This is a genomic window from Pedobacter sp. WC2501 (genome assembly GCF_052682415.1).
The window spans coordinates 3,515,394-3,573,064 of the sequence record NZ_JBQZFI010000001.1; the positions used below are offsets into that span (position 1 = coordinate 3,515,394).

A 57,671-nucleotide genomic window follows, 5' to 3' on the forward strand; every position below is an offset into this window, starting at 1 on the left:
CTGCCGATACAAAAGTCAGTATATCTATCACATTCGTTCAGAAGGTATTTTTTCCGGCCTATACTTTTGGTTAGCATCAACGGCGAAGAAAGGGCTTTGATAGGTGACGAGAAATGGCAGGAAAGTATATTGGTGATGGCAACAAACGGTTTTCAGTGGCAGCAAGCTCCGGAAGAATGGAAAAGAAATGAGGCTTTCAAAAAGTATCTTGACCGCAAATCTGAAGAGCATGACAAGATCCTTGAAGACAAGGTTAAAGGAATACTTACCGGCAGGGGGATCCCTTTCATCCACCATGTCGTACAATTATCTCCGTTAAAGGGACCTGCCACCAGGGTCGACAAAGAGCCGGGAGAGATCGACTTAATTATCATCGATCCGAATTGTAAGAAAATACTGGTTACTGATTGTAAGTATCATCGCGCACGTTACGAAATGGTTGGATTTTCTACGGACTTTAAGAACTTTCGTGATGAATACGAACCGAAAATAATTAAAAAGGTAAAGTTTATAAAGAATCACCTGCCGCTATTACAGGAACATTTTCAAAGGGATGCAAAGATCGATTTTGACCTGACGGTATTCGATGTCGACGCCCTTTTTATCGTTAATACCCCGACTTTTTATATACTGAACGGCACAATAAAGACGGTAACCATTACGCATTTAGTTCAGCTGATCGAGAACTGCTATACAGTTCCCGATGTAATCGCCAATTTTGAGGACGGGTCAAAAAAATCTATAAAACATCCCTATTACACCATCCAATAAGCCAAACAGGTGTCTGGCAAAGCCTTGTTAAGATTTCGTCCACTGCCTTAACAATACAACATCTTCGGGATCAGCATTTTCACGCAATACCCTTGAGGACATAGAAAAATCAAGGTTATGCTGCCTGGCAAACTCTTCCAGTTCTGCCTTGTCTTCAGTTTCCCCGACCTCCCTGATCTGAACGACCAGGGCAAATTTCCCGTTGTACCATTCCGATTGCGATAAAATTATCGGTGTATAGGTCAAATCACGAAGTTCTGCGCAAACGGCTTCCAATGATTCGAACGGGTTTGTTTCAGTTGATTTCATAATAAAATTTTCCTCAAAAATACTGTATTCCGTTAAGTTCCTGGATAAAGTGTTTTAAACACTTATTCAGAAAGTACTTCAATATATTTGTTAACCATCGGAGCTACCCGCTTGTGAAAAATAGTTCACCGGTCAAAGATAACCTGAACGGAATTCGAAAATTCCGGGATGTGTTTTGCTTTAGCATTTAATTCGGTCCCCTGTTTGATATTATAGACGATCATTCGTAATTCATTGATCTCCGCAAATCCTACAATACGGCGCGCATTTATTCCATTAGTTTTCAGAAAAGCTATCTGTTCATCAGCAAAAGAAAGAGTTCATGCAGATGCATTGTTCGAACTTTTCAATAACTTCTTCAGTTCTATCTTAAAAGATTTGTAGAGGTAAATAAGTCTCATTTCGGCAATTACTGCCATTTGCTGCTCCAGCAAGATCTGATTGTCCACACAATCGGCCGAAAATTCGTCCAGATGTTCTATCAGTTTCTGTGGCATACCATCGGCAACAGCCTGCTGGCATTTTATTGTAATCTTCTGCTGTTCCAGATGTTGGTTTTGTATTTCCGTTTTAAGTTTACCGGTTGACGAAAGGATCGCCAGATCGTAGGGCTACCCCAGGTCAGGATCCCTTTTAACGATAACCTTTTTTCTTAGGTCTTTTAGGAAAGCTTCAAAATCTGCATAGTTTTTTTTAATTCCGGGTCTCGCAAATATAGATTTAAAGCTTAAAGTAAACCCAAGAAAAACAAAATACGCAAAGGTGTGTGCAACCTATTTGCGCAGTACAAAAAACTAGAATTAAAGCTTTTTACAGGTTAATACAATAGATCGGCAGGGAATTAGAAATAAATCTTAAAATTTGGTCATAATATACTTTTATTAGTTAAGTTTGTGTATGCAAAAAGGGATAAATAGCATCCCTTTTATCAAACATAAACTTAAATGATTGGGCAATACGGTTACTTAGGGGACTTTATTAATGAACTGCGTTCAGATGGAAGGTATGCATTTTCATTGCCGGAAGTACGGAATAAGTTTGAACAATCCGATGAGGCGATTAAAAAGGCACTACAGCGGCTTAAAAAGAAGGGCGAGATTGCCCTAATAAGAAATGAGTTCTATGTAATCATTACTCCTGAATATCGGAGTAAAGGAATTCTTCCACCATCCTTATTTGTGTCAGAATTAATGAAATTTTTAGATAAAGATTACTACGTAGGTCTGTTAAATGCAGCCGCTTATTACGGAGCTGCCCATCAGCAACCTCAATCTTTTTCGGTAATCACAATGAAACCAAGCTTACGGAATGTAGATAACGATAACCTGAAAATAAATTTCTATATAAAGAAGGAATGGGCAAAAGGTGATATCGTTCAAAAAAAGGTTGATACAGGATATATAAACGTATCATCTCCAGAGTTAACCGCTTTGGATTTGGTAAATTATTTTGAACAGGCGGGCGGCCTTAATAGAGTTGCAACAGTGTTGCAAGAACTCTGTGAAAGTATAGATGCCGATAAAATGCTTGATCTAGCAAAACGGTATTCTCCTATAACTGCGGTTCAGCGTTTAGGCTTTCTGCTAGAAGAGATTTTGAATATGCATGATTTGAGCGAACCAATAAAAGACTATTTAAAGACAGTGAATTATTTCCCGGTACTGTTAAGACCGCAGAAGGAAAAGCCTGAGATGATAACCGGTAATGACTGGAAGGTTGTTCAAAATTTAGAGATAGAAACAGATTTATGATTCCACAGGCATATATAACAGCGTGGCGTAAGAAAGCTCCCTGGCAGGAGGATTTTCAGGTAGAACAGGATTTGGTTATTGAACGTGCTTTGATGGCAATATATAGCGATGAATATCTAAAAGAGAGGTTGGCATTTAGAGGTGGAACGGCACTACACAAATTATATCTTTCACCTGCCGCTAGATATTCTGAAGACATAGATTTAGTACAAATTACGGCTGAGCCATTCGGTCCAATTATGGACAAACTTCGTGAAGTATTATCTTTTTTGGGTGATAAACCAATACGTAAACAGAAACAACATAATAATACACTGATTTACCGCTTCGTTTCAGAGGGTGGAATTCCATTAAGATTAAAGGTTGAGGTTAATTGCCGGGAACACCATACCATTTTTGGTATTAAGGATGTGAAATATGCTATGCAGTCTGAATGGCATACAAGTGAGGTTTTAATACCATCTTATCAGTTAGAAGAGTTGTTGGGCACTAAAATGCGTGCTCTTTATCAGAGACGAAAAGGTAGAGATCTATTTGATATGTGGTTTGCGATAACCCAAGGTAATGTTGACCCAAATACAATTATTAAAGCATGGAACTTTTATATGAAGGAAGAGGATAATAGTGTAACAAAGAAGGAGTTTTTGGAAAACATGGAAAAGAAAATATTAGATCAAGATTTTTTACGAGATATGGAAGGACTATTAAGGCCTGGTCTATCTTATGAGATTACCGAAGCTTACGAATTTGTGAAAAGAGAATTGTTAGAAAAAATATAAAATGCAGGTGGCTGGGGAAATATAAACCTTAAAAAGCGTAAACATAGAAATGAAAAACATATTCGATTTACATAAAGATATTCTTGGAGATTATAAGCTATACATTGACAGCTTTATCAATATTGCTGATGATAAAATACTTGCTACTGTTAAAAAGGATTTTGATTCTGGTAATTTATATCCTGAGCCATTAGTTCAATTCAACCCCTCCTTTGAATCTGGAGGCAGTGTTGAAGATTTGGTTAATAATGATGTATTAGTAAAAGATTTTAAAGATATTTTCTATGACAGTGAAAATAATTCATGGTCAATATATAAACATCAAACTGAGGCAATTGTTAAAGGCAATGAGGGTAAAGGTTTTATTGTCACATCTGGTACTGGGTCCGGTAAAAGTTTGACTTACATCTCGACAATTTTCAACTATCTTTTTAAAAATCCCAATAAGCCAGGTATTAAAGCAATTATAGTTTATCCATTAAACGCCTTAATTAATTCACAGGAAGCTGCATTAACGAGCTTTGAAGAAAACTACAAAAAACGAACAGGTACTAATCTACCATTCACGTTTGCAAAATATACCGGACAGGAAAAGCAGGACGACAGAGATAAGGTAATTTCAAACCCTCCCGATATTCTGCTAACTAATTATATGATGTTAGAACTCTTGATGGTGCGTAAGGCGGATGAAAGTTTAAGGAAATCATTTTTGGATAATATTGAATATTTGGTTTACGACGAATTGCATGTTTACAAAGGCAGGCAAGGAGCAGATGTATCCTTGCTAAACCGAAGAATTAAATCAGCGGCAAAAAATAAAAACATCATTTGCATAGGCACATCTGCAACAATGGCTACTGGTACAATTGACGTACAGAAAAATGAAGTTGCAAAAGTTGCATCAAGATTTTTTGACAGTGATTTTTCTCCAGAGAACGTAATTGTAGAATCACTCACATATTCAACAAATGAGGTAATTCCATCAAAAGAGTTGTTAATATCCGCTTTTAAAGCAGACGTAAAAGACTTATCAAAAAATGCAATACTTGAACACCCAATTGCAATTTGGCTTGAAAGAACAATCGCTGTTAGAAATGAAGGTGAGCATAAAAGAAGAAATGAACCTAAATCTTTAAAAACAATTGCAACTGAATTCTCACATGAAACTGGAATCAGCGAAGCCGATGCCGAGAAAAAAATCGTTGAAATTTTAATCTGGGCAGAATCATTAAATATTGAAAGTGCAAAAGAAAAGAAAAAGGATACCATTCTACCCTTCAAATTGCATCAGTTTATTTCTCAGACTGGTTATGTATACGTAACCTTGGAGGATAAAGATAAGCGTTACGTAACCTTAGAGCCAAATCCTTTCGTAAAACTCTCTAAAAATGAAGCTGAAGTTCCTGTTTTCCAAACGGTATTTAGCCGGATTAGTGGCGTAGAATTTATTTGTGTAAGAAAAGATTTTGCTGAATCAAAATTATTATTTAGAGACTTCAATGAAAATAAAAATCCTAAAAATGAAGATGATTTAAAAATTAATGATAAGAAACTTTTAAAGCGTTCACAGGATCATTATACAGATGGTTATATATTGCTTGATCAAGGTCACCAATTAGATATTAATGAATTTCTTGATTTACTTCCAACTGCTTGGAAAAATAAGGCAGGTGATAAAATTAACCCTTCCAAAGATTTTCTTCTTCCCAAAGAAATTTATGTGTCAAAGGATGGCTCATTTTCAGATACACTAAGTAGAGGAGAAAAGGCGTGGTTCATCCCTGCACCCTTAATTTATGATCCAACCTGCGGTTTAATTTATTTAGAGCCTAAGCTAAGCGAAAAATCAAAACTTATTTCTTTGGGCAATGAAGGTCGTTCTACATCCACTACCTTAATAACACTTCAAACTCTGTTAGCTCTTTATAAAAAGTATGGCTATGAAAATCTGAAAGAACAAAAGTTAATGAGCTTTACTGATAACAGACAGGATGCATCACTACAGGCAGGTCATTTCAATGACTTTATTCAGGTGGTTCACTTACGTTCGGCTATTGAAAAAGTTTTGAGTAACGCTTCAGAACCATTAACATTATTTCAATTAGTCTATAAAGTTGAAGAAGAATTAAAACTTCCTGAAAGAGATTATGCTGAATATCCTGCTAACAATCCATTAATCCCTAGTGAAACAAATAAAAAAGCACTTCGAAACTATATTTCATATCGAATTATACAAGATCTAAAAAGAGGGTGGCGTTATATATTGCCGAATTTAGAGCAAACTGCATTACTTAAGGTATCGTATCAAAAATTGGACGAGTACGTTGTTAATGAAGCACTCTGGACCAATATTAATTTACTAAATGGGTTTTCTCCAGAATACAGGAAGACTTTTATACTTCAAGTATTAAACTACTTTCGAAATGCTTACGCAGTTGATATTGAAATGCTACGCTATGAAAGCCGATTACGAATTCAGGATGAGTTAAATAATGCATTAAATAAAAATAAGCTTTGGTCTCTTGATAAAGGAGAGAAAATAGATGCCCCCAATTCACTTTCATTAGAAGGTGCAGACAAAGCCACAAGAGAGGTCTTTATTCAAAGTATTGGACCAATGAGTCGCTTAGCGAGATTTGTTAAACATGAATTTAGAAAATCAACAGGCACACAACCTAACACACAGGAGTATTTGGATTTTATGAGTTCTTTATTAAACCTGTTATGTGACATGAGTTATTTAAAATCTCAACTGATTTATGCAGAGAAAGGCAATAAAATGACTTTTCAGTTAAATCTTGGCGAGGTACTCTGGGAAAAGGGCGACAAGATAAATGTTACCACTGATAAAACATCTTTTATCACGTTGGATGAGGAAATCAAAATCAAACCGCATTTATACTTTCAATATCTGTATCAAGAGGACTTTTCCAAACTTCCAAAATCATACATAGCTGCTGAACATACTGGACAAATCAAGAATGAGGAAAAAATTGAAAGAGAAGAGAAGTTCAATGAGGCAATTGAATTAAGTGCTTTGTATTGTTCTCCTACAATGGAATTAGGGATTGATATTTCTTCTTTAAATATTGTTCACATGCGTAACGTACCACCAAGCCCGGCTAACTATGCACAGCGTAGTGGCCGTGCAGGGCGTAGCGGTCAATCGGCTTTGGTATTTACTTATGCTTCCAAAGTATCCCCACACGACAAACACTACTTTGCAAATCCTGTAAAAATGGTTGCAGGTGTTGTTCAGGCTCCAAGAATTGACCTCACCAATGAAGAACTAATCCGTTCACATATAAATGCAACTGTGCTATCATTTTTAAATGCGGAAGAATTTAAACCTTCATTGATTGACTTGATTGATATTGCTGGTGGTACATATAAATTGAAAACCGATATAAAGGCGAAATATCAAGATATTATTGATTCTAGATTTGATGAGATAAAAGAAACCGTTTTGAGAGTTATTTACGGAATTAAAGAGCTTAGAGAAACAAAATGGTACAATCTTATTTGGATTAGTAGAGAAATAAAGGACGTTCCGGCAAAGCTGGAGTATTCATTGCTCCGGTGGAAAAAAATGTACTTAGATGCTTTACGTCAAATGAATGAGGCTCACGAGGTTAAAACCAGTCCGATAATAAAAGATGGCGAAACTAAAAAATTAGCAAATCGCTCTTATTTTTTAGCAGAAGAAAGACTAAATCTTCTAAAAAATGAGAAAAATAAAAACTCAAGCCTGTCTGAATTCTATACATTCCGATATTTAGCTTCTGAAGGTTTCCTTCCTGGCTATAATTTTACTCGATTGCCAATTCGTGTTTTCTTAGGAGGAAAGGATAGAAATGAAGCTATATCAAGGCCCCGGTTCATTGGTTTAAAAGAATTTGGACCGAATAATTTAATATATCATAATGGAGGTAAATATAAAGTAAATCGGATTACTCCAAATGATGTTGCGCTCGAATTATCGTCAATAAAGATTTCCAAAAATACAGGTTATGCCTTTTTGAATGATGAAGGCAAAGGCGTAAATCAGGATCCAATAACAGGTGTTTCTTTTGATGCAAGTAATATGGATAAAATTGAGAACAGGTTACTTGAATTACAAGAAACACAATCTGAAAATACAGAAAGGATCTCTTGTATGGAAGAGATAAGAACATCCGAAGGATTTGATACAGAAATGTTTTTGAATACTAGTGACAACCTCATTGATGCTGCGAAAATTAAACTGACTATTGATGGCGCTGAATTGATGAAATTGTTTTATGTACCGGCCGCAAAGCTGATTTTGTTAAACAAAAAATGGAAGCGAGCGAAAGAAGATGGATTCGATATAGGTACAAAATCCGGCTTTTTCAAAACACAAAAACAAAAAGCAAATGAAAAACTCGATGATCCTATTGAAAATATCATGCTATATACTTATGATACTTCAGACATTTTGTATATACAGCCAATAAAATCATTAGGATTAACAGAAGAAGGTGTTATAACTATGCAATATGCTTTACAAAAGGCCATTGAGTATCTGTATAATGTTGAACCCACGGAAATTACCGCGAAATTGATGGGCAGCGAAGAAAACAAAAACATAATGCTATATGAATCTGCAGAAGGAAGTATTGGTGTGTTAAAGGACATTCCACGTAACCCAGCAAAGCTCCGAAAGATTTTTTTGGAGGCCTACAAAATATGTGGATTTGATATCGAAAGCAAAGAAAATATTTATCCCGATAGAGCAAAAGCAAGTTATGAAGATTTACTATCCTATTATAACCAGCAAGATCACTCAAAAATAGACCGCCATTCAATAAAAGATGCATTAGAATTATTGATAGTTTCAAATCCTGATGATACGGTTGGAAGTACTTATGAAGAGAAATATGAAGAACTAAAAAAAGGATTACACCACCGCAGCCCTGGCGAAAAAATACTATTAGATTTTCTGTTTGAAAATGGTTACAGATTACCTGATTTTACCAATCACAACATGGCGGAGTTTTTTGTTCAACCCGATTTTGTTTATGAAAAAGAAAAGGCATTAGTATTTGTTGATGGTGGAGTACATAAAAAAGCTATTAATAAAGCTGATGATGAAAAAAAACGAAAAACAATTGAGTTGGCTGGGTTTGATGTGTTGGTTTGGGACGATACAGCAGAACAGGTTGCATCATTTGTAACAAAGAGGCAAGATATATTCAGAAAAGCACGCTAAGTAGTATGATAGACAGTAAATTAAAAAAACCGGGTAAGCTCGTCAAGTTTAGGGGAAGAAGATGTGTGGTACAGCCATCATCCGACAACGAAATAGTATTGCTTAAGCCGCTTGGTGGTTCGGATGACGAAATAATTTCAGTATTTGAACCTGTATTGCAAGCATTTGATAAACTGGAAGATGATCAATTTGAATTGCCCGATAAGTCGGACTTAGACAGTTTTCTTACAGCAAGACTTTTGTACGATGCGGCCAGGCTTTCTTTCCGTCAAGTAAGTGGTCCATTTCGTTGCATGGGCAAACTATCGTTTCGTCCAAGATCATACCAATTGGTTCCGCTGATAATGGCATTGAGACAATCTGTTACGCGTTTATTAGTTGCAGACGATGTTGGTGTTGGTAAAACAATTGAAGCTATCTTGATTTTAAGGGAATTGCTGGAACGGGGTATTATAAAATCCTTTGGTGTTTTATGTCCTCCGCATTTATGCGAACAATGGCAAAAGGAATTGTCAGATAAATTAGATATCGATGCAGTAATTATTCGTTCTAGTACAGCCGCCGGCTTGGAGAGAAAGATAGTGGGTGATGATACACTGAATGTATTCAACTACTATCCGTACCAGGTCGTATCTATCGACTATGTGAAAAATGGTTCAGCTAAAATGCCTGCCTTTTTAAAAGATGTGCCTGATTTGGTGATTGTAGACGAAGCCCACACTTGCACTAAAAATCTTGATTTCAAAAAAGCTAGTCAGAGTCAGCAACGATATGAACTTTTGGAGAAGATTGCAAAGAATGAACAACAACATTTGCTTTTACTCACCGCGACACCACATAGCGGAAAAGATGGAGAATTTAAATCGTTATTAGGGTTAGTAAATCATGAATTTGAAACCTACGATTTTTCAGATTTAGAAACTTCAAAAAAAAGGAAAGTAGCAGCTCACTTCATACAGCGTAAAAGAAAAAGCATTGAGAAATGGTTGGATGAAGAAACACCCTTTCCAAAAAGAACTACGGAAGAATTACCTTATTCCATTTCTGCATCTTCAGATTATTACAAACTCTATCAGGATGTATTAAAATTTGCAAGAGGTATAAGTACCGAAGGTATTGCAGAAAACAAGGCGCGAATAAAATACTTTGCTGCTCTGTCCTTATTAAGAGGTGTTATGAGTAGCCCGGCAGCAGGGTTTGAAATGTTACAAAAGCGTAAATCGAAAATTGTCGAACCGGATGATCTTACACAAGATGAGGTAAAAGATAATCCAATTGTGGAAAAGTGGGATGAGCAAAGCGATTCAGAACAGATTGAAATCATCGACCGCGCTGATTTGTCTGAAAGTGAATGGAATATATTACATAAGCTCGGACAAAAGGCTGCAGAGTTAACCACAATAGAAAAAGACCAAAAGGTAAAGTTGGGTGCAGAGCAAATCAAACTTTGGATCAAAAAAGGACAAAGCCCAATTGTTTTCTGTCGCTTTATTGCCACCGCTCAATATGTGGCTAAAATTCTAAAAGAATATTTACCAAAGGATGTGGATGTTCGAGCCATTACTAGCGAACTGAGTGATGAAGAACGCAGGGAGAAGATTGATGAAATGGTTAAAAGTCCAAAACGGGTTTTAGTTGCCACCGATTGTTTAAGTGAGGGCATTAATCTTCAAGATAAATTCAATGCCATCCTACATTATGATTTACCTTGGAACCCAAACCGTTTGGAACAGCGAGAAGGCCGTGTTGACCGTTACGGTCAGCCGGGATGGATTGATAAAAATGGTAATCATCAAAACACAATAGATGTTAAAGTATTGTTTGGTGAAGACAATCCTATGGATGTAGTGGTACTTAAAATCATTATAGAAAAAATACAACGCATCCAAAACACTTCAGGCGTAAGCATCGCTTTAGCCGACGATAATCGCTCAGTAATGGATAAGGTTCTGAAAGAAGTATTACTAAATCCGGATAAAGCACAGAATAGATTTTCAAAACAAATACGCATTGATTTTGGTGCAAGCCCTGAATTAGATGAATTAGATGCTGAAATTACCAATGAGATTGAAGCAGCACGGGAGAAAGCAGAAAAAATCCGCTCCATTTTTGCGCATGAAAGCATCATGCCGGATGAAGTGAAAAATGATTTGCAGGAAGTAGATGAAGCTATAGGCGACGTAGCCACCTTAGAGGCATTTACGCTAGCAGCTGCAAAACTGTTAGGTGCAAGCTTTGATAAAATACAAGATGGCTATATTTTTAAAAAGCTGAATATGGATGATTGGATGGCTTCTGCATTGGGGCAGCGAGATAAAATTCATATTTCATTTCGGTCACCTACTCCACAAGGATTCCGTTATATAGGCCGTAATCATCGTTTTGTAGAACAGTTATGCCACCGCATTATTGCAAACTCTCTAGATAAAGAAAGAAAAGGGAATAAAGCAGCAAGGGCATCCGTATTCCGCACTAATTCAGTAGAAACGCAGACCACCCTTATTCAATTCCGTGTACGTAATGTTATTCGTGAGGTAAACAAAAAACATGAAATGGTGTCGGAAGAAATGTTCCTATGGGGTTACGAGCAAACACCTGATGGCATCAATGCTCTGGATGTTGACCAATGCAAAACATTATTGCATACCTTAAGTGCATTGGACATTAGCATAGAAAGGCAGGGAATCATTTTTGAAAAGGAAATAGAACATTTCAAACAGCTCCATCCTGATTTTATTAAGGTAGTTGAAAAACGGTCTGATGAATTAGTAAATGCTCATACCCGTTTTGCGAAGTACATAGGTGCTAAACGGTTTGAAGCCGTCACCCCTGTTTTGCCTCCTGATATTTTAGGAGTGTATGTATTAATTCCTAATCCTAAAATCTAACCGATCAGTATGAATTTCCCATCCATCGATATACAAGGCTCCATTCTATCAATCGACTTGCTTTCTAAAATCCGAGGCGAACAAGCAAATTTCCAGCAAGGCAAGGATTTCAATCCCGATTTTAACAATACCAAACTAAAAGATGAAATAAGTCTTGCTTGGCAAGAAGCTAAAGGACAATGGACAATTTATAAAAGCAAGCTTGCTCGTTTAAAGGAGGGTGAAACGGCGACAACAGAAACACGTAACTTCTGGATTTCCCCCTTGCTTACCAATCTTGGTTATAATCTTATTTACAATAGAACATCCGAGGAGCTCAATGGGAAGTCATTTCCTATTGGCTACCGTGATAATAGTTTGGATAACTTTCCGGTATACGTAGGTGGCTATAACGAATCGTTGGATAAACGACCAGAAAACAAACAACTCAGAGTGTCGCCTCATGCAATGGTACAGGAATACCTCAATTATAGTGAGCATTTGTATGGATTGGTAACCAATGGACGACAGTTGCGTTTATTACGGGATGCCAGCCGCATTACCCGGTTGAGTTACGCAGAATTCAACCTCGAAAAAATGATGGAAGAGGATTTATATTCCGACTTTGTTATTTTTTACCGAGTACTTCATGCAAGCCGTATGCCTAAAAAGATGGATACTGGTGCAGAAAGTATTATTGAAAAATATCATCAGGAAGGTTTAGAAGCGGGTAGCACCATCCGTAATAAATTAGGAAATGCAGTTAAAGAGGCTATTAAGAATTTAGCCAATGGGTTTGTCAATCATCCGGATAACATAAAACTGCGTGAAACAATTGCGTCAGAATCATTTAATATCGATGAATATTACCGCCATCAATTACGTGTTATTTACCGTTTACTTTTCTTGTTTGTAATTGAAGAACGGAATCTAGTATATGCTGATAGCAAAACACCAGAAACAAAACGCTTTAATTACATCTATTATAATTATTATAGCTTGCTGCGACTAAGAAAAGTAGCACGAAAGCTCTTGTCGCCCGAAGCCAACCGCCATTACGATTTATGGCAAGGTTTAGTGAGTACGTTCTCTTTATTTGAAAAAAAAGACATTGGGGAAAAACTTGGTATAATGGCCTTACAGGGTGATTTATTTGGGTATAATGCGATTAGTAGCAACCAATATGATTTACATCAATGTAGACTCAATAATGCTGTATTGTTAAATATTATAAAATCACTCAGCTATTTTGAAAACGACAACGGTGTTTTAATATCCGTTAATTATGGTGGACTTGATGTTGAAGAGTTTGGTTCGGTTTACGAAGGGTTGCTGGAATTGAAATTAGACGTCAGAAAGCTTGATGGCAGCGAAGAATACAATTTCAGTTTCGACACTAGCAACGAACGGGGGAAAAGTGGAAGCCACTATACGCCTGAAGAGCTAGTACAACCACTGATTAAGCATTCTCTTGAAAATTTGATTGAAGATCGTATAAAAACTTTTCAACAAAAGAAGTCAACGAAAGAAAATACAATTCAATCGCTGCTAAATTTAAAAATTGTTGATGTGGCATGCGGATCCGGTCACATATTGTTAAGTGCAGCCCGTAGGTTGGCACTAGAAGTTGCAAGGGTACAGACTGAAGAAGATCAACCTAACCCTCTAGCTGTGCGCAAGGCCATCAAAGAGGTAGTTAGGAACTGTATATTTGGTGTAGATAAGAACCCATTGGCTGTAGAGCTTTGTAAAATTGCTTTATGGCTAGAAGCATACAACCCGGGCGAGCCACTTAATTTTCTTGATCACCATATTAAATGTGGCGATGCCATTGTAGGCCTTGCACAACGCGGTGACTTAGAAAAAGGAATTGCCGATGAAGCATTTAAAACCTTATCGGTGGATGATAAATCCATCGCTTCTGCATTCTTAAAGCGTAATAGATCAGAAAGAAAAAAAATAGAGTCTGGCGGTGCAGGGCAACAGTTAACTACTGAGCAACAATTAGTAAATACTGTGCAGGAATCAATGGCGGAATACAAGGACTTTAATCTCTTACCGGAAACAAATCCTGAAGAAATAGATCGTAAGGCAAAGGCTTATAAAAAGTTTATTGAAGGTAGAGGCTTTACGTTTTTAAAAGCGATGGCGGATACACAGTTAGCCCAATTTTTCATCCCTAAAACAGAATCTAATAAAAATTATTTGATGACTGATGGAGATTTCCGGCTCATATTAAGCGGGTATAAAGGTTGGCAGGATAGAAAGGTGGCAAAAGCCACAGCGGTAGCATTAGAACAACGATTCTTTCACTGGTTTCTTGAGTTTCCTGAGGTTTTTAACAAAGGCGGCTTCGATTGCATTTTAGGAAATCCACCTTTTTTGGGTGGACAAAAATTAAGTGGTGCATTTGGTAATCCTTTTCTTGAATGGATAAAATACGCTTATAAACCAATCGGGGCCGTTGATTTAGTAACTTATTTTTTTAGACGCATTTTTAATATCCTTAAACCTGGCGGGTTTCAATCGCTGATATCTACAAATACCATTGCGCAAGGTTCCGCTCGTGAAGGAGGGTTAGATGTTATCTGCTCTGAAAACGGAATTATTAATCATGCTGTTCGTTCTAAACGATGGCCGGGAACTGCTAACGTTGATTACGTCTTGGTGACTATTCATAAAGGAGAATGGAATAGGGACATCATATTAGACAGTAAATCGGTAGGAATAATAACTCCATATTTAGATGATTCCCAGGTGATAGGAAATCCATTTCCTCTGAAGCAGAATACAAAGAAAAGCTTTCAAGGTAGTATTGTGCTTGGTAAGGGCTTTGTTTTATCATCAGAGGAAGCTAAGGCGCTTATCGATAAAGACCCTCGTAATAAGGATGTAATATTTCCTTACCTGAATGGTGACGATCTGAACAATGACCCAGAACAGAAGCCCAGTCGCTGGGTTATAAACTTTTTTGACTGGCCTGAAGACAAAGCTAGGACATATCCTGATTGTTTCGATATTCTTGAAAAACTTGTAAAGCCGGAAAGGCAAAGATGGAAAACTGACGGGAATGGAAATGAAATTATTGGAACCTATGCGTTACGCAAACCATTACCACAGAAATGGTGGATTTATGGAGAAAAAAGACCTGCATTGTACGAGACCATATCTCAGTTAGACCAGGTCATGGTAGTATCATTAGTAAGTAAGTATTCGGCATTCGATTTTGTACCTACCAATATTGTGTATATGCACAAGTTGGGCGTTATTGTTCTGAACGACTTTCGAAGCTTTGCTATATTATCTAGCACGTTACATAGTATTTGGTGTTGGAAAAATTCGTCAACGCTCGGAGCGGGAACATTAAATTATTCAACTACCGCTTGTTTTGAAACATTCCCATTTCCTACTTCCGAATTACTGAATGACCTAAGCTCTTATGGTGAAGAGTATTATGCTTTAAGGCAATCAATAATGAAAAAATTACAAATAGGTTTAACTAAGCTATACAATATTTTTCATGATAAACAATATGATGGCGATGCGGTGGTATCAATTGAAGAATTACGTGATCTACATGTCAAAATCGATTTAACTATTCTTAGTTCATATGGATGGAGCGATATTCTAGCGAAGCATGATTTCTATGAGTTGGAATATCTTCCAGAAAAAGATAGAATACGCTTTACTTTACACCCGGAAGCACGTAAGGAAGTACTAGTACGGATACTTGAACTCAATCATAGTGTTCACGTAGGTGATCAAAAAAATGGAAATTCAATTCGCAAATCCTCAACTAGTCAAGAAATGCTCCCAACTTTTTTTGATCATTCTTGATTTTTTGTAAAGAGATTAATCAAGGAAGAATCATTATTGGTATTGTCAGCTTTTTTGGCCTCAGCAATTTCATTATGTATTTCATAATTCAACTCTAACAGGCGTTTCAATATTTCTTTTCGCGCTTCCGGGTGAATTGTGAAACGAGTACGATCATTCTCCGGCAAGTGGTCCATTTCATAGAAACCGTGTCTCAATTGAATATCACCCCATTTGTATGCCTTGATTACAGTGCTATCTATTGCAATTTGAATATTGCGAATTTGAATTAAAGAATCCTCCCATTGTAAAGATGGCTTTTGGGTATGTACTAAATTATACAAATCAGTTAAGCCCATTTGATTATTAACTGTAAAGGATTTTCTAGTATTATTTAAACTCTGTCCTAAGTTCTCAAGTTCTACATTCCTATCATTAATCGGAAAGGGAAATGCCTCGAAAGCTTTGCCTCCTGAATATCTTAAAGTAGCAGAACCCTTAGTTGAGCTATGTTTCCAAGCCCATACGTCATGAATTGAAGAAGATAATACAGCAAAGTCCCAATATGAATCCAAGGCTATAACAACAATCGAATCTGTAAATATAATATTTCGGCTATTTTGAAAATCTAATAGCAAATATTTGGTATTTCGATTTATTGCCATGACCTGGTCTAACTGAGATATGGTCTCGTATAAATCAATTCTCGGCCGTAGGAATTGCCACCACTTTTCTTTTCCTCCCTTGTCATTCTGCTTCATTCTTTCTGGTTTCACTAGTCGCTCCACAACTTCAAAGCAGTCAGTGTAAGTCCTTGCCTTCTCTTCGCTCCAGTCAAAGAAATTAATTACCCATCGACTTGGTTTCTGCTCAGGGTCATTGTTAAGATCATCTCCGTTCAGATAAGGAAACAAAACTTCTTTATTGCACGCATCCTTTGCGATGAGCATTTTAGCTTCCTCTGATGATAAAACAAAGCCTTTACCAAGCACAATACTACCTTGAAAGCTTTTCTTTGTATTCTGCTTCAGAGGAAATGGATTTCCTATAACCAAGGATGGCTAGGATTTTATACCTTAATTAACTGAATTAAAAAGGTCTAGAATTAAATTTGAAAACAAAAAAAACATTTATCACTTCACTAATACTTCACATATAAATGAATAAAAAAATCACTTACAGTTTTCTGCTGAAACCTGAAACAAATAAAAACGGGCATAATCCCGTGTACCTACGAGCATTTCAGAGTGGTAAAAAAATAGAGATTGCGACTTCTATTGCTCTTTGTGAACAAGACTGGTCCTTACGCTACCAGCGTGTTAAAAAACGAAATAAGTTACATGAACGATACAATACCATTCTTGATGCATACGACAAAAAAGCATTAAAATTAATTGTAAATAACTTTGTAAACGATGAGGCCCCGCTGACTTTAAGACAGTTTAAAGATCATATAACTTCCGCAGGACAAGCTGAAGGCAGTTTTACTGATTATATTCTTAGCTATTTGAACGATAATAAGCCACGACTGAGATTAGAATCATGGTGGAGTTATAAATCCCAAATTACGAAGTTATTGAAATTCAAAAAGAAAGTTCTATTTGTAGACATAACGGAAAAATTCATTAATGACTATCATCATTATATGATCCATGAGCTTGGAAACAATGAAAATACAGCAAGCAAGAGCTTACGATCGTTACGAACTTTTGTTAATATTTCACTACGGTATGGGTTCATTAAAAATAACCCTTTTAAATTTATAATAATTAAAAAGGTGGATGGAAAGCGTGACTTTCTCACCAGCGAAGAATTGAATAAACTCTCACAAGCTTACTTTCACGGAAAAATCACAAATTCATTAGAGAAGGAAATTCTACGATATTTTTTATTTTCCTGCTATACTGGTCTAAGATATTCCGATTTAAAAGATCTAAAAATGTCTTCGATTGAAAATAAAATCATTAAAGTACGGATGCATAAGACCGGATACTTGATAAGTGTTCCATTGTCACAAAAAGCACTCCAACTTTTACCAACAAAATCGGCAATTGATTCACAACCTGTATTTCGGGTTTATTGCAACAAAGTAACCAACCGAGTTTTAAAGGCGGTGAGCAAGGAGTACGACATTCAAAAAAAAGTAACTTGCCACGTTGCCAGGCATACTTTCGCCACAGTATCCATTACACTTGGAATACCAATTGAAGTTGTCAGCAAATTATTAGGGCACACAAATTTAAAAACAACACAGGTTTATGCTAAAATTGTCGATAGTGTAAAAGAACGAGAAATGGAGAAGTGGAATAGTTTATAATGTTTTTGTCCTCAAATAAATACGCGGGACATGTGATATTAATTCTGTTTTGCATTTTCAGGATATATTAGTATATTTATATATAGCATTTGCAGCTATTCTCTATTAAATAAAAGGTGCGTCATTCGGGGAGTTCGAATTACAAAACCACTCTAAAATATTGCAAACGTTGATTTTTGCACAAGGTGCAAATCCCAGCGGGATCATAAAAAGCCTCACAGAAATGTGAGGCTTTTTTGTTTTATTCCCCTTTGGGATTCGAACAGAAGCGCCGGCATGGGTTCGATTTGTAAAAGGCTCAGGGCCAGGTTCGGGGTTTTGCGGGACTGAGCCAATTACACTAACCCCGCTTCGCCAGTTAACTTCGCATGTCTAGAGACTTGAATCCTAATACTGAAGTTGGTCATTTTAAAGTTGACAAGTGGGGTCAATCAGGAATGGTTTATCCAAGTAAAGCCTATAAACTTATTTTTTTTGTAAAAACAGCCAATCAAACAGGCCCGGTTCGTTGTAGGCTCTTTCAACAATATTGTGCCCCAACCCGGGGTATTCCGTGTATCGGGGCTTGCCGCCGCTTTTCTTTAAATTCGTGATCATCATTCTTGAATATTTCACATCATTTATCTCATCAAGGTTACCATGGAATACCCAAACCGGGACATGCTTAATAACGCTGGCTTTAGCCGTGTCTGATACGGAACAAAGCGGTATGGCTGCTGCAAATAAATTAGGCTTACGTGTTAAGAAATCAAAAGCACCTTCCCCGCCTCCGGAGTAACCTGTTAAATAAATACGATGCCGATCAACGGGTAGCTGATTGATGAGCTGATCGATAATCATAAACGTCCAGCGTGCGGGGAAAGCAGGCAAGGCCGTTGCCTGGAGACTTTTCGGAAAATCAGGAAAGTAAACCCATACGCGGTTTTTAGGGCATTGCGGCGCTAAAATAAAACAGGGATATTTTTTTCGTCCCTGGCCATTTGTAAGTGCCTTTGGTATGGCATATAGCTGCTGTTCGTTATCGCTCCCGCGCTCACCGTCTCCATGTAAAAATACCACCAACGGGTAATGCTTGCGTTTATCATAATGCTCAGGATATAGCAGCCGGTAATGCATGGTGTCTGATCCGGTAAGAAATACACATTTTTTAAATTTTAAAGTATTTTGTGCCGCTCCCGGCAGACAGATCCCAAATAAACAGCAGATAACGATTGATAATACTTTCATAGTTGCAGGTATATTAGTGGTGATTATAATGCTATTGGTTGTTTGATCTTTATTTTATCCATCTGATATAAGCGGGTAATTACCCCCCAGCCATAAAAGTAGTTAGATACGCCTATCATAACTTCGTTATTACCTGCCTTTAATGGCAAAGAAAATGTCGCATTAGCAATATCGCACCTTCCGTCAGGATATTTTCGTATTGGTTGTAAATAATCATTTTTGTCTGTAAAAAGCAACCCTCCGTTAATAAATACAACAACCTCATCGCTAAAGCCCAACTGCATCTGGTTAATTTGATCCTTATCTGCATGTACAACAGCTTTAAGCCAAACAATGCGATTTTTGTCCTGTACACCGCCGTACCTGTTTTCTACGCCGCCAAACCTGCGCGTTAAATTAACCAGGCCCCTGCGTTCGGCAACTATCGGCTCCCATTTGGTGGTATCGGCAGGCAGGTTATCTTTTGTCAATTCTTGGCCCTTGCCCAGAAACTGGGGCATGGTAACTTGCCAGTAACGAATATAGTTGGCTTCATGCTCAGTCAGATCTGCCCCTGCGACCGGGGAAAGTCCTTCTACCGCATTCGGCTTTACCACAAGATTGGCAAAGTATGCAAGTCCCTCAAATGCCAGTGCGCCTTTTAAACCTGTTCCTTCCAGGTGAGGTATTTGTAACGCCGGCCGTGTCATATCATTTACAAATACACGCATTTGCAAACCCGATATAACCAGTTTAATATGGTTCCAATCCTGATTGTGTATAATAGCAGGTGCCTGGTACTGGCCCAACAAGTCCCAGATATTTACACCGTGAATAGTCGGGGTATATTGCACGGCATCGTTACGCTGTTCATGCTCATCAGGTTTGGCTCGCAGGTAAACACATTCGTTCTCAACGGCACTTTCCTTCCGGAAATAAATACTTACAAAAGCAGACTTTGTTACATCCACCGGTTGGGTATCAAACTCAATAGTCCCATCCTTAAATAATAAGTTCTTCAGCATTACCTGGCCGTTACCCGGTAATATTTTCATCACTTTTATCCCCTTATACATAACAAATTCCGCCTTTTGATTAGTGGTGTCAAAAAGGCTTGCCTCAAAGGGTACAACTATAGGCTTTGGTGGCTTGTGGGATGTACCATTTATCTTTTGTCCGTTTACAATGTTACCTGCCAGCAGCAACAAGATCATCACCGGTATGAAGTTCATTTTTTTTAAGTAGTAATTGCTTGTCATATTTACTTATTTATTTATATTTCCGGCAAATGTGCCCGAATGCTTTAATATCACATCATTCAAGTACATACAAATCCATTCAAACTGTCCGGCATGCAAAAAGAAGTCGTTTATATTGATCATTGGAAAAATAATGTAGCCGATGCAAAGGGCTGGGCCGGCAATACTGACCTGAATGACCAGGATTTTGAAACTTTAGCAAATGATATTTTTGAAAAAACAGGGGTTTTATTAAGCATTACAACACTTAAAAGGATTTGGGGCAAGGTGAAGTACCAAAGCACCCCAAGTGCAGTGACATTAAACGGACTGGCAAAATATATTGGTTATGAGAACTGGCGCGCATTTAAACATAAAGTGGATGAGGCTATGGCCCCATCCGGGCCGGCAACTATTCCTACACGGCGCAGGTATAGTTTTACAATTCCCATAATAATTTTAGTGATTGTCACGATCGGAACTATAACTATATGGAAGTTATCACAGCCGGATAAGCTTACCAGGAAATTCAGTCGCGCAGTTAGTTTCAGCAGTAGAAAAGTGACGGATGGATTGCCTAACTCTGTTATTTTTGATTACAATGTGAACGGTTTATCTGCGGATAGCGTAATCCTGCAACAGACGTGGGACAAATCCCGCACGGAGCGTTTGTCGGTGAATCAGACTCAGCATACCTCAATATACTACTACCCCGGTTATTTCTGGGCTAAATTAATTGCTAACGGCAAAGTATTAAAAGAAATCCCGGTATCCATCCCAAGCAAAGGATGGGTAGGTATTGTGGCGAAGGACCCAATACCGGCTTATCTGAGCAGTACAGATATTCATTTGCCCGGCGGATTAGGTATTAGCAGTAAAACACTCGCGCAAAAAATTGGCGGTGCGGTATTTAACGGGCAATGGGTGGGCTTTTACAACGTCAAAGACTTTAATAAGTTAAATGGCGGTAACTTCAAATTAGATGTAACCCTGCAAAACACATCCACACCTCAGGAAGCATCTTGCAGAAAGGTCAGAATTGATATATTGGGAAAACGGAACGCCATACTCATCCCGCTTGCGGAAAAAGGATGCGTTTCTGATCTTGACCTGTTTACCTCTTCCGACTGGCTGATCGGCAAGAATAGGGATATGAGCGCATTTGGTTGTGACTTCAGTAAGCCTCAGCATATTGTATGCATTGTTCATGATATGGTTCTTCAGGTGTATATCAATAACCGCCTTGCTTTAAATGTGCCGATCACCCAAACCATAAGTGAGATTGCCGGTGTCTGCATCAATTTTGAAGGCTCAGGGGTGATTTCCAGAATTACTTTGGGGGATGAACGGCAAATGGTGTTGAACGAAGCATTTCAATAGTACGTTTTCCCGTTAAAACTCCCTACGATGCTTCCCTGGATATCCAGAGGTTCCAATTTTATTCATTTATTTTTAAACAAGCTCTTATTACATCAATCGTTTTCATAACTTTATAACGACACATAAAATACAGGGCTAAAATGTTGACTAACAATAGAAAAATAATTAATTATAGTTTACCATTTGTTTTTTTTGGAGTCCTCATTCTACTAATTAAAACTGATTATTTTAAAAATAGTCAGTTGCTAAGCTTAGCTGTTACCATAGATCTATTAATAAGTATTCCTATTATTTATTATTTAATTATTCGCAAATCAGAAATCAATAAAACTACAGTATTACCTATACTTTTAATTGGAATTTTAATAGGCTCTTTTTTCTTGCCGAAAGAAGACCAAGCCTATTTAAATCTTTTTAAAATTTGGATATTACCTGTAGTTGAACTTATCACGTTAGTTTTTATAGTAAAAAAATTTCGTGAAGCCATAAAAAAAAACAATGCATTACGAGATTGTAAATCAGATTTTTTTACTGTCTTAAACAGTAGTTGCTCTAAAGTGCTTCCAAAAAAACTTGCTTTCTTATTCGCTACAGAGATTGCTGTTTTTTATTATGGTTTTATCAATTGGAAAAATGTGATAACAAAAGAAAACGAATTCAGTTATCACAAGAAAAGCGGAACACCTGCTATTTTCGGAGCACTTATTTTGGCTGCGACAATAGAAACAATAGCTTTTCATTTTTTGCTGGCTCTTTGGAGCATAAAAGCCGCTTGGATTTTTACGGCTATAAGTACTTATGCTGTAGTTCAGCTGTTTGGTATTGCAAAATCACTTTCAAAAAGACCAATTATAATTGATGAAGAATATCTGGTTTTAAGATATGGAATTTTAAATGAGGTAATTATTTTACATACCGACATTAAAGATGTTGAATTATCTAAAAAATCTCTCGAAAAAAACATAATTAATAGAAAATTATCTCCTCTTGGTGAGGTTGAGAGCCATAATATCATAATTTCTTTAAAAAAGGAATATATTTTAAAAGGAATTTATGGGATAAATAAAAAAGCTAAAGTAATTGCACTCCATTTAGATGAGCCAGATAACTTTATAAATAAAATTAGATGTGCTGTACAAAGTTTTTCGTAGTTTTTGAGTCGATCAATATATACTAAATCAATAGCATCCTAAACGATTAAAAAGAGAAAGGCAAAGTTTTAACGCAAACTTACCTTTGTGTTCCAAAAAAACAAATCACCTTTCTCAATGGTAAACATAATTTTATTTTCACAGATTATCTCCAAACTGGATCGCTCGAAATTCAAAAAGCTATCCTCTACCTTAGACGCAGATAAACATAACAAGGGTTATAATAGCTGACCCCATTTGGTGTCAATGCTTTTTTGTCAATTTGCAAAAAAAAAAGTCAATCCGTCCGGGATATCAGTAACGGTATTCGCTCTGCTACAGGGAACTTAAATCAACTAGGCGTTGAAGCGAACGCTCCAAATCCAGTGTGAGATATCAGAACAAGCATCTGGGACATAACTTGTCTAAAGCCCACTATTTCTGCTTATTGGAAAATTTAGGCAGCAGGCATTCTAGAAATAGCGATTTATATACTAAAATTAGTAAATTAATTTTATCGCTTTGTAGCTTAATTGGTTACTTTTGAATTATGGGAAACGTAATTATCTTACTTAAGATACAACATTGGAAGATTTCAGAAAAATATTAATGGATGATCTAATCAGAGCGGGTGGCAAACAGGAAAAATTAATTGCGAACCACATTTTGTATAATGGAGATGATAAGCTTATGAAGTCATCATTATACTTCAATCTAGGGGCTAATTTTATCGATCGTTTGAAAGTGAGTTTTTACCTGACAAATATTAAAGTAACATTGTGAAACGTTTTGGAAAGCTGCGTATACAGCCGATGGCAACAGAATCATACTGATCCCTTAAGAGCGAATAAAACAATTTAGAAATTCGAAATTATTGAGGTTGATTTTAGGTAACAACATCATCTTCAATATATAAAAATATAACATTACCAACGTTTATGTCATTATTCTTCCGCCGTATTAGTCTGGCAACAATTTTAGCTTTTGTCATTTCTATTACGCAGGCCCAGCAGCAATCAACACCATTAAATAATGGTAAAAACAATTGGACTGCATTGCAAAGGGATTCGGTACGGAGGGTGATTTCTTCGGAGTTAACCCAGCCCTCGTGGATTTTTAAAAGTAACCTATTACTTTATAACACCAGTTCTAAATCAGGGTTAAAGACATTTTATATTGCAGATCCGGCCAATAACAAAACAACCCGGTTATTTGATGCGAATGAACTTGTAGAACTAACCTCCACTTATTTTTCACAGTCAATCCACCCAACGACGGTAGATTTTATTGTTCGTGGTGTTTCTCCTGCAAACCAGGCCATCTTATTATGTATGGTGCAGGGAAAAGAATTACAGTACAATTTAAAGAACAATATTTTCACTGAGCCTGTTTCAGCTGATACCCCAAAAGGACTTCCATCTTCTCGTCAATTGCCCCCTGCTAACGATAGGGCGACATTATATTCAAGGGATCGCGCCTATGGTGTATACGCTGAAAACAATAATCTTTTCTTATTAAAACCAGGAACTTCCGGAAAGGATTCCCTGGTTCAGTTGACTTATGATGGTGATTCCAATAATTCATTTGCACGAAAAACGCTCTCCAGCCAAATGCGATCGCAGCGCGGACCTTGGCTTGGTGAATGGTTAGGTGATACCCATATAGGATTCGCACTACGTTCGGATCAACGGAAAGTTAGAGACCTCACCTTAATAAATAGTCTTACGGCGCACGCACCCGTGCCGGTATCTTATAAATACGAATTACCCGGCGACGAAAATGTTACGCAGTTTGAGTTGTGGCTATTGAATGCAGATAGCGCGAAGATGCACAAAGTAGATATTGATCATTTTCAGGACCAGGTAGTAAAATTGAATCAAGGCCAACAATCAGGAGGGATCTATTTTACCAGAGAGAGCCGAACTGTGGATACGATCCAGCTCTGCCAGGTAGATCCTCATACCTTGAAAACGACTGTACTTATAACTGAAGTCGGAAAACCATTTTTAAATGATTTATTGCAGACCTACGCAGTGATTAATGAAGGCAAAGACATTATATGGTGGTCTGAACGAACCGGTAAAGGAGCCTACTATTTGTATGACGGAAAAGGGAGGTTAAAAAATGCAATAACCAAAGGTGATTTCGTTGCCGGCAATATTTACTATATGGATGCTAAATCACGTTACATGATTATCGAAGGTTTTGGCTACAAATCTGCCAATAACCCATATCACAAAAATTTTTACAAAGTTAATCTGGACGGCACTGGATTTGTTGAATTAACCCCAGGTCAGGGCGATCATTATATCAGTACCTCATTGGACAAAAAATTTATAATTGATCAATACTCATCTGTTGATTGCTTACCCAAGTGTGAAATCAGAGATATGAAAGGGAGACTGCGCATCTCCATTCCTATGCTGGAAAATAGTATCTTAAAAGCTAACGGGTTAAATACGCCTATCCTAGAAAAAGTTAAGGCGGCTGATCATACGACAGACTTATATGGTGTGATCTATACACCGGCTGATTTCGATCCGAATAAAAAATATCCTGTTATTTGCAATGTCTATCCAGGGCCTCAGGATGATGGTATACCTCAAGGGTTTAATATTGTGCCAGCTCAAAATGAACGGCTTGCCGATCTTGGATTTATCGTTTTGCAATTTGGGTTCAGGGGATCATCACCACTTCGGGGACGGGACTTCTATACCTTTGGCTATGGTAATCTACGTGATTATGCTTTGGCTGACTGCAAGTATATGGTCGAACAACTTGCAGCGCGTTACAGCTACATCGATTTAGACCGTGTAGGTATTTACGGGCATTCTGGAGGAGGTTTTATGACGGCCGCAGCAATGATGACCTATCCTGATTTTTTTAAAGTAGGAGTGTCCTCATCTGGTAATCACGATAATAATATTTATGCAAAATTCTGGACAGAAACTTATCAAGGTGTTCAGCAAACCAATACAAGTGTAGATTCATTAGGAAGGCCACACGCATCATTTGTGAGTAATCCAAGAACTACAATAGAGCTGGCAAAAAATCTTAAGGGACGACTTTTATTAATAACCGGGGACATGGACAATAATGTAAATCCTGCAAACACCATGCGGTTGGCAAATGCGTTAATTAAAAATAACAAAAGATTTGACCTAATGATCATGCCAGGTGTCGCCCATGAGATAAGTGGCGATTACTATAGGGGGCTGATCAATAATTACTTCACGGATTATTTAAAATCATGGAAAGGTTATAATGCCGATATGATCAAATAGTATTTTTTATAGTTAATTATTTATACGTTGGATTTGATCTGGTTCACTTTACTACCTCGTTGAATGGCATCGGGTGAAAGATGAAAACTAAAATATAATGCTCTGAATTGTGTAAATCTAATCCAATCGCTAACTAGCTTTAAAATATAATGTCATTTCGCTGTAGATGATAGGTCAAATAGGATCGCAAAAGCTATGCAATTGCAGAAGCTAACTTCTCCTTCAATTTTTCAAGGAATGATCTAGCCATTTCTTAAATTGACTTGATCTTTCCCTGCTCATTAAAATACCTTCTTCAAATGCTGGAAAAAGATCAATCTTAAGCTGACTGTTGAAATACTGCTCTATACCCAGGATCGACTTCATGGATACAATAACCTGTCTGCTCACTCTGAAAAAGTTTTCCTGATCCAGCTCCTTTTCCAATGTTTCCAATGTATAATCTATCAAATATCGGGCGGAACCATGCGTAGTCAGATATGTTGCCCGGTTTTCCGAACTGAAGTAAGCAATTTCTTCAGCTTTTATCAGTACAAAAGTGCTTCTGTATGGGATCAGAAAGCGGCTGCGATAAATCGGCTTATTTTCCTGCATACTTTTTATGAGTTGAATAATACTTTGGTCATTGGCCGGTCCTGAGAAGGAAATTACTTTTTTAATGCTTCTTTCTAACCGATCTTCTTCCAGGGGCTTTAACAAATAGTCTATTCCGTTAACTTCAAATGCCCTCAAGGCATATTCATCATAAGCTGTGGTGAATATAACTGGCCTGGTAATGCTGACGTGATTGAATATTTCAAAACTGAGACCATCAGTCAGTCTGATGTCCATAAATACCATATCCGGTTCAGCATTTTCCTGGAACCATTTGATACTATCCTTAACAGTTTGCAGCCGACCAACGATCACATAACTATCATCCAGTGCAAGCAGCATTTTTTCCAGCCGGCGCATGTTGGGAAGCTCATCTTCTATAATTAATATTTTTCGCATGGTAGTATCTGGGTTTAGTTCAGTGTGAACATGGCTACCTCAACCATAAAACAGGAGTTGGTTTCAGTTACAACAGGCAGTGGCTGGTTCATTAACCGGTACCTTTCATTAATGTTCTGTAGTCCTAGTTTACTGCTGTAATCATTGGATACTTTAACCGTTTTGTTATTCTCAACTATGATTGTATCATTATTTGGAAAACGGATGTTGATCCTCAACGGGTAATCTAGACTGAATACGCTATGTTTTATTGCATTTTCAATTAACAATTGAAGGGTAAGTGGGGGTAAACCCTGGCTCGCAGCGGCTTTACTTTCTTCAACGCTGATCTGTATCCCGTCTCCATACCTGATCTCATAGAGGTATAAATACGCCTTTATGAATTCCAGTTCCTCTGCAACTGCAATTACATTTCGCATCCTGTTTGCGAGCATATAGCGGTAAATTGATGAGAGTTTGGAAATATAAGAAATGGCCGTTTTCGGCTGATCCTCGATCAAGGCAGTCACTATACTTAGGTTATTGAACATAAAATGTGGATCGAGTTGTAATTTAAGTGCCTCCAGCTGTGCCTGAGTCGTGTGCTGTTCCAGCTCCAGTGACCTCGAACTGGCATCGCGCCACTTGTAGAAGAAATGCTCTGCTGCAAACACCGCAGTGATCAGTAGCGAAAATATAACACCAATGATCAAAATCTGCCTTGACATCAGCTCGTCATAACCGAAACGGGCGGGGAACCTGAACTGAAAGAACAAAGTGATCAGAATATAGATGGTTAAAATTTGCGTCATAACCTGAATCGCAAACCTGCTTTTAATCCGCCCTTCCCAGTTATACCACTTGTTCAGCGCAGTCGTAATTTGTATGCCTGTCTCGAACAGCACGGTTGCATAAAATATACTGAATGTAAATTCGAGTATAAAATCCAGGACCGAATAATGTTTCCAGCTGGCCATAGTCCTTTCAAGCGGGTTTATAAGGACCATAATCAGATAGAGTAGCACTCCAAATCCGGGATACCCGTATAAACGGAACAGTTTGTAGCTGTGCTTTTGCATATGCTAAAGTAAGGATTACAATGCTATTTTTACATTTACCAGTGCACTGATACCGCTCAGATTTGCATTTGGCTGTTTGGGCAAGCCTAAAACCGATGAGGCTTTCGTTTCTAACAGGAGAATGATGGACCTGGACAGGTAGTAATTGACGCCTACACCCAGGTTAAGCTGTCCGTTAACAGTAGAGTTAGTGCGGTAAGATACGGTATTGGAACTTTTGTCGAAACTCATCTCGGGAACTGTAACATAGGAAGGGCCGCCTCCTCCATAAATAAAGGGCTGCCATTTTCGGATTCGATACTGATAACCAAGACCAAGCCCTATGTTGAGGCTGTTGGTACTGGAATTAATGTCTGAGTTTATGCCGTTGATCACACTTTTATCGCGAAAACCTACGGAGATTTGCCCAAATTCCAGCCGTGCAAAATAATGTTTTTCATAGTTGAATTGTACCGAGGTGTTGGTGGTGGTACCAAGGATCATGTCTTCGTTTTTTGGCTGATGAAAGGGGATGAAAAGACCAATGGAACCGCCAATGTCTATGATCCATTTCTTTTCCAGATCAGTGCTACCTTTTTGGGCTTTTACCGATATTGAACCGGTAATAAATACGATTACGGCAATAATTATTTTAGATTTCATTTTTTATTCTTATTTTATGCTAAATTGTTTTTTACTGGCAGGCTATTGTTGAACTGAGGTCAGCTTTGAATAGAAAGACCTGTTTATTTCTCCGTACCGGTCAGGTTAGCAAGTTCCGAGATCGCCATTGCATTTGAAAACTGTGCAGCATAGAGATCCGCTTCCGCTTCGGCCAAAAGTTGCCTGGCTTCGATTATTGATGTTTTAATATCCAATCCTGCTAACTGCTTGTCTTCCTGTTCTTTTAATGCGGTTTTTCGGTAAAAGACAACTTTTTGGGCTGATTTAATTAGCGCTTCAGACTGTTGGGTCTTTCGCCAGGCCTTTTCAATATCAGTGTCCACCTTTTGTTTGGTATAGGTCAGATTTGCTTCTGCCTGCTTTAACTGAAATTGCCGCTGAATTTGAACCTGTTTATTAGAAAACAGGTCTTGAAGGTTCCATTTTAAAGCAATCCCAAGGTAAGGACTACTGGATGGTAACACCGGATTCCCCTGTTGATTGTAATACCCTGCAATTAGCCCCAAATCGGGAAGATTACCTTGTCTGGCCATTTTTATGCCCAATCTGGCCTTGTCTATATTCAGTTTGGAAATCTGTATCTCCGGATTGCCTGCTGCCTTCATTTTATAGCCATTTATATCTCCTGTCTGGAAGTTATTGGACGAGGGTTCAATCAGCCTGATCGTATGGGCCGGAATGTTGGTCAGCCTGATCAGTTCTGCCAGGTAATCCTGAACCGCTATCTCCTGCTTCAGGATATTTTGCTCTTGCCCTGCCAGGTCTGCCTGCAGGCCTGATAGGGGCATTCCTGTGGTCTTCCCGGCTTGTAATGCGTTTTGCGCATCGTAAATCCTGGATTTCGTAAGTTCAAGTCTTGCTTTAGCAGCCTCGGCCTGTTTTTGGGCGATCAACGTGCCATAATACAATTGTTCGACAGAGAGATTTAACTGCAGGTTTGTCCTTGCTTTTTCTTGTTGGCTTAAATTGATTTCGGTTTTATCGATCTCCAGGCTGGTATGAATTCTGGCTTGCTGGATTATTGGCTGATAAAGACTGATCCCGGCATTGTAGCTGCCTTTGTCGCCAATCTTTAGTCTGGTATCCTGGGCGGGCATCGGCTGTATTGTCCCATTTCCCGCGGTGACCGTACCAATTGACCCTGCAGGAATAGTAATGTCTGGCAGTTTGAAATTATATTGGAAATTTCCATCCAAAACAACCGAAGGATATTGTTTAATCTTATCCTCCTTTAGTTTGCTCATTTTTTCCTGTACCTGGAATTCCCCAATGGAAAGCAGGAGGTTATTTGTGCGGGCAGAATCGATCAGCTGTTGGAGCGAATAGCCTGTTGTGGATTGCGCTGAAGCGCGATTGGCACAAAGCAGCACAACTAGGATTGTCAAAACGGTTTTTATCTTATGCTTCATGTGCTGCAATTGGTTGTTTGTCATTTGAAAAATTCAATTTATCTTCAGCCTTGATCCAGCCTATGTACATTACAGGCACTGTAAGTAAGGCCATGATCATGCTCCAGATCACGCCAAAAGCCAATACACTCGCCAGGGGTGCCCACATTGGCGATTTGGAAATAATCATCGGTAATACGCCAACAGCCGCGGCCATGGCGGTTAGAAAAATTGGCCGCAATCTTCTCTTTGCAGCCTCTATAGCCGCAGTTTTAATATTCAAACCTTGTTTAAGCAGAACATTGGTGTAATCTACCAGGATGATCGCATTTCGAACTACAATTCCTGAAAGAGAAATCAATCCGATAAATGCCGTAAAGCTGAAATTGTTGCCGGTTATAGCCAGTCCGAGGATTGCACCAAACAGGCTTAATGGGATGGTTGCCATGATAATTAACGTTTCTTTCAGGTTTTTGAACTGAAATAAAAGGACAAAGAAGATCAACACCAAACTGATTGCAAGTGCTGTGTACATATCACTTTCCACTTCTTCTTTTCCTCCTTCTTCTCCGCCGTATTCGATTCTATATCCGCTGGGAAGTTTCAGCTTTTCAATAGCCGGTCTTACTTCGCTTAGTAGTTCCGCCGGAAGAAAACCCGGGGCCGTTTCACTTTGCACAGTTAAGGTTTTTACGCCGTTGCGATGCATTATTTTCCCGCTTTGCCATTGAGGGCTCAGGTCTGCGACTTGTCTTAGTGGTATCTGGGCATTTGTGACCGGCGATGTGAGGTAAAGGTTTTCCAGATCGTTGTAGTTTTTACGGACATCAGAACTCAGCCGCAGTACAATGTTTACAGGATGGTCCCCTTCATAAATGGTAGATATTGGTAAACCACTGAAACCAGTATTGATGGCCTGTGCGATGCCGTTGGTATTAAAACCCAGTCGACCAGCTTCTGCCCGAGGCGTAATCTGAACTCCATAGTAATCCTCCGCGAAATCCCTTCTTACCATCCTGCTGCCTTTCGCCTTTTTTAAAATATCAGATACCTGCTCGCCCAGTTCTTTCAATTGTGCTATTTCCTCGCCAATAATGCGTACTTCCACCTGTGCCTTTAAGTCGCTTCCCTGCTGCATCAGCTTTACGAAAAATGTCCCGTCCGGGGCCAGGTGTTTAACTTTGCCGGTTAATTCTTCTGTCAATTCTTCAGTGGTTTTATTATTGTTGGTGGTAACCAGTATCAATGCGTAGTTGGTGCTGGGCACCTCAGGAGAAAAATTGTAATAAAACCTTGGTGCAGATGTACCGGTAAATGTTGCATAGGAGATGATTCTTGGATCATTTTTTATAAGCTGTTCGGCTTTTTGTATCGCTTTTTCGGTTTTTTCCAGTTTTGTCCCTGTCGGCATCCACAATTCGACCACAAACTGATTGCGTTCCGCTGCCGGAAAGAAAAGCTCCCGTACCCCAAACTTGAATACTACGCCGGTAAGCAAGACAAATATCAGACTGGTAGCTATGGTGACCAATGGATGTCTGACACACCAGCTTAATGCAATGTCATAGCCATTTTGCATATAGGTGAGGACAGATTTTTTTGACTTTATTGCCTGCTGTTCATCGCTCTCCCCCGAATGTTGATGTAAGCCTTTTTTAATAAAAGTATAGCATAAAAGCGGCGTAAGAAATAACGCGACGAAATAAGATGAAATCAGCGCTACACCTACTGTAATAGGTAGTGTAAAGATGAACTCTCCGGTTGAGCCTTTGATTAGTACCATGGGTGCAAAGGAGGCGATGATGGTAACGGTTGCCGCAAGGACAGGGATCAGCAGATCGTGGGCACTCCGCCATGCTGCTGTCCAGTGGTCAAGACCTTCGTCCAGTAATTCAACATAGTTGTCTGCAATGACAATGGCATCATCTACGACCATGCCCAATACCAGTATCAGTCCGGCAAGTGATACCTGGTGAAGTTCAATATTTAATGCGTTCAGGATGGCAAAGGTTAGCGCCACAGTCATCGGAATGGCCATTGCTGCCACCGAAGCAATGCGGAATGGGAGCAGCAGGATGACAACAACGATCACCGCAACTATGGCAAGGAAAAACTCTTTGATAAAATGTGAGATATTTTCGTTTACCAACTTTGGCTGCGATACCAGTGTGGTGATCTTAATGTTCCTTGGGATGAGCTTTTTTGCCTGTTCGATTTTCTCGTCTACCTTTTTTCCAAAATCTACAATGTTATTGCCTTCGTACATTTGGATCGAAAGCAGGAGCGACTTATGACCATTTACTCTGATCGTGCTTTCCGGTTCTTTATAGCCTCGTTTTAAAGTAGCTACATCACCCAGTTTCACCTGCGAGCCATTATCTGACTTGCCAATGATTTGATTGGCAAGTTCAGTTTCTGTGCGGTAATATCCTTTTGCGTATAATGGAGTTTCCTGACTGCCGGTCTTGATCGTTCCTGCCGGATCGATGCTATTCTGTGCCTGAAGCACCTGTACCACCTGACCAAGATTCAGTCCATATTGTGATAATTTTCCCGACGTAGCGGCTACTACCAGCTCTTCTTTTTGCTCGCCGATAAGTTTCACCTTCGAAGCCTCTTTTAAAGTCCGTATTTGCTCTTCAACTTTTTGGGTATAGTCTCTCAATTGTTCATAACTGGCATCATCGCTTTCGAGCGCAATTACCAATGCCTCCGTATCGCCAAAATCTGAATCTACAACCGGACCTTGTACACCTTGTGGCAGATCAATCGCCTTAGTGATCAAAAGCTGGTGCCGTAATTTGTTCCAGAAGATATCGGGTTGTTTCACACTTTCTGTGAGCTCTACGTTGATGACCACAATTCCGTCTTTAGAAGTAGAATAAGTTTTTTCCTTGTCTACTTCCTCATACTGGAAAAGGTATTGTTCGAGTTTCCTGGTAACCTGCTCTTCCACTTGCATTGATGAGGCACCGGGAAACTGGGCGATGACCAGGCCTGTCCTTATGGTAATCTTCGGGTCTTCACGGCGGGGCATGTCAAGCAGTGAATGGACACCCACTGCAAATAACATCAGTAAGACGGCCAGCGTGAGCTGCTTGTATTTAAGGGCTGCTTCAATAAAGTTCATATGTCGATTATTATTTTGAAATTTTTATCGGAGTGCCGTCAGAGAGTTTACTCTGGCCTGATATGATCACACGATCGCCTATTGATAATCCTGAAAGGACCTCAATGCTGCTTGACCTCATTTTTCCCAGGGTTACTTTACGCTTGAAAGCTTTTTGGCCGGTTTGGTCGGCGACGTAAACAAAATGCTGATTGCCCTGGTCGCCGATGATACTCTCCAATGGCAGCTGAATGATGCTTTTTTGCCCTTTTACTTCAATCCTGGCTTCAGCAAGCATGCCAGGCCTGATCTGTAGTTCTTTATTCTCAACTTTAATTTTTACGGTAAAAGATCTTGACGCTGCGTCGGCCTGTGCGCCTACTTCTGTAATCTGTCCTTCAAATGTTTTTCCTAGGGCAGAAATTGTAACATTTGCTGTTTCTCCGATATGCAATCTGCCGACTTCATTTTCAGGTACAAACGCCAACACTGTTACCATTTTGATATCAGACACCACAAAAAGCGGGGTACCTGCGGTAATAATTTCTCCAACTTCAGTTTGTTTAGTCAGTAATACTCCGTTGATCGGAGAGTATAACCTGGTGTCACGAAGTTGCTTTTCTTCCAGTCGTTGTTGTACCTGGGCTTTTTGAAGGGAAAAGGCAATTTTGGAGAAATCACTTTCACTGATACTATGTTTGTCATACATCAGTTTCATCCTGTTATATTCGTCTCTTGCTTCATTGAGTTGTACCTCAGTAAGTTGTTTGTTTAAACTATAGCCTGTTGGATCAAGTGAGGCGATAAGCTGGCCTTTGGATATAAAATCTCCTGCCTTGGCAGATATAACATTAACTTTTCCGGGGACCATAAAACCAACCTGAACTGTGGTGGTTCCTTCAATGTTTCCGCTTACAGCAATTTCATCACTAACTAATGACGCTTTAATCGGCTCAACTTCCACCCATGCGGTATCATCAGCAGGTTTCTCTTCTTCCCCGTTGTTTTGAATAAAGGAAAAAATCATTGTTGCTATCAATAGAAACACCGCAATGCCAATTAAGAGATTTCTGATGAGGTAGGTTCTTGTTTTTACTTGCTCCATTTTATTATTGTTTAATGCAAAAATGGGCGGTGACTATGACCGTTTTTATTAAAACTTACTGAGTTGACATAAATCGAATATGAACTTACAGAGCAAGGACTTTAAGTTCTATGGGTAAGATGATTTCTTAATGTCAAAGGTTAAAAAAAGGAAGTCGGCCAAAAATTTATATGGCGGTAAAGTTGATCACAACGGTCTTCTCTTTGCAGCTAAGTCCGTTCTAAATGCGGGCTCGATTATTTTGTGCGATGAATTACAGATGTAGGATTTTAAAAGGCAGGTCGGGGATATAGCATTTCGTTTTCGAAATAAAAAAAATATACCCCAAAAAATACAAGTTGGCATAAATCGTATTAATTTTTTTCTTAATGCAGGTCTAAAGCTCAAGGATACTTTATCGCTTAATTATAGAAATAAGGATTACAAAATTTATGATTTTGCTAATTCAAAGGAAACGGCTGTTGACGGCACTAACCATGAAAAAATCGACATCTGTCGCATTTCTACTGCGAAAATTAATGGAATTAAAATCCAGGATACCAACAATAATGTGTTAAAAGTGGATTTCAACATCTATCGGATTAGTGATCATTAAGTTTATAGGTATGAAGGGGTAATTAATTTAAGGTTTTTTCGAAGAATGCACTTCTAACAAATGCCGTACGTATAATTTATGCTTAAGAGTAAAAGATTATGAGTTTTCTAGGCTAATCGCGCTATTATGAGGCAAAATGTGCTTTTCTGACTTACATATGCAATTTACGACTATTTTTGAAACTTACGTATTTGTTACGGTTTTCACCGCAGTTGGCATCTACGTAGGTTGAAATGATCTCATCACGACATTGTACCATTTATTGAGAAATTGTCCGTATAATAGAGCTGCCGAAAAATAACCGACCTATTAATCTTCCTGAAAAGTACAGCAAATTTTTGGCAATAAGCCTGATTAAATTGGATGATTCAATTTACATCGCAAAGCGCAATTACTAAAACATAAGCCCAGGTGCCGGGTTAACTTTAAAATACGAATAAATGACGAAAAAATGGAGTGCTAAGTTTATGGTTATGATGATTGTTGCATCAATGCTTTTTACGGGCTTTAAAATTTATGATAAAAGTATTGTTGCCGGTGATCCGTTACCATTACAAAGGGGTAAACCGGTAGACCTTGCCCAAATTAACTTTCAGCAAGTCAATCTCGATAAACTTTTAGGCAGCCTGGCCTATGTAAAACATTATCTCTTGGGTGATGAGAATAAAAAATATCTGAAAGATAAACCCCTTGTAATCGTTCCGTATGTACTGTTTAATATTACCGAACAACGAATAGTTGATAGGTATGCAAAGCGGGAAAGCTATATCATCCGTAAAGGCGAAATGTATGCAGATACGGTTGCTGTAGATCGTAGCGTGCCACTTATAGGGATGAAAGATCCCGACCTGCGGGTATTAGGGTATTGGGGAGATAAGGAAATTTTATTTAATAGGATCTATACCAGCTCTACCAAAAAAAATAAATTGATAAGGTTGCGGTTAGAAAGTAATGAAATTCCGGGTGTTAATGAGAACACATATCAAAAACTGATCTCTTTACTGAAAGCCAGATATAAAGGAAGCGAGGTAAAAGTTGATCCACAGGACAATATGCCCAGTTCATACCAATTTCGTATAAGCGACCGGGTTATAGAACTGAGTTTTATTAAGGACGAAGGTAATTCTTATATCACCGTAATTATTAGTTTTTTAAATCCTGATACCAGGGGGCTGCTTCTGCAATTTGGGCATTAGTAATTGATACCAGCAAGTCGCCTATCGGTAAAGTAATATTTTATCCAGCGTTTCCTATATAAAACAGTAAAGTGGATCAGTTATGTTTAAATTAATATTCTTTGCCAAGTGAAAAGCTGGTATAAAACCTGGTTGTGGCCTTGCTGCGAATTTGGGATAGACGGTTGTAAGTTGATTTCATTTTGCTGATTGAAAACAGAACGGGCCGTATGCTAAGCCAGCGGTAATTGCGAATGATATTTCCTTAATAAACTTCAAACCAAAGCCCGGCATGGATGTTGATCGTTAAACATATACAACTTTTTATGAAGAAACTTATTTTATGCCTGCTGATGCCTTTGCAAATAACCGCTGCATTAGCACAAGATTCGAAAATTATCCAAAAAGATTTTCAAACCATTATTGGTTACACACGTAAAATGGAAATTGATAAGGTATTGGACATGACATACCCGCCCTTATTTAAGATAATGCCAAAGGCGCAAATGAGCGCAATGGCCAAAGATGCCTTAAGCGGCATGGGTATAAAAACCATTTTCGAAGAAGTGCCCATCGGGCTTACGCTTAGCCCGGTTACCAAGTTAGGTGCGGCAACAATTTGCCTTGGGAAGTATAACCAAAGCATGATACTGGAATCGTCACAAACTGCCTTGCTCGACATGCTGGCCAAGGCCAAAATGAGAGACAATGAGGTAAAAAAGGTTAGCCCCGGCAAACTACGAATAAAGGGAAAAAACTATTTGCTGGCTATAAAAGATACCTATACAGGAAGTACCTGGAAATACCTGAGATATGATAATGAAGATGCCGAGACGAATGCCAAAGTATTGTCTAAAGAAATATCTGCCGCCGCGGTCAAGCTTAAGCTTGCACTTAAATAACTAAAATCAACCTAACGAATGCCCCGGTAAAATTACAGGGGCATTTTTTTAACGGAGAAAGCTTACGAAGCATCATTTGATCAACTTTATTAGTTTATTAGAGATTTCGTATCACTATAAACGCCTCTAAAATCGCCAGAATCCGGGCAGTACGTAAATACAGGGACGGCGTACTGGTATGGCCTTTGGTGCTAAAATCGTCCAAAAAATAACTTTCTTAATATCTACTCTAACAAGGTAAGGCCGCCGGTTTCATGATTGAAAGGTCTAAACCTGTGGGATTATCAATTTTGCAATCATTAAGATATTTATTTATGTCCGTTCTTGAAAGTCCTTCCCTGATATTACCGAGTGCACGGCATATCGCTTCGAGAATATGAGGTGGAATTTTGCTAAAAGTTTTTCCCATCAATTATTTATATTTTGATTCATTTATATACTATTCCAGTTTATGGGGATACTAACACTTACAAAAATTTCCTCATTAATCATTTACAAAATCGTCATAATCTTTGAATACAGATCTTAGTTTTTCAAACTACTGCAAACTTGCAGAGTGTATATTAGTTTCATCCTTTGGATTTGCGAATTCATTTTAGCCTGCTTTTCTACCTGAAAAGCAAAAGAACTATGCAAGTGGAAATTAGGGATCAAAAACAATTTATATAGGTTAAACGTTTTTTGGCGAAGAGCAACTAAAGCCTGAATAAAATGAAATACAGATTTTTAATAATCGCAACTTTAATTTCTTTTGCTGCTTATGCACAAAAGAAACCCGTAAGGAAAAATATCCCGCCACCACCACCGATTGTAATGCCATTATATGATAAGGATCCTGTTACAGATATTAAAAATCCTTTTCCAGAAAATATCACTTTTAAATGGAAAATCCAGCCAGGCACGCTAACAACTTTAACGCCAACTGATGTTTTCGAAAAAAGCTACACTTTTAATGGCCGAGGTAGAAATGTGAGGATAAGTACGGTTTATCCGAAAGATAGTTTTGAATATAAAAAGCCAAACGCGGGCGAAGTTGAAATGGCTCAAAACTTAACTATACGATACAAAGATTATAAAAATGTAACCATTGCAGGTAATACTGTTAAGATTGTAAGTGATGATGGCAAAGAGGAGATAAAACTACAGCTCAGCAAAAAAGGCAGTCAATTAACACATATAAAAGAGTTGAGTACAAACAAAGTATTCTTGATCACTGATAGCTACGCTGGCGAACCTACCATAGGATTATAACCTATGAAAAATCCACATTTTGTCTTAATCAATACCGCTAAATTTTTAGGAATAAGTATTTTGCTTTTTTCTTGTTCGGGTGCAAATCAACCTCATAAAGTAGAGAAAATAAAATCTATTTCAATTTCAACTTTTGGCGGTGAACGTGGATATTTCCAATCGCTTGTTATTACCCCTGATACACTATATTATGAGCTGGGTTCAAGTGTAGATACTGCTAACAATAAAAGCATTAAAAAAATTAATAGCCAATACAAATTTGAAGATATCATTTCTGAAAATCAGATCACTAGTTTTTCTACGATAACGAGCGGTAAAAGCCTACTACCAGTAGATGGGACTGACACTGAAATAACAGTTAAAACCGACAGTTCTGATTTTAAAGTAAGAAATGCAGAACACAGTAGGAAATGGCTGACTGTTCAAGCCAAAATGAACACAATCCTTGGGAAAGAATTTAAGTAAATACTTGCCGATGAATAACTATTTTTCCATCTCTCCTTGTTGCTGAGGGTAACTACAACTTTCCTAAAAACTCCTTTATTAAATCAAAGGCTATGCTTAATGGAATCGAAATGAAATTTACGGCGCTAAAATTTGGTAAGCAAATAAACAACTTTTACCAAAGAGTGAATCAAAATATCTGGACATACAGATCAGTATGTGGATTTTGATGAAGAAAAAAAGATTGCTAAGTAATTTTGATTAAATTGACAGGGATATCTTATGAATTGCTTCTAAAAAGGATAAATGTGGGATAAAGTAACTATACGTAATGCAAATTAAAACCATAGGTTTAAAAACATGTTTTCTATTGTTAATCGGGCTAGGCATAGCTCTTTATATCGGTTTAACATTTAGTCGCATTCTAGTTCCATTGCTTCCAATTATTATAGTTATTTTGGTATGGTACATCACCAAAGCCCAGCGCAAATTAATTAAAACAGCAACAACACCCATTTATCAAATTAGCGAGGGATGGATTAAAATACAGGGGAAAGTAAGTGCACCAAAAACTTTTGAAACCCCCTATTTTAAGCAAGAATGCATTGCTTATACTTATAGAGAAGCAAATATTAGCTACGATAGTGAAGACAATACCGAACGTGAGAACAGCGCAACTATAAAAGAAGAATTTCAGGATTTTTATTTAACCAATACCACAGGAAAAATAAAAGTAATTCTAAATAAGCTTAATTTTGCCTTTTTGCCATCCAAAACAGATACCAAACACAGCATTAAATATGCTGTAGATGATATACGCTATACAGAGAGAACGCTGAAAAATGGAGATTTGATAAGTGTTTTTGGGTATGCCATTAAAAATAGCAATTATGAGTTTGAGTTAAGCGAACAAAACAATCAGCCGTTGGTTATTGCTACGCCCGAGTTTGAAGATAAAACCAAAAAATCATTCAAGGTTTTTAAATACCTGATACCATATTTTATTTTAATGTACCTCGCTGTTAACTACTTTTTATTTTTTGCGCCGGTAAAACAGCATATTGAAAAAAGTACGGCATTCGCTCTGTTTGCGTTTTTCGGCATGCCAATTTTAGGTATTGTTTTCGCAATAATTGGAGCTAAAAGCAATGGTTTTCTTAAAAATTTCTTTTCTGGTATTGGCGGAATTTGTTTGTTTACTTCCTTGTTAAGTTTTCCATTGCTTTGTCTTTTGTTTATGACAGATACCAATTTTTATACTATCGAATGTGTGTGGGCGAGTGTACTACTCTGTATAACACTGGCATTTATAATAAACTACCGAAAAATAGAAAGGGCTTTTGATAACGAATAGGGAAATGTATCATAATGAAGCCAATCATGAACAAGGACTATAATTTTACCTGCGCAGAACCGGAAAAGCAATTTACTGACTTCGTAGAAAGTATTGGTGTATTTTTCAACTCATCTAAAGAGCCATTATAGGCCAGCAAGTCGCCATATCACCTCCTGCAAAAAGGCTTTATGAAACAACAACGGAATGGGAACCACTAGCCAAAAAAACACCCATATACGAGCTATCATTCTGTTCTGTAAAAAACGACTGCCACTAAAAGCCAATCTTTTTTCTAACAACACCATTAATCCTTGAATGAAAAAATACAACAAAGGCAAGCCAAACCCTTTATTAACTGGCACACTCAAAGCCAACTCATGCAATAAACCTGAAAACAGGAAGGCGATCAGGAGTGCTGCCGCATTGCCTAATCTATGGCGCAACGGCCTTAACAATGCAATAGTCGTCATTTCAATAAAAGCTATATTCCAGCGCTTTCCCCAAAATTCGGTTAGGCTAACAGATGTAGCCGGACGGTTAAATAAGTAGTAGGCATGGACTCCTGAGAGCCTCCAGATACCCGCGCTAGTACTTAACAATCCAAAATGCAAGACTAAACTAAAGGACACCAATAGCAAGGCACTTACAGTTATATATATGATGGTTGGATTGAAAGATCCCCTGACTATTGCGTGTGCCAGTACAATAAGCATAGCTCCGGCAAGTAGCCTGCTTATACCAAACTTAATCATATCCCAGGCACCGGGAACGGCAGCGCCACCAAAGTATTCAAAAGGTTGAGCTCGCATTCCAGCCCAGCCCACAACGAATAACAGCCACTGATTAAAAGTGAGCATAGTAGGCTTACCCTTATAACTTTCAGTTGTGACTATTACTTTCATGCTGATAAAGGCGGTTGTGATAATGGTTAACATTTTTACAACAGGGTGCATACCCCCTGATATAAACCATATTGTAGCCAAACTGATCAGCAGCAGCAGCCAGGCAAAAATGGAATGCGCTTTCTTTATCATAAAGTACCCGAAAATGATGATTGCTGTATTAAGCACAACAAAATAAAGTAAGGGTAATGCGGGAAATAACATTATAAATTTTGAAGATTGTTATAAAAGGCTAGCCCGTATACTAAACATAAGAATAAGAAAAGAGACACCAATACAGTTTCACCAAAGACCAGCCACTTTCCTTTAGGAAAATTTTTACGTTCGAATCCAAAAAACTGGGTACAGATCCTGGATACCCAATATACGCCTATAAAACCTGTAGTCAGCACAGCTAATTTTGAACCGTTGGTTAAATCATTTGGGCAAAGCGCAGACACAAAACCAAAGCAGAAATTGATGACCAAAATGTAACATGCATACATCCAAAAAATATGGCGAATGAGTGGGTTTACTTTAGCTAATTCAGTTTTCCAATTTAGGATGCCTGGAATAGCGGTACTGCCTGCAGCCAGGCAAATTTGTCCGATACCTGCCAGGCGAACCAGCAGTTCTATATGGTCAAAAATAATTTTCATTGTTGAGTCGTGATTGATACAGAGTAACATAAAAGAAACAAAAATGTTTTTTTAGACAATTAGGCACCAGGCATCCAACCTGCTAATACATTACAGGTTAACTTTAACATGGACTATACTGATATGGAGCAAACAATGGTTGAAAAACTTCTCATTGATTATGCTGGAGACCGCTTATTGCTCACTGATCAGGAAACAGGCGAGACACGAGCTGCAGAGCTGAAATATACAGCTATATTGCCCATCAAATTTTTGGCGGTAGTTCTTTACCATTTATAGTTTGCCTGTCAGCTTTATTGGCACCGGATTAAGAATTACCCACTTTACTGCAAGTTCGCAAAGAAAATTTAGTTCATCGGTTTCTGCATCACCACTTTTTCTAATTTCCTGTACAAGTAAAGTTGCTTTTTCAATTTCGTCATTTGATAAAGTGTTTTCTGATTTGAGGTAAATTAAATAGCTGTCCAACATTTTTTTAAAATAAGTATTCCAGTTCCCACCACCATTCCTGTATATTTCGTCACGTATCTTTCCCGCAATTCGAACAACTTCTCCCTGCACTGTCTCTGCACTCCCACTTGATGGTATTAGCAATTCCCATAATAATTCAAATTGCTTCTGCCAGGTTGTTCCACTCACGATTATTGGCGACATGCCATCGTGCATGATCCGTTTTTTTACAGGCGGAACGTCATATCTCTCATAGAGATTGTTTAACGCGTCGTCAGTTTCTTGCAAGTAGTCTTTATTGAAGTTTTTACGGTGAAATTCAAAATTCTCTCCAATTCGGGTAATTTGATTTTTCATTTTTTCCGTTATTATGGTATCTTTTTGTAGCAGTATTTTTGATATTTCAGCTAAACATTTAATGTCACTATTGTTTGCACTTCCTAAAGCCTTTTCAAGAGGAGTTTGTTTATTCCCGTTTAAAAATTTGAGGTCTGCACCATATTCTAGAAGTTTCTTTACTGATGAAATATTAAAACTACTTCCAGCAGCAAAATGCAAAGGTGTGTCGCCATATTTGTCTATTGAATTTACATTTGCGCCAAGTTCTAAGAAAACATCTATTTTGCCACTTCTGGCCATAGCATGTCTATGAAGAGCAGTACGTTCGTATATGTCTACGTCTTCTATGTTTGCTCCGTTTTTCACCAACCAACGAATAAGTTCGTCCGGAACATTAAAAAAGCTTAATGCTGTTGCTTTGCCATAGCCACCCCTTGCATCCAGTTCACAAGTGTCGAATACTTTTTTGAGTTTTTCAATATTATTTTCAGTGATCAACTCGTCGAAATTTTTTGGTAATGTTTTTTTCTTTTTTGCCATTGTTTCTTATTCCAGGGTTCAATTAAAATTACCGCCAACTTGTGCTAACATCGATAAAAATTATCAGATACAGGTTTAAGTAGTTGCATTAGAGATCTAAACAAATGAAAAACAGAATCTTAATTTCGGTAATTGACATCTCAAATATACCTATTTCCATAGATGAGGTTTACCTGAGCAAGTATTTATGTAAGTTCAAGATCTGTTTTATCCAAATGGAATATAGAATGTAAACTCTAATGCTAGTTCTTCAATATCTTTCTCATTTTTAAATACCAAAGTACATTGAAACTCCTCTTGACAATTTACCTAACTTTGATATTAAAAAAGAATATACAAATACAACTGGCCTTTATTAATAATAAGTGACCAATGAAATTAGTTAGATTAAAAATAAATACTGAATTCAGAGGAATTAGAAATCGTTTTGAGATTTCTTTTTTGATCTTAAATCAAGGAAGGATCCCTTTGAGTTTAATCCTTACTGTTTCGTTGGTCGAAATGGGAGTGGTAAATCAAATCTTTTAGAAGCTTTAGCAAATATTTTCTATCATATTGAGTGCATTTACTTAAATTATAAACCAAGAATTTTTCATGCTAGATTTTATAAGTATTTTTGTTTATAGCGATTGCAAAAAAAATACAGAGAAAAAGTGAGCGATTCGGTGAGTCGCTTTTCAAAAAACTTCCAGATAGCCTTTAAACGCTGAAAACTAAACGAAGTTCACATCCCAAATGGGATCACAGAAATCCTCCAACACACATTGGAGGATTTTTATTTAAAAAGGTTTCATTATGCTAAAACCCCGAATAGCCGTTTATTGCCCCTTTGTGCGGGCTGCTCCGACACAGCTTTACACCAACAATACCTTAGGCTAACTTTCTCCTTACCTTTTATTGAGCTATAGTTAACCCGCCAATTTAAAGTGACGCAAATCTTTAACCTACTGAATCTACACCAGGACTACAACTCAACCGAAGCAAGTGTAAAGTTGAGTGCAAGCAGGTACGAAGCAGACCTGGCCGGAAGGCGGCCTAAACGTGGGGTAAATGTGGCGTGAAGGTGGAATTGGAATATTCTTTTTGGAGTTTTTTAATCAGATGGATCGATTTGGGTGATCATCTCTTTTTGATTATCCTAAGATACTAAAATTTTGGTTTTTCGGGGTTGTCATGATCAAAATTAAATGGCAAACGGGATCTTGCTTCTGCTTACGTCGTCATGGAATCCTATTGGGGAACTAAGACGTTCAATTAGTCCTTCGTCTCTCCTCATCGTTTCCAAACTCCCTTTGTTTTACCTTGATATCTTTATTGCCAAAGCTATAGGCGAACGACAGTCTGAAATAGCGGCTGCTATTGTTCTCATTGTATACTTGCCTGGTACCGTTGACCACAGAACTATAGTTCCTCAGGTAGGCCCGGTTGAACACGTCGTTGGCCAACAGCGACACCGAAACCTTTTCCTTCCACATGCCCTGTCTGAGCCCAAGGTTCAGACTGGAAAGATTGCCAAAACTATAAAGCCCCCTGGTATAGGCAGTGTGGTAGCGGTAGTCCACCTGTATCTTGGTACTCTTGCCAATGGAAAGGGTATTGTTGCTCGACAGATAGAGATGTGCCTGATCAGAAGGATTGGCATTGATGCCATTGATGAAACTGGTCCTGGAACCCAGCAGGTAAACCAGGGTCTGGCTTTGCCACCAGGGCGTGATGTCGTTGGTCAGGGTTACCCCCAGGCCATAATCAAGACCCTTATAGTAGTTCTCCCGGGTGATGACCAGCGTGTTGTCGTTAGAATTGGATGTGAATACTGGGCCAAAACCATTGGCGGTCCTATTGATAAAGAGCTCCGTCCTGATCAGCCCCTTATAGCTATGGGTCAGGTCGAAATTGTCACTGAAGGAGGGCTGCAGGAAAGGGTTTCCCTCCGAATAGCTGTTGCTGTTGATATAAGAACGGAACGGGTTGAGAAGGGCAAAGCCCGGGCGGTTGATCCGCCTGCCGTAGTTTATGCTGAAGTTATGACTGCTACTGGCCTTAAAGGTGATGTCCAGGGTGGGGAAGAGCTTGAGGTAACTGGTCTTTGTCGACCGAGCCAAATCGGCGGAACGTCCGGTGGTCTGGGTATTCTCGAGCCTCAGTCCCAAGTTCAGGCCAAACTTTGTCCCGATGTTTCCCGTGCCGCTGAGATAAACGGCCTGGTTGTTCTCCCGGTAAGAAAAGGAATTGGACCTGGAGGGATCAAGAACCGGTGAGCCGCTGATGGTGTTGAAATAACGGACATCGGCACTGCTGGCGATGCTGCTGATTTTTGCGCCATAAGTCAGGTTTAAGCCCTTTACCGGATGTTCCATGTCTACCTTTGCACTGTAGTTATCAATATTCTGTGCAGAGTTGTTATTAGCGCTCTGGTCATTGCGGACAAAGTCCATTTGCGGGGTAAAGACCGTTGCCCTGAAATCGTTATCAAAGCCTGAACGGAAGCTAAAATAGTCCAGATCAAAGGAGAGTATTCTTTTCATCGTATCCAGCGTAGAGACCAGGTGCGCATTGTAGGTATGGCTGGTCGAGCCCAGCATCCTGGTGCCCTGGTTAACCAGCACCGAATCCAGCCCGACAGAAGCATTATGGATCAGGATATCGGTGTGGTCGCTGGTGCCAGGAGTCTGGCGGCTGCCAAAATACTGCACACCTACTGATGTATTTTTACTAAGGTCATAATCCAGTGCGAAACGGCCCGAGCGCTTATTTTCGTCCTGCTTTCCCGTATAGTCGAGGTTCCACAAACCAGAAGGATAATAGGTGTCCAGTCGTTGGGAAACTCTGGAATGGCCCAACTGGCCGTTGCCGCTAAGGGACAGCCTGAACCTTTCCCTGTTGTACAGCAGCACATTGCTGAGCGAAAGGGTGCCATAGCTGTTCTGGTCATAGGCTGCCGTGGTCGAGTTCTTCCAGGAATTCCCGCTTCCCTTTTTCAGGTTGATATTGATGAGGCCCCCGTTTCCGGCAGATTGATATTTGGCCGGGGGATTGCCGATAACCTCAATGTTTCTGATGTCGGCTGAGGGAATCGATTTCAGGAAGCCCATCAGTTCCTCTCCCGAGAGCTCGACCATGCGCCCGTCCACCATGACCCTTGAAGCCCCTTTGCCCAGCATGCTGACCGTATTGTTCTCCACAATTACCCCTGGCGCGGAGCTGAGGGCATTGACCGCATTGCCCCCGCTGGCCGCAACACTGTTCTGCACATCGAACACCAGTCCTCCCGGCGTGAACTGCACCAGTTTCCTGCGCCTGATAATGGAAACCTCCGATAGGCTTTTGGTATCCGCCCTGAGGGCGATGTTGCCCAGACTGGTATCGCCGCGCAATAGCAGCGCGTTTCGAAAATCGATATAGCCGACAGCAGAGATCCTGAGGGTAAAACTGCCCGTTCTGTACTGCAGCTCGAAAGAGCCGTCCTCTTTGCTCGTCGTTCCACTGGCAATTTTGCCGGTACTGTCTAACAGCATCACATTGGCCCATCCCAAGGCGGCCTGTTTTTCATCGGTCACCCTGCCGCTCAGTTTGGCCTGCGATCTGGCCAGAATCGGTAAAAGCAGCAATATCACGACCAGGTTCTTAGGCATTGTATTTTTCATGTCTCATTTTTTTGAATGGGACAAAGGTGTGGCCAGCGCAGGGCAAAAACGTCCGAATGCGGAAAGTCGAACCAATTTAGTGGTCGTGTTTTTAGCTAATCCACTGCTTCAGCACTGTTCCGGTACTGCCTGGGGGTAAGGTTAGTCAGCTTTTTGAAAGCGGTGTTAAAGGAGGACTTGGAATTGAAGCCTACCTCATAGAAGATCTCCTGCACGGTCCGTTCCCGTTGCTGATCATCCCGGAGGAGTTCCATGGCCTTGCGTACGCGGTAGCCGTTAACAAAATCAAAAAAATGCTGCCCCAAGTGCAGGTTGATCAGAACGGACAGTTCCTTCATCGGGATCTTTAGTTGCCTGGCCAGTTGCTGGATGGTGAGCGCGGGATCGAGAAAAGGCTCCCGCTCGAGCATATATGTCTTCAGTAGATCGATCTTTTCCTGGGTTTGTTCATCAATGGCCGTTACCGCCTGCCGCCTCAGCGGTTCCAGATGGAAACTGACCCCCCGGAACAGGTCCGGATTGTAAAGTGCCTTGAATACGAACCAGCACAGGATGAACACTGCATTGATCCCCACAAGCAGCTGCAGGCTGTTCGACCAGCTGCCCCAGTTGCCTAGTTTCAACAGGTCCTTGGCCAGCACGATGCTATGGGCAACGGTATCTACCAGTACCAGCTGGAACAACCAGCGGTAAGTGATGATCGCCGGATCGGCATAGTTTTCACGGTACAGCTTCCTGTACTTTTTCAGTACCAGGAATATCGCGGTGATATAATAGACGAACTGCAGGTTCCCGATGACGATCATCCATCCAAGTTCGGGAATGCTCGCGTAGCTTTCGAGCATATCGAGCTTTTCGCCGTGCTCCACCAGATAGAACCTCGGAATCAGTTCAACGTTGATCAGGATAAAAGGAACGGCATGCCACAAATGCACAAGCCGGAGCCTAAAGTCCGAATCGCAGGCCGATCTTGCATACAGGTAAAAAACAGGGTTATTCAACAGGGAGACAGTGATCAGCAGCACTAGCGCACCAGGGTATTGCTGAAGCCATTGCCCCAGAAACAGCATGCTCAGGTCCAGGCCGTTGATGAGGATAAATGCCGCCAACAGCACATTGCCAAGCTTGTGGCGGGTGCTGACCGTGAACAGGAAAATGCCCAGGATGAGCGAAACCGTAACGGCGACAACCGCCAGCACACGTATGAGATCTATACCGTTCATTCAGTTTAAAACATTTCCGCTAAGGTAGGCAATATTTTTGCCCGGGCCATCAGCCTCATCAACCCAATGTGGAAAACAAAAAGCCGGGAACAGGAATTTATTTCGAAATTTATTCAGGTTAAAACAGTGAATGCATGGATCAGGAGCGTGAGATATATAAGGGAAGAAAGAAGGAAATATTTATTACTGCAGCCGGTGCTGACAATTATGAGGTGGGCACGGTGTATAAAAAGTAATAAGGTTTTTATGATGACTGTGATGCAAACCATATCTTAGCTAATAATAAGAAACATGATGATAGATAGTAAGTGGTTTATAGCGTTTCTGGCTTTGTTGCTAACAACCGGGAATATCAATGCGCAGTCAGCTCCTAAGCCTAAACAAACAGATCAAAAAAGTTTTGAAGGACTATGGACAAATAAAAAAACAAGCAGGTGTCTTGAAATATATTTTGAGTATGGTTATGCTACCATCATGGACTGGACTCCAAAATTTCAGAAACGTGAAAGTGCTGATGTGTACAAGGCTCTGCCGAAAAATGGAAAACTCGTTATGCCCGAAGAAACTGAGCACCATGCGCCATATAGTGAGATCATAATAGAGAATAACAGGTTGATTTATTTAACCAAACAAATGGGGGCGGGCAAAAAGCCGGCCTTTGACAAAATAGTTTTTACACGACCTATAAGTAAGTAATAAATATGACCTCGTTAGCGATATTGCTTTTCATATTGATCGTCGGTATGACGGTATTGATTTTCAGACAGCTTAAGAAGACTATTCGTCCTGCGGGCCTGGGCTTGATGATTGCTTATGTATTTTCGATATGTGCATTTTGCATTGGGCTAATGACGCACCAGGCAGATTATTTCACCGCAATTGATCCTGTAGACGGTATGTGTTACATCCCATTTGGGAAAAAGCATATTTTGAGTCTTGCGTTCTATTGTTTTGCTTTTCATGACGCGCTAATTTTGATTTGGCTTAAAGGCACCCGTCTGCCACCCCTGGCCACTGTGCTGGCGCTTAGTTTTATCATTGCAGGTATTGTAATCAATTTGCTGATTCTAATGCAAATCTCGGAGCACGATACAAAAAGTATTGACTGGTATGACCGGTCAGATCATATTTTGTTGTTTCTGTTTACACCTATATTAGGTATTGTAATAGCTGGGTTAACGGTTTTACATGTGCTTAACATGAATGCTGTGGCAGCACGTGAACGGGTGTATGCCAATGCATTTTTAAATAGGGCAAACCTTTATCTGGCCCGAAAAAGTAATCTTCCACTATGGGGACTAATCCTGCTAATTCCTGTTCTGTTGGTTACCACAGTTTTACTATTGATATTGGGACAGGATTCAGACAGTATGGTTAAAGTCTTTACGGATACGACGACATGGAGGTTTTCAAGGCAAATGCATCCACCAGTCCTGGATCACAAAGGACATTATTTGTGTACTGTTGCAGTGTCTGGGAGTCCAAAGCTTGTAAAACCTCTTCGGCTAGGTGTTAGGGGTGGAAGGACGATTGTAGTAAACCGTCAATTGCTGATTGCCAATGCATTTGAAGAAATGATCCAGGACTTTTCGCCTCGTATGCATAGGATCATCAGACGTAATTACGACAGGTATGGATATAATTTATCAAAAAAAATCAATAATGAAGGCTTATCAAACCTAACATACATGCTAATGAAACCTTTGGAGTGGATTTTCCTGATCTGTTTGTATCTTTTTACGCAGAAGCCTGAATATCGCATCAGGAAACAGTATTTAATGCAAAAGGATAGGTAATTATATATTCCGTCGTTTTTCTATTGACTATAAACAAAAATAACGAAAATTACTGCTGCCAACACCACCCATCTAATCGCGCACCTATATTTTATGGTTTGATATCAAATATGCTAGAGCGTTAGCGGGGGAAAAGGCAACTACTCCATGACCCTATACAACCCAAAATCGGGGGAGTAAAGGTATTTTATGTGATGCAACTTAATCACTTGTGGCAGAATCAAGTTCTCCCCCTTGAACTTAAGGTCGCCTAACTTATAATAATACATGTATACCGGAGAGGGGAGCGTGCCTTGCTTCCATCGAATTAGCACATCGTCATCAAATTTCTTCACATCTTTTGCAGTTCTTGAAAATTCACTGTTAAAAAGATAGTCATTTCGCACAAATAGTGTTTCATCTTTTATTTCAAAAATATTACAACGCTCCTGATGCACAGTTACATATTCACAAGGTTTGTAACCGTATTTTTTTAAAAGTGTTGTTTCATATTTATGAAGTGCCAAAAGTTTTAAACTGTCATTTTCAATGTTAAGTTCTTCAGACTTTGTACTCAGGCTGTCTGCAAAAACTACATTTTTGAAGTCCTGGGATTTGCGGTAATCCGGATAGAAGTATTTCTTACGATTAAAATAAAGATTACCCTTTTTATCTATGAAAAAAGGAAGGTTCCAATCATAAGTTTTCTCAAAAATGATCCGTTTGTTAACGTCCATTATTTTAAATGGAGCGTCACTTATGTCTGGTTTCAAAAAAATTCTGTCATCTTCTAAAAAGATAATTTCACTTAAATTTTGCATGTCTGTAACCAGCTTAAACTTACGCTGATCCTTAAGTAAATCGGAAATTAAAGGTACTTCAGGATGGTTATCCTTCTTTGGAAACGGATTACATGCCGAAGCAAACATCATAATAATCAAACCGGCAAATTTACTTCTCATGGTGCGTTTTTTTAGATTTGGAATTATAACAAAAACTGAACCATAAGCATCATTGCCGGTTTGCTAAGCATCGGGTATATTTGGCTCTACAAGTTTAATGAGTTTTTCAAGGGATTCCTGCCAACCAAGATAACACATCTCCAGGGGTATCATCGCAGGTATGTTTTCCTGCAATATTTTCAAATCTGTACCAACGGATGTTTCTCTGAACCAGATGGTGTTTACGATGGTGCCGGGTAAATTTGAATCTTCAAACTTATCTGTGTATTTTAACAATTCATTTGGAACAACCTCTAAGTATTCGCCACCAAACGCGTTAGTATTTCCTGTGGTGAAATTCTGAAAAGACATTTTAAACGTGCCGCCTGGCTTAACATCCATGTCATAAATAATACCGAGAAATCCATAAGGCGGCATCCACGATGCAAGTGCTGTAGGCTCGGTAAAAGCACGGTACACCTTTTCGGGAGATGCTTTAATCACCCTGTATAATGAAACGCTGTTGTTTGACATACAATTATTTTTGTTTTAGAATTAACTATGCTTAACAAAGATGAAGTTATTACCTGGTAATTTGCAGGGGTATATATGACAATTTATAGGGGATATGGGACAATATCTTTCTTTGACAACATTGTGCAGGCCAGCTTTCAGTATAGCGACCACGTATACCGAACCTGGGTTTTTAATGTGATGTAATTGAGCATATAGTAGATGAATTTTACCCGAACCGGGATAGGTTAGGTATCACAACTTACATCGTCCCAATCTTGTTCCCCGTACCTGATTAGCCAATTTAGGGCGTAATGCCTTTCATATACTACTCCAGAAATAGCTTCTTCAAGTTGGACGTTTGCCAATCTTGCATCTACACAAGCCCAATCGATTCTGTAGTAAAGGTCATTTGCATCCAGAATTTCAGCTGCAGATCTTGTTTCAGAAATGGAGTTGATAAAAGTATTGGGGTCTTTTCCGGCACCAACAGGGTAATCTTGTTCAGGGATGTCATTTAAATCGCAAAGTTCGCTTGGGAAATTAAGTTCATCAATCTTACCTAAGGCCCACATCAGTGTGTAAATACATTCGCTTTTCCAACTTTCCGTATTTTTCCGCTCTTCGGTAGGATTACCAAGAAATTCTTTTTCTGCAGGTGTGGTTTCTGCCCATAAATCATATTGCTGCAAATAGGCAATTGCAATATCTGCCGGTATTACATTATTTGCAACAAAATTAGTGACGGCCAAAATGCATAACCTAGTCGCAATTTCTTTTGGTGTCCTTATTAAAGTTTCAGTTTCAGCACCGATGCAGGGTAAACTTGAATTAACTTTGATGCCTCTTACTTTCAGTATCGCTTCACTTCTTTCTTTTCTTCTGATTTGATCGTCAGACAATTGAGATTGTTCCTTGTCAAAATATTTCGACTCAATATTAACACTAAGTTTTTCAATTTCTGAATTTCCTGAGGTATCCAGGATTAGATCTAAATTGTGATCTAAAAAGTGTTGTCCGCCAGACTTGCTGATTAAAGTGCCTGGCTGTGTGAATATAATCGCATCAAACTCAGTTGCGAGTTTTTGAAGCAGTGGTTTTATGTCTTTGGTATCCTGCGGTTCCTGTTCTACAGAAAACTCGCTATTTATAGTAGCGACTTTAGCCAATAGCAAATTTTTTAACTGTTCATTTGATGCCGATAATGAGGTAATATATCCGTAAAGGCCTTTTAAGTTTGCCGTTAGCGGACTGTCGTCAATTTCGGGAAGCTGGTAGGAGGGGAATGCCCTTTCGCGATAGCTTACTTTAATCGTAACAGATGGACTAAATAACCCACCTTTTATAACCAGTTGCGCTATTTTATCTTCACCTGGATCACTTATGGATAATATCCCTTTAGGAAATTCTTTCTGAAGCAGGTCTGTAATTTTTTCAAACCCAATGTAGTGAGAATAATACGTACAAATCATATATTTTACTTTGAACCGGTGATGAATCATCGCAACAAAAACTGAACCATACATGGCATGAATTTCGCTATTCCTGTAGCTTATTACTAAACACGCCATGAAATTACTAAATTACGCCGCAACCTGCTTTTTCTGTTGTTATCTTTTTTCCTGTTCTGGACAGGTGGAAACCAAATCTAAATCCAATGACTCTTTAGCTAATGAAATGGTTAATGCATTCAAAGGCAAGAGTCTGGAAGAAATTAATGAGTTATTAAAAAGTAATTCCGAACAAATTGAAGGGCTTTTTAAATTAATGGATACACGGCTGGAGATAACTCCTGCAAAGAGTAGTAATCCATCTTCTAATGAGGGAGTTATATCCGGGTCTTCATTTACAATTACCCCGGAGAAAATCATAGAACCTGCGCTTAATGAAATGGCTAAGAATTATGAGTTTTCACAAAAAATCTTCCCTGAAGGTTCTGTTATCACAACATCTCTTAAATCAAGCAATAAGCCTGCCGTGTTCCAGGATCCTGCTGGAAAAGATGGATCTAATATTTTACGAAGTGAATTTATAGTGCATGGCTTATATTTTCATGACCATTCCAGTTTAAAGGACAACATTGGGTCGTCAGACAATCATGAAAATATTATGATTAAGGAGAGAAAGCCAATAGACAGCCTTAAAGCAACTGTAAAATATACCTATATCACTAAAATGGAAAAAGTTATATTGGATGAAAATGAGACGGAGAAGAAAATTGGTAAAGGTACTATAAAACTTAAACAGCTGGGCGACGGTTCAGCATCATTTACTTATAATGGTCCTGATGGAGATCTGCTATCAATAGCAGGAATGGATACGCAAGGCAGATTAATTGATCATAACAGTTCGACTACGAACTCAATTCCTTCGGCTGCTAAACGTAAATTTCTGGAGGAACTTAATGAAGTTCTAAAATCTACAATGAAGAAGATCGACGCAGGAAAATATAAAAACGTGGATGAATTAATTACAGATCTAAAAGCTACATTACCTTCATCAATCACTGAAAAAGATGCCGCTGAAACCAATTCCCAACTGTCAAATTATCACTTTTATCAGGATATTTCCAAGATTGTGGTTTATTATGCAGCGGCTGTTAAAACGGTTGAGCATCAGGTGACACTGAGAAGTGAGGATATTATAGCCAGTGGTCTTTCTATAGGAATTGGCGAAAAACAAAGCGGTTATGGAATTGTCCAGGCAGACGGGAGTTGGTTAATAAAACCTTCATTCAAAATCCTTTATGCTATAAATCCATTTTATTACGGAACTTGTGAGGAGTATTCTGCTGATGAAAAATGCGACTACTTTAGATTGGATGCGGAACATAAAAAAATGATTCCATTTGAGCAAAGCAAGCTAAAAGGTTATGTATTGAAGCGGGCTTTAAATTCAAATCTGGTTCTTTTTCAACAGAGAAATATTGACCCCGCAAAAGTCTATGACAATGGAGTGATGGATAAAAATGGCAGCGTTATCATGAAACCGGTTTACTATGACGTATGGATTGCGGGAAATTATCTGATTACCGCAGGAGAAAATGCGAAAACCAGTGAAGAAGAATTTGGTTTATACACACAAACCGGTAAGCCAATTATCCAAGGAAGTGCCCAGCCAATCGGTCGTAAAGGTAATTTCATCTTTATTGAACAGGCGGGTAATCCGAATGATGCGAATAAAAAATATAAGTTACTGGATAACCGCTCAGGAAAAAGTTTTCTGCCTGAAGGAACCTTTGCACTAGAGACGAACTATGTTGGCGATGCCCTTCCGGTGAGCAACGGCAAGAGCAAATATTTGATTGACAGAAAAAAGAACAAAAAGGCTGATCTATCTGAGTATGCGGTAATCAAGCAGTTTGTAGGCAATTATGCACTTGTAAAGTCGAAAGCAGGCTATTGGGGCGTGATTAATAGCACCGGAGAGCTGGAAGTAGCCTGCGTAAATACAAGTTTATCACCTGTATACAATGATATTACGCTAATTACCGATGCACAGGGGCCTGAAGGTAAACAGCGAAACGGATTGTTAAATATTGTAACCGGCAGAATGATTGTGCCATTAATGTACAGAGGAGACGATGACGTAGCCTCTGTACATGGTGAAGCTTCAACAACTACCTATTATATAGCGGGCAAAAAATTTGATACTTTTGGCAAGGAAATGGAAAACTAGTGTATTTGAATGAAAAAATGCCCAACATAGGGTAAGCGCTGGTTTTTGGAAATTGTTCATATCGCAGCGGGATAACATTAAAAACTATCAAGAAGTATAAACCCCTGCAATTGCACAATAAGCATGGGGTTTTGCTTTTAGGGAACTGCCAAAAATCGCACGAATTCACAAAAATTGGGGAGAGATTCGGTGTTAAGGCAAAACTTAAATTGACTCAACGAATGGCGCATAATTTTACTGTACAGATTGTTAAAAACTGAATATCTTGTGTGGATTTAGTTGCAAAGCTATGTTTGCATCACTGTTATTTATTATCTTTTAACGGCGATGCAGCTCTCAAACCGAATTCGGTTCCCGGGTTGTTTACCTTTAATCATTAGATGATGAAGACCAATTTTATCCTGCTTTTCTATCTGAAAAAGCAATGCTTTGCCAAAGTGTTGCTTTTTCAGCAACCAGATCATATTAATTTTTCACGGTAAAAAGACAAACGTTGCATATTTCATTATATGAGACTTCCGAATCAATAAAGTATGGATTTGTAGATAGATTTTGGTGTAATCTAGAGATTTTACTGTAGATATATGAATATAAAGTATGAGAGCAATTAACAGAATATTTTCTTATTAAATTAATAGACAGGTGATTTAACCTATGTTATTCAGATTTATTTGTTTTTATCGGAATTAATAATTAGTTTAGGAACTTAAGTTTTAATATCTATTTATGCTCGATTCTCTCTCTTCAATGAACTCTTATTGGGGTGTTTTTATTATAGAATTACTGCTTCCGCTTTTTCTCTTTCGCTCACCATCAACCGCTCAAATCATGATCAATTGTTTTGCAATTACCGAACAGGCTAACCTCGCTGCTCTTGCAGCACATTTGGAAAAATACACACTGACAAGGTTAGTTGGGTATTATACTGGTAATCATTGAAGTATCCGGATATTACAGAGCTATCCGTTTAAATGGTATTTGAAGATCAGAGTCTTTCATTAAAATTTAAGCATTTATTATTAAAGCCTAGGCAGTACGTGTCGAAAGGTAGCTAACCAGTATCAAGTATTAAAGTGAAATTCGTCGTCTTTCTTAGCAAGCTAAGGAAGACTTTAACCTGCTAACGATTAATTAAATTATATCAAATGAAAATCAAAATAATGGCACTCTTACTCATGGCGAGTATGAAATTGGCTGCACAAAATACTTTTCCTGATAACGGAAATGCTGGCGTGGGAACAACCTTACCACAGGGCAAGCTAGAAGTTGTGGGGAATTTTCTGATGAGGGGTTACAACATTGACTCACGTTTTACGACTACTGGCAACCTCAGTTATTTAGCCAATTCCGGGAAATTGCTGATAGGTTGGAATAGATCTGAAGGCTTAGGTGAAACCTCATTCGTGGCCAATCAGGGAGAGGGTAATTATGGAGGTTTTTCGTTTTATAATTATAATAACCAGCAGCAGCAAACTTCGCTGATGCTACTTAGGGGCGATGGTAATGTTGGTATTGGTACGATGGTTCCGCAGGAAAAACTTTCTGTTAATGGTAAAATCCGGGCCAAAGAAATCAAGGTGGAAATGGCTAACTGGCCTGATTATGTTTTCAAACCAGATTACCAGGCAATGACGCTGCCCGAAATTGAGAAATATGTGAAGGCAAATGGCCATTTACCAGAAGTGCCTGCTGCAAGTGAGGTAGAGCGAGAAGGCGTCGCTTTGGGCGAGATGAACAAGATTTTGTTGAAAAAAATTGAAGAACTGACTTTGCATTTGATCGAAAAAGATAAAAGGGAGCAAGAACAGCAAGGTGCCATTGAGAAGATGAAACGACAAATGCAGGAGTTACAAAATCAAATCAAGGGATTAATCAAGTAATCTAACTTAACTTAAAAAATGACTTATCCTTTCGGGTTTTTTCAACATGAAAATGCATTGACAGGCAATTTCGAAATACGAATAAGACTTACGGGTAATCTTTTTAAGGTAGAAGCTCTTCGTTCGAATACTATACTATTAAACAACAAGGCCATGAATAAGCTGTATTTAATTATTGTAAAAGTTTGTATTTATTGCTTAGCGCTTTTCAGCTACAATGCATCAGCTCAATCTTATAAGACTTTGAATAGTGCTAATAGCAGCGGTGATCATACGGCTACTGGCAGTATTACATTGCTGCCGGGCTTCTCAACCGCACCAGGGCAATCTTTCAGAGCCTATATTGTACCACCTGAATACTTCGCTTCACAACCATCGCAGGATCAAAACTACATTATTACGTGGACGTCCAGAGTTGCAGGCTTAACTAATTATGTCAATTTGTCTTTAAAAACAGCAGATGAAGTTCAGCAAACCATCGCTTATTTTGATGGCTTAGGACGGCCATGCCAAAATATTCAAGTCAAAGGATCTCCTTTATATCAGGATATCATTCAACCATTTGCTTATGATCAATTTAATAGAGAAGTAATAAAATACCTGCCTTATGCCGCTTCAGTGGGTACCGGAAGTTTTAATAATACTGCTATTGCAGATCAAAAAAATTTTTATGAAACGACAGTAAATCCCTCGGTAGGTGTAATACGTACAGCATCTCCATTTTCCGTGAGCGCTTTTGAACCCTCACCACTAAATAGGATACTGGAACAAGGGTACCCAGGAGATGCTTGGCAAATGCCACTCAATACCCCGGGAGATCCCTATTATAGCCAAAGGCACACAACAAAAACGCAATATTTAGTTAACAACCAAGATAACTTTATTAATTGGGTAATGACCTACTTGCCATACAATCAAGGGTCAAGGAAAGCTGCTCAATACAAGGCTATTATCAATAGCGACCAAAGTCGGACTTTGGTGAGGGATATGGATGATCCATATTATCCAACAGGCTCTTTGTCCGTTATCAGAATCAAAAATGAGAATTGGC

42 protein-coding genes and 1 pseudogene (2 of these 43 cut by a window edge) are annotated in these 57,671 nt (G+C 38.8%); 24 read left to right on the forward strand and 19 right to left on the reverse strand.

The window, feature by feature from the left end:
- Nucleotides 1-771, forward strand: partial view of a hypothetical protein gene (locus ACUN24_RS14910; protein ID WP_445563209.1) — the end only. 855 nt of this gene lie to the left of the window's left edge; 771 of the gene's 1,626 nt are visible here — the last part of the coding sequence; the start codon falls outside the window, past its left edge; the stop codon is at nucleotides 769-771.
- A 27-nt stretch (nucleotides 772-798) separates the two neighbouring features.
- Here ACUN24_RS14910 and ACUN24_RS14915 read toward each other — a convergent pair whose 3' ends face one another.
- Nucleotides 799-1,080 carry a hypothetical protein gene (locus tag ACUN24_RS14915; RefSeq protein ID WP_445563210.1) on the reverse strand — a complete coding sequence of 94 codons (282 nt, stop codon included), beginning with the start codon at nucleotides 1,078-1,080 and terminating at the stop codon, nucleotides 799-801.
- A gap of 320 nt (nucleotides 1,081-1,400) precedes the next feature.
- Nucleotides 1,401-1,577 (reverse strand): hypothetical protein, encoded by a 177-nt coding sequence (locus tag ACUN24_RS14920; protein WP_445563211.1) that lies wholly within the window; start codon nucleotides 1,575-1,577, stop codon nucleotides 1,401-1,403.
- A 447-nt stretch (nucleotides 1,578-2,024) separates the two neighbouring features.
- On the opposite strand from ACUN24_RS14920, the gene ACUN24_RS14925 reads away from it, so the two are divergent.
- The 5 genes from ACUN24_RS14925 to ACUN24_RS14945 are packed head-to-tail and all read left to right on the forward strand — an operon-like array spanning nucleotide 2,025 to nucleotide 15,544.
- Entirely contained in the window at nucleotides 2,025-2,831 is an 807-nt protein-coding gene (locus tag ACUN24_RS14925) for a type IV toxin-antitoxin system AbiEi family antitoxin domain-containing protein (RefSeq protein WP_445563212.1), read from the forward strand.
- Nucleotides 2,828-3,610 (forward strand): nucleotidyl transferase AbiEii/AbiGii toxin family protein, encoded by a 783-nt coding sequence (locus ACUN24_RS14930; RefSeq protein ID WP_445563213.1) that lies wholly within the window; start codon nucleotides 2,828-2,830, stop codon nucleotides 3,608-3,610. Before ACUN24_RS14925 ends, ACUN24_RS14930 begins: the two co-directional genes overlap by 4 nt.
- 49 nt (nucleotides 3,611-3,659) lie before the next feature.
- Nucleotides 3,660-8,840, forward strand: coding sequence for a DEAD/DEAH box helicase (locus ACUN24_RS14935; protein WP_445563214.1), 5,181 nt, complete (start codon nucleotides 3,660-3,662; stop codon nucleotides 8,838-8,840).
- Between the two features lie 5 nt (nucleotides 8,841-8,845).
- A complete protein-coding gene (locus ACUN24_RS14940) occupies nucleotides 8,846-11,728 on the forward strand; it encodes a helicase-related protein (RefSeq protein ID WP_445563215.1) in 2,883 nt (960 codons plus the stop codon).
- 9 nt (nucleotides 11,729-11,737) lie between these two features.
- On the forward strand, nucleotides 11,738-15,544 hold the full coding sequence (locus ACUN24_RS14945; RefSeq protein WP_445563216.1) for an Eco57I restriction-modification methylase domain-containing protein: 3,807 nt from the start codon (nucleotides 11,738-11,740) through the stop codon (nucleotides 15,542-15,544).
- Here the strand turns inward: ACUN24_RS14945 and ACUN24_RS14950 are convergent.
- On the reverse strand, nucleotides 15,535-16,578 hold the full coding sequence (locus ACUN24_RS14950) for a type IIL restriction-modification enzyme MmeI (protein WP_445563217.1): 1,044 nt from the start codon (nucleotides 16,576-16,578) through the stop codon (nucleotides 15,535-15,537). The genes ACUN24_RS14945 and ACUN24_RS14950 overlap by 10 nt on opposite strands.
- Nucleotides 16,579-16,682: 104 nt before the next feature.
- Here ACUN24_RS14950 and ACUN24_RS14955 point away from each other — a divergent pair, with 104 nt between their 5' ends.
- Nucleotides 16,683-17,840, forward strand: coding sequence for a tyrosine-type recombinase/integrase (locus ACUN24_RS14955; protein WP_445563218.1), 1,158 nt, complete (start codon nucleotides 16,683-16,685; stop codon nucleotides 17,838-17,840).
- 465 nt (nucleotides 17,841-18,305) lie between these two features.
- Here ACUN24_RS14955 and ACUN24_RS14960 read toward each other — a convergent pair whose 3' ends face one another.
- Nucleotides 18,306-19,067 carry a carboxylesterase family protein gene (locus ACUN24_RS14960; protein ID WP_445563219.1) on the reverse strand — a complete coding sequence of 254 codons (762 nt, stop codon included), beginning with the start codon at nucleotides 19,065-19,067 and terminating at the stop codon, nucleotides 18,306-18,308.
- A gap of 23 nt (nucleotides 19,068-19,090) precedes the next feature.
- On the reverse strand, nucleotides 19,091-20,278 hold the full coding sequence (locus tag ACUN24_RS14965; RefSeq protein WP_445563220.1) for a hypothetical protein: 1,188 nt from the start codon (nucleotides 20,276-20,278) through the stop codon (nucleotides 19,091-19,093).
- 120 nt (nucleotides 20,279-20,398) lie between these two features.
- Between ACUN24_RS14965 and ACUN24_RS14970 the strand changes: the two genes are divergently transcribed.
- The 3 genes from ACUN24_RS14970 to ACUN24_RS14980 all read left to right on the forward strand — a co-directional run bounded on the left by ACUN24_RS14970 (nucleotide 20,399) and on the right by ACUN24_RS14980 (nucleotide 26,078).
- Nucleotides 20,399-21,664: a hypothetical protein gene (locus tag ACUN24_RS14970; RefSeq protein ID WP_445563221.1), complete on the forward strand. Its 1,266-nt coding sequence runs from the start codon at nucleotides 20,399-20,401 to the stop codon at nucleotides 21,662-21,664.
- A 140-nt stretch (nucleotides 21,665-21,804) separates the two neighbouring features.
- Complete coding sequence (locus ACUN24_RS14975; RefSeq protein WP_445563222.1) at nucleotides 21,805-22,815, forward strand: hypothetical protein; 1,011 nt, start codon at nucleotides 21,805-21,807, stop codon at nucleotides 22,813-22,815.
- 917 nt (nucleotides 22,816-23,732) lie between these two features.
- Complete coding sequence (locus ACUN24_RS14980) at nucleotides 23,733-26,078, forward strand: prolyl oligopeptidase family serine peptidase (protein ID WP_445563223.1); 2,346 nt, start codon at nucleotides 23,733-23,735, stop codon at nucleotides 26,076-26,078.
- A 222-nt stretch (nucleotides 26,079-26,300) separates the two neighbouring features.
- On the opposite strand, the gene ACUN24_RS14985 is transcribed toward ACUN24_RS14980, so the two are convergent.
- The 6 genes from ACUN24_RS14985 to ACUN24_RS15010 form a co-directional block, all read right to left on the reverse strand.
- Nucleotides 26,301-27,071, reverse strand: coding sequence for a LytR/AlgR family response regulator transcription factor (locus ACUN24_RS14985; protein ID WP_445563224.1), 771 nt, complete (start codon nucleotides 27,069-27,071; stop codon nucleotides 26,301-26,303).
- A 14-nt stretch (nucleotides 27,072-27,085) separates the two neighbouring features.
- A complete protein-coding gene (locus tag ACUN24_RS14990) occupies nucleotides 27,086-28,129 on the reverse strand; it encodes a sensor histidine kinase (protein ID WP_445563225.1) in 1,044 nt (347 codons plus the stop codon).
- 15 nt (nucleotides 28,130-28,144) lie between these two features.
- Nucleotides 28,145-28,771, reverse strand: a complete 627-nt coding sequence (locus tag ACUN24_RS14995; protein WP_445563226.1) for an outer membrane beta-barrel protein — start codon at nucleotides 28,769-28,771, stop codon at nucleotides 28,145-28,147.
- Nucleotides 28,772-28,854: 83 nt separating this feature from the next.
- Nucleotides 28,855-30,201: a TolC family protein gene (locus ACUN24_RS15000; RefSeq protein ID WP_445563227.1), complete on the reverse strand. Its 1,347-nt coding sequence runs from the start codon at nucleotides 30,199-30,201 to the stop codon at nucleotides 28,855-28,857.
- On the reverse strand, nucleotides 30,191-33,310 hold the full coding sequence (locus ACUN24_RS15005) for an efflux RND transporter permease subunit (protein ID WP_445563228.1): 3,120 nt from the start codon (nucleotides 33,308-33,310) through the stop codon (nucleotides 30,191-30,193). The genes ACUN24_RS15000 and ACUN24_RS15005 overlap by 11 nt, the downstream gene beginning before the upstream one ends.
- A gap of 10 nt (nucleotides 33,311-33,320) precedes the next feature.
- Nucleotides 33,321-34,394: an efflux RND transporter periplasmic adaptor subunit gene (locus tag ACUN24_RS15010; RefSeq protein WP_445563229.1), complete on the reverse strand. Its 1,074-nt coding sequence runs from the start codon at nucleotides 34,392-34,394 to the stop codon at nucleotides 33,321-33,323.
- Nucleotides 34,395-35,429: 1,035 nt separating this feature from the next.
- Between ACUN24_RS15010 and ACUN24_RS15015 the strand changes: the two genes are divergently transcribed.
- From ACUN24_RS15015 to ACUN24_RS15035, 5 genes are all read left to right on the forward strand, one after another.
- A complete protein-coding gene (locus ACUN24_RS15015) occupies nucleotides 35,430-36,185 on the forward strand; it encodes a hypothetical protein (RefSeq protein ID WP_445563230.1) in 756 nt (251 codons plus the stop codon).
- 305 nt (nucleotides 36,186-36,490) lie between these two features.
- Nucleotides 36,491-37,066: a hypothetical protein gene (locus ACUN24_RS15020; protein WP_445563231.1), complete on the forward strand. Its 576-nt coding sequence runs from the start codon at nucleotides 36,491-36,493 to the stop codon at nucleotides 37,064-37,066.
- 711 nt (nucleotides 37,067-37,777) lie between these two features.
- Entirely contained in the window at nucleotides 37,778-38,317 is a 540-nt protein-coding gene (locus ACUN24_RS15025) for a hypothetical protein (protein ID WP_445563232.1), read from the forward strand.
- Between the two features lie 3 nt (nucleotides 38,318-38,320).
- Nucleotides 38,321-38,782, forward strand: coding sequence for a hypothetical protein (locus ACUN24_RS15030; RefSeq protein ID WP_445563233.1), 462 nt, complete (start codon nucleotides 38,321-38,323; stop codon nucleotides 38,780-38,782).
- Nucleotides 38,783-39,092: 310 nt separating this feature from the next.
- Nucleotides 39,093-40,115: a hypothetical protein gene (locus ACUN24_RS15035; protein WP_445563234.1), complete on the forward strand. Its 1,023-nt coding sequence runs from the start codon at nucleotides 39,093-39,095 to the stop codon at nucleotides 40,113-40,115.
- Nucleotides 40,116-40,240: 125 nt separating this feature from the next.
- Here the strand turns inward: ACUN24_RS15035 and ACUN24_RS15040 are convergent, their stop codons facing one another.
- Nucleotides 40,241-41,203, reverse strand: coding sequence for an MBOAT family protein (locus ACUN24_RS15040; protein WP_445563235.1), 963 nt, complete (start codon nucleotides 41,201-41,203; stop codon nucleotides 40,241-40,243).
- Nucleotides 41,203-41,637, reverse strand: coding sequence for a hypothetical protein (locus tag ACUN24_RS15045; RefSeq protein WP_445563236.1), 435 nt, complete (start codon nucleotides 41,635-41,637; stop codon nucleotides 41,203-41,205). Before ACUN24_RS15045 ends, ACUN24_RS15040 begins: the two co-directional genes overlap by 1 nt.
- 108 nt (nucleotides 41,638-41,745) lie before the next feature.
- On the opposite strand from ACUN24_RS15045, the gene ACUN24_RS15050 reads away from it, so the two are divergent.
- Nucleotides 41,746-41,916, forward strand: a complete 171-nt coding sequence (locus ACUN24_RS15050) for a hypothetical protein (protein ID WP_445563237.1) — start codon at nucleotides 41,746-41,748, stop codon at nucleotides 41,914-41,916.
- Here the strand turns inward: ACUN24_RS15050 and ACUN24_RS15055 are convergent.
- Nucleotides 41,911-42,966 carry an ankyrin repeat domain-containing protein gene (locus tag ACUN24_RS15055; protein WP_445563238.1) on the reverse strand — a complete coding sequence of 352 codons (1,056 nt, stop codon included), beginning with the start codon at nucleotides 42,964-42,966 and terminating at the stop codon, nucleotides 41,911-41,913. The genes ACUN24_RS15050 and ACUN24_RS15055 overlap by 6 nt on opposite strands.
- Before the next feature lie 104 nt (nucleotides 42,967-43,070).
- Here ACUN24_RS15055 and ACUN24_RS15060 point away from each other — a divergent pair, with 104 nt between their 5' ends.
- From ACUN24_RS15060 to ACUN24_RS15070, 3 genes and pseudogenes are all read left to right on the forward strand, one after another.
- A complete protein-coding gene (locus ACUN24_RS15060) occupies nucleotides 43,071-43,199 on the forward strand; it encodes a hypothetical protein (RefSeq protein ID WP_315424326.1) in 129 nt (42 codons plus the stop codon).
- 255 nt (nucleotides 43,200-43,454) lie between these two features.
- Nucleotides 43,455-43,592, forward strand: a pseudogene (locus ACUN24_RS15065) (AAA family ATPase); the annotation flags it as partial.
- Nucleotides 43,593-43,892: 300 nt separating this feature from the next.
- A complete protein-coding gene (locus tag ACUN24_RS15070) occupies nucleotides 43,893-44,027 on the forward strand; it encodes a hypothetical protein (RefSeq protein WP_445563239.1) in 135 nt (44 codons plus the stop codon).
- A 189-nt stretch (nucleotides 44,028-44,216) separates the two neighbouring features.
- Here ACUN24_RS15070 and ACUN24_RS15075 read toward each other — a convergent pair whose 3' ends face one another.
- On the reverse strand, nucleotides 44,217-46,610 hold the full coding sequence (locus tag ACUN24_RS15075; protein WP_445563240.1) for a TonB-dependent receptor domain-containing protein: 2,394 nt from the start codon (nucleotides 46,608-46,610) through the stop codon (nucleotides 44,217-44,219).
- A 95-nt stretch (nucleotides 46,611-46,705) separates the two neighbouring features.
- Nucleotides 46,706-47,833 (reverse strand): helix-turn-helix domain-containing protein, encoded by a 1,128-nt coding sequence (locus ACUN24_RS15080; RefSeq protein WP_445563241.1) that lies wholly within the window; start codon nucleotides 47,831-47,833, stop codon nucleotides 46,706-46,708.
- A gap of 291 nt (nucleotides 47,834-48,124) precedes the next feature.
- Here ACUN24_RS15080 and ACUN24_RS15085 point away from each other — a divergent pair, with 291 nt between their 5' ends.
- On the forward strand, nucleotides 48,125-48,529 hold the full coding sequence (locus tag ACUN24_RS15085) for a hypothetical protein (protein ID WP_445563242.1): 405 nt from the start codon (nucleotides 48,125-48,127) through the stop codon (nucleotides 48,527-48,529).
- A 5-nt stretch (nucleotides 48,530-48,534) separates the two neighbouring features.
- A complete protein-coding gene (locus ACUN24_RS15090; RefSeq protein WP_445563243.1) occupies nucleotides 48,535-49,629 on the forward strand; it encodes a DUF6688 domain-containing protein in 1,095 nt (364 codons plus the stop codon).
- A gap of 140 nt (nucleotides 49,630-49,769) precedes the next feature.
- On the opposite strand, the gene ACUN24_RS15095 is transcribed toward ACUN24_RS15090, so the two are convergent.
- The 3 genes from ACUN24_RS15095 to ACUN24_RS15105 form a co-directional block, all read right to left on the reverse strand.
- Entirely contained in the window at nucleotides 49,770-50,570 is an 801-nt protein-coding gene (locus tag ACUN24_RS15095; RefSeq protein ID WP_445563244.1) for a hypothetical protein, read from the reverse strand.
- A gap of 63 nt (nucleotides 50,571-50,633) precedes the next feature.
- Nucleotides 50,634-51,083: an SRPBCC family protein gene (locus ACUN24_RS15100; RefSeq protein WP_445563245.1), complete on the reverse strand. Its 450-nt coding sequence runs from the start codon at nucleotides 51,081-51,083 to the stop codon at nucleotides 50,634-50,636.
- Nucleotides 51,084-51,310: 227 nt separating this feature from the next.
- Nucleotides 51,311-52,633, reverse strand: coding sequence for a DUF4272 domain-containing protein (locus ACUN24_RS15105; RefSeq protein ID WP_445563246.1), 1,323 nt, complete (start codon nucleotides 52,631-52,633; stop codon nucleotides 51,311-51,313).
- Between ACUN24_RS15105 and ACUN24_RS15110 the strand changes: the two genes are divergently transcribed.
- From ACUN24_RS15110 to ACUN24_RS15120, 3 genes are all read left to right on the forward strand, one after another.
- On the forward strand, nucleotides 52,632-54,740 hold the full coding sequence (locus ACUN24_RS15110) for a hypothetical protein (protein ID WP_445563247.1): 2,109 nt from the start codon (nucleotides 52,632-52,634) through the stop codon (nucleotides 54,738-54,740). The two genes, ACUN24_RS15105 and ACUN24_RS15110, sit on opposite strands and share 2 nt — an antisense overlap.
- Nucleotides 54,741-55,885: 1,145 nt before the next feature.
- Complete coding sequence (locus ACUN24_RS15115; protein WP_445563248.1) at nucleotides 55,886-56,620, forward strand: hypothetical protein; 735 nt, start codon at nucleotides 55,886-55,888, stop codon at nucleotides 56,618-56,620.
- Between the two features lie 153 nt (nucleotides 56,621-56,773).
- Nucleotides 56,774-57,671, forward strand: partial view of a DUF6443 domain-containing protein gene (locus tag ACUN24_RS15120; protein ID WP_445563249.1) — the 5' end (the start) only. The gene runs 2,663 nt beyond the window's last position; only the first 898 of its 3,561 coding nucleotides appear in the window; the start codon lies at nucleotides 56,774-56,776; the stop codon falls past the right edge of the window.

Bases quoted from the DNA above. Each gene is read 5' to 3' on its own strand.
- ACUN24_RS14915 (WP_445563210.1), bottom strand. From the start codon at position 1,080: ATGAAATCAACTGAAACAAACCCGTTCGAATCATTGGAAGCCGTTTGC.
- ACUN24_RS14920 (WP_445563211.1), bottom strand. From the start codon at position 1,577: ATGCCACAGAAACTGATAGAACATCTGGACGAATTTTCGGCCGATTGT.
- ACUN24_RS14925 (WP_445563212.1), top strand. From the start codon at position 2,025: ATGATTGGGCAATACGGTTACTTAGGGGACTTTATTAATGAACTGCGT.
- ACUN24_RS14930 (WP_445563213.1), top strand. From the start codon at position 2,828: ATGATTCCACAGGCATATATAACAGCGTGGCGTAAGAAAGCTCCCTGG.
- ACUN24_RS14935 (WP_445563214.1), top strand. From the start codon at position 3,660: ATGAAAAACATATTCGATTTACATAAAGATATTCTTGGAGATTATAAG.
- ACUN24_RS14940 (WP_445563215.1), top strand. From the start codon at position 8,846: ATGATAGACAGTAAATTAAAAAAACCGGGTAAGCTCGTCAAGTTTAGG.
- ACUN24_RS14945 (WP_445563216.1), top strand. From the start codon at position 11,738: ATGAATTTCCCATCCATCGATATACAAGGCTCCATTCTATCAATCGAC.
- ACUN24_RS14955 (WP_445563218.1), top strand. From the start codon at position 16,683: ATGAATAAAAAAATCACTTACAGTTTTCTGCTGAAACCTGAAACAAAT.
- ACUN24_RS14960 (WP_445563219.1), bottom strand. From the start codon at position 19,067: ATGAAAGTATTATCAATCGTTATCTGCTGTTTATTTGGGATCTGTCTG.
- ACUN24_RS14965 (WP_445563220.1), bottom strand. From the start codon at position 20,278: ATGAACTTCATACCGGTGATGATCTTGTTGCTGCTGGCAGGTAACATT.
- ACUN24_RS14970 (WP_445563221.1), top strand. From the start codon at position 20,399: ATGCAAAAAGAAGTCGTTTATATTGATCATTGGAAAAATAATGTAGCC.
- ACUN24_RS14975 (WP_445563222.1), top strand. From the start codon at position 21,805: ATGTTGACTAACAATAGAAAAATAATTAATTATAGTTTACCATTTGTT.
- ACUN24_RS14980 (WP_445563223.1), top strand. From the start codon at position 23,733: ATGTCATTATTCTTCCGCCGTATTAGTCTGGCAACAATTTTAGCTTTT.
- ACUN24_RS14985 (WP_445563224.1), bottom strand. From the start codon at position 27,071: ATGCGAAAAATATTAATTATAGAAGATGAGCTTCCCAACATGCGCCGG.
- ACUN24_RS14990 (WP_445563225.1), bottom strand. From the start codon at position 28,129: ATGCAAAAGCACAGCTACAAACTGTTCCGTTTATACGGGTATCCCGGA.
- ACUN24_RS14995 (WP_445563226.1), bottom strand. From the start codon at position 28,771: ATGAAATCTAAAATAATTATTGCCGTAATCGTATTTATTACCGGTTCA.
- ACUN24_RS15000 (WP_445563227.1), bottom strand. From the start codon at position 30,201: ATGAAGCATAAGATAAAAACCGTTTTGACAATCCTAGTTGTGCTGCTT.
- ACUN24_RS15005 (WP_445563228.1), bottom strand. From the start codon at position 33,310: ATGAACTTTATTGAAGCAGCCCTTAAATACAAGCAGCTCACGCTGGCC.
- ACUN24_RS15010 (WP_445563229.1), bottom strand. From the start codon at position 34,394: ATGGAGCAAGTAAAAACAAGAACCTACCTCATCAGAAATCTCTTAATT.
- ACUN24_RS15015 (WP_445563230.1), top strand. From the start codon at position 35,430: ATGACGAAAAAATGGAGTGCTAAGTTTATGGTTATGATGATTGTTGCA.
- ACUN24_RS15020 (WP_445563231.1), top strand. From the start codon at position 36,491: ATGAAGAAACTTATTTTATGCCTGCTGATGCCTTTGCAAATAACCGCT.
- ACUN24_RS15025 (WP_445563232.1), top strand. From the start codon at position 37,778: ATGAAATACAGATTTTTAATAATCGCAACTTTAATTTCTTTTGCTGCT.
- ACUN24_RS15030 (WP_445563233.1), top strand. From the start codon at position 38,321: ATGAAAAATCCACATTTTGTCTTAATCAATACCGCTAAATTTTTAGGA.
- ACUN24_RS15035 (WP_445563234.1), top strand. From the start codon at position 39,093: ATGCAAATTAAAACCATAGGTTTAAAAACATGTTTTCTATTGTTAATC.
- ACUN24_RS15040 (WP_445563235.1), bottom strand. From the start codon at position 41,203: ATGTTATTTCCCGCATTACCCTTACTTTATTTTGTTGTGCTTAATACA.
- ACUN24_RS15045 (WP_445563236.1), bottom strand. From the start codon at position 41,637: ATGAAAATTATTTTTGACCATATAGAACTGCTGGTTCGCCTGGCAGGT.
- ACUN24_RS15050 (WP_445563237.1), top strand. From the start codon at position 41,746: ATGGACTATACTGATATGGAGCAAACAATGGTTGAAAAACTTCTCATT.
- ACUN24_RS15055 (WP_445563238.1), bottom strand. From the start codon at position 42,966: ATGGCAAAAAAGAAAAAAACATTACCAAAAAATTTCGACGAGTTGATC.
- ACUN24_RS15060 (WP_315424326.1), top strand. From the start codon at position 43,071: ATGAAAAACAGAATCTTAATTTCGGTAATTGACATCTCAAATATACCT.
- ACUN24_RS15075 (WP_445563240.1), bottom strand. From the start codon at position 46,610: ATGAAAAATACAATGCCTAAGAACCTGGTCGTGATATTGCTGCTTTTA.
- ACUN24_RS15080 (WP_445563241.1), bottom strand. From the start codon at position 47,833: ATGAACGGTATAGATCTCATACGTGTGCTGGCGGTTGTCGCCGTTACG.
- ACUN24_RS15085 (WP_445563242.1), top strand. From the start codon at position 48,125: ATGATGATAGATAGTAAGTGGTTTATAGCGTTTCTGGCTTTGTTGCTA.
- ACUN24_RS15090 (WP_445563243.1), top strand. From the start codon at position 48,535: ATGACCTCGTTAGCGATATTGCTTTTCATATTGATCGTCGGTATGACG.
- ACUN24_RS15095 (WP_445563244.1), bottom strand. From the start codon at position 50,570: ATGAGAAGTAAATTTGCCGGTTTGATTATTATGATGTTTGCTTCGGCA.
- ACUN24_RS15100 (WP_445563245.1), bottom strand. From the start codon at position 51,083: ATGTCAAACAACAGCGTTTCATTATACAGGGTGATTAAAGCATCTCCC.
- ACUN24_RS15110 (WP_445563247.1), top strand. From the start codon at position 52,632: ATGAAATTACTAAATTACGCCGCAACCTGCTTTTTCTGTTGTTATCTT.
- ACUN24_RS15105 (WP_445563246.1), bottom strand. From the start codon at position 52,633: ATGGCGTGTTTAGTAATAAGCTACAGGAATAGCGAAATTCATGCCATG.
- ACUN24_RS15115 (WP_445563248.1), top strand. From the start codon at position 55,886: ATGAAAATCAAAATAATGGCACTCTTACTCATGGCGAGTATGAAATTG.